The 55,020-nt window shown below is 74.7% G+C and carries 61 protein-coding genes; 27 read left to right on the top strand and 34 right to left on the bottom strand.

Annotated elements, in window-relative coordinates:
• Positions 1–1,077, bottom strand: a 1,077-nt coding sequence (locus tag PAI11_RS02160) for a carboxypeptidase-like regulatory domain-containing protein (protein WP_040597712.1), incomplete at its 3' end; no start/stop codon positions are given.
• A gap of 179 nt (positions 1,078–1,256) precedes the next feature.
• Between PAI11_RS02160 and PAI11_RS02155 the strand changes: the two genes are divergently transcribed.
• The 9 genes from PAI11_RS02155 (at position 1,257) to PAI11_RS02115 (ending at position 7,160) form a co-directional block, all read left to right on the top strand.
• The gene (locus PAI11_RS02155) at positions 1,257–1,682 is read left to right on the top strand and encodes an OsmC family peroxiredoxin (protein ID WP_007570368.1); all 426 of its coding nucleotides are present in this window, start codon (positions 1,257–1,259) and stop codon (positions 1,680–1,682) included.
• 152 nt (positions 1,683–1,834) lie between these two features.
• A complete protein-coding gene (locus PAI11_RS02150) occupies positions 1,835–2,266 on the top strand; it encodes a GatB/YqeY domain-containing protein (protein ID WP_007570366.1) in 432 nt (143 codons plus the stop codon).
• A gap of 90 nt (positions 2,267–2,356) precedes the next feature.
• The gene (locus PAI11_RS02145; RefSeq protein WP_040597710.1) at positions 2,357–3,028 is read left to right on the top strand and encodes a hypothetical protein; all 672 of its coding nucleotides are present in this window, start codon (positions 2,357–2,359) and stop codon (positions 3,026–3,028) included.
• 43 nt (positions 3,029–3,071) lie between these two features.
• Positions 3,072–3,707, top strand: coding sequence for an HD domain-containing protein (locus PAI11_RS02140; protein WP_007570362.1), 636 nt, complete (start codon positions 3,072–3,074; stop codon positions 3,705–3,707).
• A gap of 81 nt (positions 3,708–3,788) precedes the next feature.
• Positions 3,789–4,721, top strand: coding sequence for a CAP domain-containing protein (locus PAI11_RS23775; protein WP_007570360.1), 933 nt, complete (start codon positions 3,789–3,791; stop codon positions 4,719–4,721).
• Positions 4,722–4,874: 153 nt separating this feature from the next.
• Positions 4,875–5,288: a hypothetical protein gene (locus PAI11_RS02130; RefSeq protein ID WP_007570358.1), complete on the top strand. Its 414-nt coding sequence runs from the start codon at positions 4,875–4,877 to the stop codon at positions 5,286–5,288.
• A 90-nt stretch (positions 5,289–5,378) separates the two neighbouring features.
• Positions 5,379–5,753 carry a DUF188 domain-containing protein gene (locus tag PAI11_RS02125; protein ID WP_007570356.1) on the top strand — a complete coding sequence of 125 codons (375 nt, stop codon included), beginning with the start codon at positions 5,379–5,381 and terminating at the stop codon, positions 5,751–5,753.
• 64 nt (positions 5,754–5,817) lie between these two features.
• Positions 5,818–6,186, top strand: a complete 369-nt coding sequence (locus PAI11_RS02120) for a hypothetical protein (RefSeq protein WP_007570354.1) — start codon at positions 5,818–5,820, stop codon at positions 6,184–6,186.
• Positions 6,187–6,263: 77 nt separating this feature from the next.
• Complete coding sequence (locus PAI11_RS02115; protein ID WP_007570352.1) at positions 6,264–7,160, top strand: DUF2804 family protein; 897 nt, start codon at positions 6,264–6,266, stop codon at positions 7,158–7,160.
• 45 nt (positions 7,161–7,205) lie between these two features.
• On the opposite strand, the gene PAI11_RS02110 is transcribed toward PAI11_RS02115, so the two are convergent.
• From PAI11_RS02110 to PAI11_RS02085, 5 genes are all read right to left on the bottom strand, one after another.
• Positions 7,206–7,988, bottom strand: coding sequence for an enoyl-CoA hydratase/isomerase family protein (locus PAI11_RS02110; RefSeq protein ID WP_007570350.1), 783 nt, complete (start codon positions 7,986–7,988; stop codon positions 7,206–7,208).
• A gap of 155 nt (positions 7,989–8,143) precedes the next feature.
• Complete coding sequence (locus PAI11_RS02105) at positions 8,144–8,848, bottom strand: GntR family transcriptional regulator (RefSeq protein ID WP_007570348.1); 705 nt, start codon at positions 8,846–8,848, stop codon at positions 8,144–8,146.
• A 55-nt stretch (positions 8,849–8,903) separates the two neighbouring features.
• Positions 8,904–10,211, bottom strand: a complete 1,308-nt coding sequence (locus PAI11_RS02100) for an NAD-binding protein (RefSeq protein WP_244406496.1) — start codon at positions 10,209–10,211, stop codon at positions 8,904–8,906.
• Between the two features lie 554 nt (positions 10,212–10,765).
• Entirely contained in the window at positions 10,766–11,899 is a 1,134-nt protein-coding gene (locus PAI11_RS25215) for a hypothetical protein (protein ID WP_007570344.1), read from the bottom strand.
• 93 nt (positions 11,900–11,992) lie between these two features.
• Positions 11,993–13,255, bottom strand: coding sequence for a hypothetical protein (locus PAI11_RS02085; RefSeq protein WP_040597708.1), 1,263 nt, complete (start codon positions 13,253–13,255; stop codon positions 11,993–11,995).
• A gap of 71 nt (positions 13,256–13,326) precedes the next feature.
• On the opposite strand from PAI11_RS02085, the gene PAI11_RS02080 reads away from it, so the two are divergent.
• Complete coding sequence (locus PAI11_RS02080; protein ID WP_007570339.1) at positions 13,327–14,334, top strand: YncE family protein; 1,008 nt, start codon at positions 13,327–13,329, stop codon at positions 14,332–14,334.
• Here PAI11_RS02080 and PAI11_RS02075 read toward each other — a convergent pair.
• From PAI11_RS02075 to PAI11_RS02055, 5 genes are read right to left on the bottom strand one after another with little or no spacing between them, the layout of a single operon-like run.
• Entirely contained in the window at positions 14,291–14,842 is a 552-nt protein-coding gene (locus PAI11_RS02075; RefSeq protein ID WP_007570337.1) for a hypothetical protein, read from the bottom strand. The genes PAI11_RS02080 and PAI11_RS02075 overlap by 44 nt on opposite strands.
• A 30-nt stretch (positions 14,843–14,872) precedes the next feature.
• Positions 14,873–16,189: a molybdopterin-dependent oxidoreductase gene (locus tag PAI11_RS02070; RefSeq protein ID WP_050897070.1), complete on the bottom strand. Its 1,317-nt coding sequence runs from the start codon at positions 16,187–16,189 to the stop codon at positions 14,873–14,875.
• Positions 16,168–16,854, bottom strand: a complete 687-nt coding sequence (locus PAI11_RS02065) for a class I SAM-dependent methyltransferase (RefSeq protein ID WP_007570333.1) — start codon at positions 16,852–16,854, stop codon at positions 16,168–16,170. Before PAI11_RS02065 ends, PAI11_RS02070 begins: the two co-directional genes overlap by 22 nt.
• The gene (locus PAI11_RS02060; RefSeq protein ID WP_007570331.1) at positions 16,851–17,543 is read right to left on the bottom strand and encodes a TIGR04282 family arsenosugar biosynthesis glycosyltransferase; all 693 of its coding nucleotides are present in this window, start codon (positions 17,541–17,543) and stop codon (positions 16,851–16,853) included. The genes PAI11_RS02065 and PAI11_RS02060 overlap by 4 nt, the downstream gene beginning before the upstream one ends.
• On the bottom strand, positions 17,540–18,187 hold the full coding sequence (locus PAI11_RS02055) for a glycosyltransferase family 2 protein (RefSeq protein WP_007570329.1): 648 nt from the start codon (positions 18,185–18,187) through the stop codon (positions 17,540–17,542). Before PAI11_RS02055 ends, PAI11_RS02060 begins: the two co-directional genes overlap by 4 nt.
• Before the next feature lie 92 nt (positions 18,188–18,279).
• Between PAI11_RS02055 and PAI11_RS02050 the strand changes: the two genes are divergently transcribed.
• Positions 18,280–19,380, top strand: a complete 1,101-nt coding sequence (locus PAI11_RS02050) for an NAD-dependent epimerase/dehydratase family protein (RefSeq protein WP_007570327.1) — start codon at positions 18,280–18,282, stop codon at positions 19,378–19,380.
• On the opposite strand, the gene PAI11_RS23765 is transcribed toward PAI11_RS02050, so the two are convergent.
• The 3 genes from PAI11_RS23765 to PAI11_RS23760 are packed head-to-tail and all read right to left on the bottom strand — an operon-like array spanning position 19,352 to position 22,019.
• A complete protein-coding gene (locus PAI11_RS23765; protein ID WP_007570325.1) occupies positions 19,352–20,047 on the bottom strand; it encodes a TetR/AcrR family transcriptional regulator in 696 nt (231 codons plus the stop codon). The two genes, PAI11_RS02050 and PAI11_RS23765, sit on opposite strands and share 29 nt — an antisense overlap.
• Complete coding sequence (locus tag PAI11_RS02040) at positions 20,044–21,414, bottom strand: cytochrome P450 (RefSeq protein ID WP_007570323.1); 1,371 nt, start codon at positions 21,412–21,414, stop codon at positions 20,044–20,046. Before PAI11_RS02040 ends, PAI11_RS23765 begins: the two co-directional genes overlap by 4 nt.
• Positions 21,411–22,019, bottom strand: coding sequence for an adenylate/guanylate cyclase domain-containing protein (locus tag PAI11_RS23760; RefSeq protein WP_007570321.1), 609 nt, complete (start codon positions 22,017–22,019; stop codon positions 21,411–21,413). Before PAI11_RS23760 ends, PAI11_RS02040 begins: the two co-directional genes overlap by 4 nt.
• 95 nt (positions 22,020–22,114) lie before the next feature.
• Here PAI11_RS23760 and PAI11_RS02030 point away from each other — a divergent pair, with 95 nt between their 5' ends.
• Positions 22,115–22,621 (top strand): DUF4396 domain-containing protein, encoded by a 507-nt coding sequence (locus PAI11_RS02030; protein ID WP_007570319.1) that lies wholly within the window; start codon positions 22,115–22,117, stop codon positions 22,619–22,621.
• A gap of 208 nt (positions 22,622–22,829) precedes the next feature.
• On the opposite strand, the gene PAI11_RS02025 is transcribed toward PAI11_RS02030, so the two are convergent.
• The 5 genes from PAI11_RS02025 to PAI11_RS02005 form a co-directional block, all read right to left on the bottom strand.
• Positions 22,830–24,428, bottom strand: a complete 1,599-nt coding sequence (locus PAI11_RS02025; protein WP_007570317.1) for a GMC family oxidoreductase — start codon at positions 24,426–24,428, stop codon at positions 22,830–22,832.
• A gap of 204 nt (positions 24,429–24,632) precedes the next feature.
• Entirely contained in the window at positions 24,633–26,096 is a 1,464-nt protein-coding gene (locus PAI11_RS02020) for an NAD-dependent succinate-semialdehyde dehydrogenase (RefSeq protein WP_007570315.1), read from the bottom strand.
• Positions 26,097–26,228: 132 nt separating this feature from the next.
• The gene (locus PAI11_RS02015; RefSeq protein ID WP_007570313.1) at positions 26,229–26,990 is read right to left on the bottom strand and encodes a GntR family transcriptional regulator; all 762 of its coding nucleotides are present in this window, start codon (positions 26,988–26,990) and stop codon (positions 26,229–26,231) included.
• A gap of 70 nt (positions 26,991–27,060) precedes the next feature.
• Positions 27,061–27,861 carry an AttM family quorum-quenching N-acyl homoserine lactonase gene (gene attM / locus PAI11_RS02010; protein ID WP_007570312.1) on the bottom strand — a complete coding sequence of 267 codons (801 nt, stop codon included), beginning with the start codon at positions 27,859–27,861 and terminating at the stop codon, positions 27,061–27,063.
• Between the two features lie 29 nt (positions 27,862–27,890).
• Positions 27,891–29,165, bottom strand: a complete 1,275-nt coding sequence (locus tag PAI11_RS02005) for a hydroxyacid-oxoacid transhydrogenase (protein ID WP_007570310.1) — start codon at positions 29,163–29,165, stop codon at positions 27,891–27,893.
• A gap of 245 nt (positions 29,166–29,410) precedes the next feature.
• On the opposite strand from PAI11_RS02005, the gene PAI11_RS02000 reads away from it, so the two are divergent.
• Entirely contained in the window at positions 29,411–30,829 is a 1,419-nt protein-coding gene (locus PAI11_RS02000) for an FAD-binding oxidoreductase (protein ID WP_007570309.1), read from the top strand.
• 47 nt (positions 30,830–30,876) lie between these two features.
• On the opposite strand, the gene PAI11_RS01995 is transcribed toward PAI11_RS02000, so the two are convergent.
• Positions 30,877–31,470, bottom strand: a complete 594-nt coding sequence (locus PAI11_RS01995; RefSeq protein ID WP_007570307.1) for a hypothetical protein — start codon at positions 31,468–31,470, stop codon at positions 30,877–30,879.
• Between the two features lie 157 nt (positions 31,471–31,627).
• On the opposite strand from PAI11_RS01995, the gene PAI11_RS27725 reads away from it, so the two are divergent.
• Complete coding sequence (locus tag PAI11_RS27725) at positions 31,628–32,236, top strand: arsenate reductase/protein-tyrosine-phosphatase family protein (protein ID WP_007570305.1); 609 nt, start codon at positions 31,628–31,630, stop codon at positions 32,234–32,236.
• Positions 32,237–32,275: 39 nt separating this feature from the next.
• On the opposite strand, the gene PAI11_RS01985 is transcribed toward PAI11_RS27725, so the two are convergent.
• The gene (locus PAI11_RS01985; RefSeq protein ID WP_007570303.1) at positions 32,276–33,241 is read right to left on the bottom strand and encodes a hypothetical protein; all 966 of its coding nucleotides are present in this window, start codon (positions 33,239–33,241) and stop codon (positions 32,276–32,278) included.
• A gap of 234 nt (positions 33,242–33,475) precedes the next feature.
• On the opposite strand from PAI11_RS01985, the gene PAI11_RS23750 reads away from it, so the two are divergent.
• The 4 genes from PAI11_RS23750 to PAI11_RS01965 all read left to right on the top strand — a co-directional run bounded on the left by PAI11_RS23750 (position 33,476) and on the right by PAI11_RS01965 (position 35,868).
• Entirely contained in the window at positions 33,476–34,471 is a 996-nt protein-coding gene (locus PAI11_RS23750) for a class I SAM-dependent methyltransferase (RefSeq protein WP_007570300.1), read from the top strand.
• A 136-nt stretch (positions 34,472–34,607) separates the two neighbouring features.
• Positions 34,608–35,060: an SRPBCC family protein gene (locus PAI11_RS01975; protein ID WP_007570297.1), complete on the top strand. Its 453-nt coding sequence runs from the start codon at positions 34,608–34,610 to the stop codon at positions 35,058–35,060.
• A complete protein-coding gene (locus tag PAI11_RS01970) occupies positions 35,057–35,515 on the top strand; it encodes a MarR family winged helix-turn-helix transcriptional regulator (protein WP_007570295.1) in 459 nt (152 codons plus the stop codon). Before PAI11_RS01975 ends, PAI11_RS01970 begins: the two co-directional genes overlap by 4 nt.
• Positions 35,516–35,601: 86 nt before the next feature.
• Positions 35,602–35,868 (top strand): hypothetical protein, encoded by a 267-nt coding sequence (locus PAI11_RS01965; RefSeq protein ID WP_007570294.1) that lies wholly within the window; start codon positions 35,602–35,604, stop codon positions 35,866–35,868.
• Between the two features lie 191 nt (positions 35,869–36,059).
• On the opposite strand, the gene PAI11_RS01960 is transcribed toward PAI11_RS01965, so the two are convergent.
• Entirely contained in the window at positions 36,060–37,070 is a 1,011-nt protein-coding gene (locus PAI11_RS01960; protein ID WP_007570291.1) for a lysylphosphatidylglycerol synthase transmembrane domain-containing protein, read from the bottom strand.
• Between the two features lie 248 nt (positions 37,071–37,318).
• Here PAI11_RS01960 and PAI11_RS01955 point away from each other — a divergent pair, with 248 nt between their 5' ends.
• The gene (locus PAI11_RS01955) at positions 37,319–37,996 is read left to right on the top strand and encodes a Bax inhibitor-1 family protein (RefSeq protein ID WP_007570289.1); all 678 of its coding nucleotides are present in this window, start codon (positions 37,319–37,321) and stop codon (positions 37,994–37,996) included.
• Positions 37,997–38,200: 204 nt separating this feature from the next.
• Here PAI11_RS01955 and PAI11_RS01950 read toward each other — a convergent pair whose 3' ends face one another.
• The 3 genes from PAI11_RS01950 to PAI11_RS01940 form a co-directional block, all read right to left on the bottom strand.
• On the bottom strand, positions 38,201–38,929 hold the full coding sequence (locus PAI11_RS01950; RefSeq protein ID WP_007570288.1) for an HAD family hydrolase: 729 nt from the start codon (positions 38,927–38,929) through the stop codon (positions 38,201–38,203).
• On the bottom strand, positions 38,926–39,372 hold the full coding sequence (locus PAI11_RS01945; protein ID WP_007570285.1) for a hypothetical protein: 447 nt from the start codon (positions 39,370–39,372) through the stop codon (positions 38,926–38,928). The genes PAI11_RS01950 and PAI11_RS01945 overlap by 4 nt, the downstream gene beginning before the upstream one ends.
• Positions 39,373–39,455: 83 nt before the next feature.
• Positions 39,456–40,535, bottom strand: a complete 1,080-nt coding sequence (locus tag PAI11_RS01940; RefSeq protein ID WP_341871724.1) for an SLC13 family permease — start codon at positions 40,533–40,535, stop codon at positions 39,456–39,458.
• A 23-nt stretch (positions 40,536–40,558) separates the two neighbouring features.
• Between PAI11_RS01940 and PAI11_RS23745 the strand changes: the two genes are divergently transcribed.
• Together PAI11_RS23745 and map are read left to right on the top strand one after the other, a co-directional pair.
• Positions 40,559–41,239, top strand: a complete 681-nt coding sequence (locus PAI11_RS23745) for a pentapeptide repeat-containing protein (RefSeq protein ID WP_007570283.1) — start codon at positions 40,559–40,561, stop codon at positions 41,237–41,239.
• A 23-nt stretch (positions 41,240–41,262) separates the two neighbouring features.
• Positions 41,263–42,003: a type I methionyl aminopeptidase gene (map, locus tag PAI11_RS01930; protein ID WP_007570282.1), complete on the top strand. Its 741-nt coding sequence runs from the start codon at positions 41,263–41,265 to the stop codon at positions 42,001–42,003.
• Positions 42,004–42,020: 17 nt separating this feature from the next.
• Here the strand turns inward: map and PAI11_RS01925 are convergent, their stop codons facing one another.
• Positions 42,021–42,464 carry a VOC family protein gene (locus PAI11_RS01925; protein ID WP_081488198.1) on the bottom strand — a complete coding sequence of 148 codons (444 nt, stop codon included), beginning with the start codon at positions 42,462–42,464 and terminating at the stop codon, positions 42,021–42,023.
• 59 nt (positions 42,465–42,523) lie between these two features.
• On the opposite strand from PAI11_RS01925, the gene PAI11_RS01920 reads away from it, so the two are divergent.
• Complete coding sequence (locus tag PAI11_RS01920) at positions 42,524–43,111, top strand: TetR/AcrR family transcriptional regulator (RefSeq protein ID WP_007570280.1); 588 nt, start codon at positions 42,524–42,526, stop codon at positions 43,109–43,111.
• A 43-nt stretch (positions 43,112–43,154) separates the two neighbouring features.
• Here PAI11_RS01920 and bcp read toward each other — a convergent pair whose 3' ends face one another.
• Positions 43,155–43,631, bottom strand: a complete 477-nt coding sequence (gene bcp, locus PAI11_RS01915) for a thioredoxin-dependent thiol peroxidase (protein ID WP_007570279.1) — start codon at positions 43,629–43,631, stop codon at positions 43,155–43,157.
• A 297-nt stretch (positions 43,632–43,928) separates the two neighbouring features.
• Here bcp and PAI11_RS23740 point away from each other — a divergent pair, with 297 nt between their 5' ends.
• Positions 43,929–44,909, top strand: a complete 981-nt coding sequence (locus tag PAI11_RS23740; RefSeq protein WP_007570278.1) for an NADP-dependent oxidoreductase — start codon at positions 43,929–43,931, stop codon at positions 44,907–44,909.
• 35 nt (positions 44,910–44,944) lie between these two features.
• Entirely contained in the window at positions 44,945–45,925 is a 981-nt protein-coding gene (locus PAI11_RS01905; protein WP_040597706.1) for an NADP-dependent oxidoreductase, read from the top strand.
• Between the two features lie 62 nt (positions 45,926–45,987).
• Here PAI11_RS01905 and PAI11_RS01900 read toward each other — a convergent pair whose 3' ends face one another.
• The 4 genes from PAI11_RS01900 to PAI11_RS26735 form a co-directional block, all read right to left on the bottom strand.
• A complete protein-coding gene (locus PAI11_RS01900) occupies positions 45,988–47,700 on the bottom strand; it encodes an FAD-dependent oxidoreductase (RefSeq protein ID WP_007570276.1) in 1,713 nt (570 codons plus the stop codon).
• Between the two features lie 107 nt (positions 47,701–47,807).
• Positions 47,808–48,731: a DNA-formamidopyrimidine glycosylase family protein gene (locus PAI11_RS01895; protein ID WP_007570275.1), complete on the bottom strand. Its 924-nt coding sequence runs from the start codon at positions 48,729–48,731 to the stop codon at positions 47,808–47,810.
• Between the two features lie 106 nt (positions 48,732–48,837).
• The gene (locus tag PAI11_RS26740; protein ID WP_050897064.1) at positions 48,838–49,305 is read right to left on the bottom strand and encodes a SixA phosphatase family protein; all 468 of its coding nucleotides are present in this window, start codon (positions 49,303–49,305) and stop codon (positions 48,838–48,840) included.
• Positions 49,302–49,532, bottom strand: coding sequence for a hypothetical protein (locus PAI11_RS26735; RefSeq protein WP_040597704.1), 231 nt, complete (start codon positions 49,530–49,532; stop codon positions 49,302–49,304). Before PAI11_RS26735 ends, PAI11_RS26740 begins: the two co-directional genes overlap by 4 nt.
• A gap of 170 nt (positions 49,533–49,702) precedes the next feature.
• On the opposite strand from PAI11_RS26735, the gene PAI11_RS01880 reads away from it, so the two are divergent.
• Positions 49,703–50,800 (top strand): phosphotransferase family protein, encoded by a 1,098-nt coding sequence (locus tag PAI11_RS01880; RefSeq protein WP_007570271.1) that lies wholly within the window; start codon positions 49,703–49,705, stop codon positions 50,798–50,800.
• Positions 50,797–51,435 carry an HAD-IA family hydrolase gene (locus tag PAI11_RS01875; protein WP_007570269.1) on the top strand — a complete coding sequence of 213 codons (639 nt, stop codon included), beginning with the start codon at positions 50,797–50,799 and terminating at the stop codon, positions 51,433–51,435. Before PAI11_RS01880 ends, PAI11_RS01875 begins: the two co-directional genes overlap by 4 nt.
• 16 nt (positions 51,436–51,451) lie before the next feature.
• On the opposite strand, the gene PAI11_RS01870 is transcribed toward PAI11_RS01875, so the two are convergent.
• On the bottom strand, positions 51,452–51,868 hold the full coding sequence (locus tag PAI11_RS01870) for a VOC family protein (protein ID WP_007570267.1): 417 nt from the start codon (positions 51,866–51,868) through the stop codon (positions 51,452–51,454).
• 197 nt (positions 51,869–52,065) lie between these two features.
• Here PAI11_RS01870 and PAI11_RS26730 point away from each other — a divergent pair, with 197 nt between their 5' ends.
• Positions 52,066–52,470 (top strand): hypothetical protein, encoded by a 405-nt coding sequence (locus PAI11_RS26730; RefSeq protein WP_425280454.1) that lies wholly within the window; start codon positions 52,066–52,068, stop codon positions 52,468–52,470.
• Between the two features lie 30 nt (positions 52,471–52,500).
• Here PAI11_RS26730 and PAI11_RS01860 read toward each other — a convergent pair whose 3' ends face one another.
• Positions 52,501–54,030 (bottom strand): succinic semialdehyde dehydrogenase, encoded by a 1,530-nt coding sequence (locus tag PAI11_RS01860; protein WP_040597713.1) that lies wholly within the window; start codon positions 54,028–54,030, stop codon positions 52,501–52,503.
• 164 nt (positions 54,031–54,194) lie between these two features.
• A partial coding sequence (locus tag PAI11_RS01855; RefSeq protein ID WP_040597702.1) for an aldehyde dehydrogenase family protein occupies positions 54,195–55,020 on the bottom strand: 826 nt, incomplete at its 5' end.

The raw sequence follows: 55,020 nt of genomic DNA, 5'->3' as shown, positions 1-55,020 counted from the left end.
GGCGGCGCGGGCCCGCCAGACCACCGTCACCCGCAACGCGCCCCGTCCGCGGCGGAGCAGGCGGCGGCCCGTGCGGTTCAGGCGCAGCCGCGCGGCGGCCGTCGCCGTCGTCCGGGCGCGGACTCGTGCGCGGGCGACGGTCACGGTGCGGACGCGACCCGCGGCGCGGGGACCGGCCACGCGAGCGGTCACCACGACGGTGCCGGAGCAGACGGTCCCGGCCACGCAGGTGACGGGCAGCCGGAAGCTCCCGCTGGTCGGCACGCGGGTGGGCACTCCGAGCGCGACCGACGGCGGGACCGGAGCCGGCGCGGCCGGCGACGGGTTGCGCGGGTAGGCCTCCACCCCCAGGTTGCGGGCCTGCGCGATGATCGCCGCGCGGGTCGCCCACGGCCAGGGATCGTCCGGGTGGTCGATGATCCAGCGGCCGGCGAGCAGCAGCGACTCACGGGTGAACCCGGCGGCGACCAGGTCGGGGTGGATCCCGCCCGTGCCGCCCTGGAGCGCGTGGATGACGGCCAGGTGGTCCCACGTGAAGGGCCCACCGTGCAGCACCGGCGGTGGGCAGCCGGGCTCGACCCCGTCGGGCCGCACGCCGTCGTAGCCGTCGATCCGCTCCCCGTCGATGCACGAGGTGTACTGCGGGCGCCGGCGAAGCCGGACGATGAGGCCGCTGCGCACCTCGCCGGCGGCGACCGTGACCAGCGGCAGGCCATCGATCGGCTGCCCGACGAACCAGTCCTGCAGGTACCGGAAGGGGGTCGAGACGTGGAGGCGGTACGTGCCCGCCGGGACCGTGCCCGAGAACGTCCCCTCGGCCCCGGTCTCGAGACCGAGCTGCCACCCACCGAAGCCGCCGAGGGACGGCGGGAGCAGCCCGGCGACCGCCCCGGCGACCGGCTCCCCGTCCGGGCCGACGATCCGCCCGGAGACCGTCGCGGACTCGGCCGCGTCGGCCGACGCGGCGGCGGGGCCCGCCACGGCCAGCGCCAGGAGCGCCAGCAGCAGCGCCAGGACGGGCCGCGGGCGACGAGCTGGCCAGGCGGACGATCGGTGGAGCGGGACGAGACGGCGCACGTGGCTTCCCTCGGTCGCCCGCGTGCGGGACCCGTGAGGATCCCGCCACGACTCAACGGATGTCCGGGCCGGCCGGCCCGGGATCGACCGGGTCCGGTCGCCTTCCCCGCTTGCTCACCGGGCGCAACCCGCGGCTGGCTAGGCTCGGTCCGCAGCCACAAGCGATCGAGGGAGGCAGCATGCCCGCGAAGGGTCACGCCGAGTGGAACGGCGATCTGAAGTCCGGCAGCGGCACGTTCACGGCCGGGGACGGCATCAGCGGCGAGTACTCGTTCAAGTCGCGGTTCGAGGACGGTCCCGGCGCCAACCCCGAGCAGCTGATCGCCGGGGCGCACGCGTCGTGCTTCTCGATGGCGCTGTCGAACATCCTCGCCGAGGCCGGCACGCCGGTCGACTCGGTCAAGACCGATGCCGTGGTCACCCTGCGGCTCGTCGACGGCGCGCCGACGATCACGAAGATCGCGCTGACGACCGTCGGCGTCGTCCCGGGGATCGACGAGGCCGCGTTCCAGGAGAAGGCGGCCGCCGCGAAGGCGGGCTGCCCCGTCTCGAAGGCGCTGGCCGGCGTCCCCGAGATCACGCTCGAGGCGACGCTCGCCGGCTGACCACGCGACCGGCCTGACGTTCCGGTCGCTCAGCGTCCGGAACGTCACGCGGCCCCCGCCCCGCACCGCCCCGCCGACGACCGGAACCGAACCGCCCGCCCGCCCGCCCGCGACGCCCCGACCCCGTGCCGCCCATCGCGTACGCTCGAACGGTGAGCATCACCGAGCAGGTCAAGAGCGACGTCACGACGGCGATGAAGGCCGGGGACAGGGCCCGCGTCCAGGCGCTGCGGCTGCTCCTCTCCGAGCTGCAGAAGGACGCCAAGGAGGGCAAGGGCGACGAGATCGCCGTGCTGCGCCGGGAGCGCAAGCGGCGACTGGAGTCGGCGGAGACCTACAAGGACGCCGGCCGCGGCGAGCTCGAGGCCGGCGAGCGGGCCGAGGCGGAGCTGATCGACGGCTACCTGCCCCAGGAGCTCTCCGACGACGACCTGCGGGCCAGGGTCGCCGCCGCGGTCGCCGAGTCCGGCGCCAGCTCGCCGAAGGACATGGGCGCCGTGATGAAGCTCGTGATGGCCTCGGTCGGCGGTCAGGCGGACGGCAAGCGGGTCTCGGCGCTGGTCCGCGAGGCGCTCGGCTCGTAGCCCGCCGCCGGTCGCCTCCGTCTCCCCGAGCCAGCCCGACGAAACCCCATCCCAACCGACCCCCGCGACCGGATGCGCGACCCTATGGACGTGAGCTCCCGGCCGCGCCTGTACCTCAACCACGACGCAGACTTCGACTGGCTGCGGGCTGTCGAGTTCGGACGCGTGACCGAGGACCAGCCCGAGGAGTGCTGGCAGCCGCTGAGCCCGGCCTTCGCCTACCTGGCCGAGGAGGCCGGCGGGCGGATCGTCGGGTTCGCGATCGAGGACTTCCCCCAGTTCGACGAGGACGACGCCGAGGTCTCGGCGATCTGGGGCGATCCGCGGTTCGACGTGCCGGTGCTCGGCCTGACCGACGCCAGCGCGGGCGAGATCGTGCTCGCCGCCCGCAGCCACTTCAACGGCCACGACTCGATCAACCGGTCGATCTTCGGGATGGCGGCCGACGTCGAGGGCGAGGTCGCCGTCGAGCGCTGGCGCCACTGCCTCGAGGCCGGCGACTCGATGGCGCACTTCGCGCTCGGCTACACGCTGCTCGAGCTGGGCAAGAACGCCGAGGCCTACCGGCACCTGCGCCACTACACCGAGATCGCCCCGATGGGCTCCTGGAACTGGTGCTGGTACGGCCGCGCAGCCGAGGCGATCGGCGAGCTGAGCGAGGCCCGCACCGCCTACCTGCGCGCGATCGAGCTGGAGGCCGAGGGCGGCGAGGCGACCGACGCCGACGAGCGGCTGGCCGCGCTCGACTCCCCGCAGCGCTGAGCCGCCACCGGATCCGTCCCGCCGATCGGGGACGCTCTCCTCGATGCCCGAGAAGTACACCGACACGCCGCTGCTGACCGCGCGCTTCGACGAGGCGCTGCACTACGCCACCGAGCACCACCGGCCGCAGCTGCGCAAGGGCACCACGATCCCCTACGTCGCCCACCTGCTGGCGGTCGCCGCGATCGTGCTCGAGATGGAGACCTCCGAGGACGAGGCGATCGGCGCGCTGCTGCACGACGCCGTCGAGGACGGTGGCGGGCTCGCCGCGCGCGACGAGATCGAGCAGCGGTTCGGCGCCGACGTCGCCCGGATCGTGATGGCCAACAGCGACAGCGTCGACGGCGCCGGCCCCAAGGGCCCGTGGCAGCAGCGCAAGTGGGCGTACCTGGACCAGATCGCCCACAAGCGCCCCGACGAGCTGCGGGTGTCGCTCGCCGACAAGCTCCACAACGCACGCTCGATCCTGCTCGACCTGCGCGTCCACGGCGACGACCTGTGGCGTCGCTTCTCCGGCGACGAGGACGAGATCCGCTGGTACTACCGCTCGCTCACGCGGGCCTTCGAAGCCCGTCGCGACGACCTCGGCGGCGGCGCCCAGCGGGCTCTCGACGAGCTGCGCCGAACCGTCACGGCGATCGACGACGAGGCTCGCCGCGACGGTCACCTCAACGGATGATCTAGCAGCTGCTGCGCAGATGTTCTAGACAGGTCGACGGCGTCCCACCGCCGGTCGACGTCGGGCCGACAGCACGGGGGCATGGGCCGTGCCTGGCTGATTCCGCTCCCCGTCCTCGCGGCAGCGACCGCGCTGCTGCTCCCGGCCGCGGCCCCGGCGGCCACCGCCTGTCCCGGCGCCGACGGCGATCCCGCCCAGCTCGGCCACGACGCGACCGTCGCCGCGCTGCTCTGCCTGACCAACCACGAGCGGATGGCGGCCGGCCTGCCGGCGCTGCGCCCCGACGACCGGCTCGCGCTCGCCGCGCAGCGCCACGCGCAGGACATGGTCGCGCGCGGCTACTTCAGCCACGACGCTCCCGCCCCGGCCCCGTTCGGCGCCAAGCCGGCCCAGCGCGTCGAGGCCGCCGGCTTCCAGTGGTCGGCCCTCGGCGAGAACATCGCCGCCGGCCAGCAGACCCCGCGCTGGGTGATGCGCGACTGGCTGGCCAGCGCCGGCCACTGCCAGAACATCATGTGGACCCAGGTGACCGCCGTCGGGTTCGGGGTCGCGACCGAGAGCGTCGGCGACTACCCGGCGCCGGCCTGGGTCCAGGAGCTCGGTCGCCCGGCCGGCACCAGCGGCTCCGACGACGGCGATCCGGCGTGCCCGCGGAGCCCGGCGACGCCGGCGCCGGTCGACGGCCCTGCTCCCGCCGACGAGCGGGCGCCCTGGGTCACCGCCGCCTCGACGCCGCCCGACGACCGATCCGCGACGCGCGTCCCGCTCCCGCGGCTCGACGCGTCGGCACGGCGAACCGGCAGGACCCTGCGGCTGCGGGTCACCGTCCCCGCCGCGAACGTCAGCCGCGTGCGGCTGTCGGTCCGCGTCCGACAGCGCGGGCGCGATGGTCGTGCGCTGAGCCTCCGCCGTCGCGCCGGCGCCCACCGGCTGTCGCTGCGGCTGGCCCGTGCCGCCGGCGGCGCGGTCACCGTCCGCGTCGGCCACGCGCGTCGGACGGTCGCGTTCGGCTGAGCGAGGCCGCGACGCGGAGCGCGCGATCCCGTCGCCACCGTCCTCGCGGCGAGCGTGCCGGGACCGAGCTGGGCACCGATCCGGGCCGGCGGGTGGACCGGATCCCCCGATCGCGCGATCGACGGCACGCGGTCGGCAGGCGATCCTCTGCCCATGCTCCGACGCCGCGCCATCGTCGCCCTCACCGCCACCGCGCTGCTGACCCCGGCCGCGGCCGCGCAGGCCGGGACCTCGCACGCCGACAACATCGTCTCGCCGACGAAGCTGATCAGCTGCTTCGCCGTCCAGTACGGCAGCGGGATCGAGTGCTCCGCCAGCTACCTGCCGCGGATCGGCGAGCTCGATCCGTTCCTCGCCCTCAAGCCCCGCGGTCGCTCGCGGCTCGGCGAGCGCGGCGACTTCCCGGGCTACACGACCCCGCGCCGGACCCTCCACTACGGCGACCGCTGGAAGCCGCGCCGCAAGGCCACGGGCATCACCTGCACGATGCGCTCGACCGGCCTGACCTGCCGCAACCGCGACGGCCACGGGTTCCGGCTGGCCAAGGGCGCGATCAAGCGCTTCTAGGTCCCGCGCGCTGCCGATCGGTGCTGGCCGCCGCGTGCGCGGACGCGCCCGGCGCCCCGGGCCCGTCGCGCACGCGCCAAGATCGACCGCGTGCGCCTGATCGTCGACGGCTCGAACGTGATGGGCTCCCGGCCCGACGGCTGGTGGCGTGACCGGCCGGCGGCCCGGCGGCGGCTGGTCGGCGAGATCGACGCCCAGGCGACCGCCGTCCGCGCGCGGCTGGCGGAGGGCGCGTCGCTGGTGGTCGTCTTCGACGGCCGGCCGCACGACGTCGCCGCGGCGGCCGTCGCCGTCCGGTTCGCCTCCGACGCCGACGACGCGATCACGGCCCTTGCCCAGGCGGGCGACGTGGTCGTGACGTCCGACCGGGCGCTGGCGGGCAGGGTCGCCGAGCGTGGCGCGACGACCGTCGGCGCGAGCCGGCTGCTGCGGCTGCTGGGACCCGGCCGGCACGCTCCGTCGTGACGCATCGCGACAGTTGGCGTCCCGCCGCTTGCCGCGCCACGCCGCGGACGAGTACGGTCCGGCGATGGCTCCGATCAAGATCCTGCAGGGCATCCGACTCGCGGTCGGCGTCGGCGCGTGGGCCGCGCCGAACCTGACCGGCAAGCTGTTCGGCCTCGATCCCGAGGCGAACCCACAGGCCGCCTACCCGACGCGGCTGTTCGGGGTCCGCGACGCCGTCCTCGGGGTCGGGACGCTGGCCACCAGGGACCCGGCGGCCCGGCGGCTGTGGCTGCAGCTCGGCATCGTGACCGACGCCGTCGACGTGGCCTCGGCCGCGCTCGGCGGCCGCGAGGGCTCGTTGCCCAAGCAGGCCGCCGCGCTCGCCGGCGGAGTCGCCGTCGCCGCGGTCGGGCTCGGCGTCGCCGCGCTGCTCGCCGAGCGCGAGGCCTGAGGCCGGCAGTGACGCCCGCCGTCGCGACCCGCGGTCCGGGTCGGTCGGGGCTCCCACCCGTGGTCGAGAATCGTCCCGTGTCCGTCACCGCGCCCTACCGCGGGCCGCTCGGCGCCCCGACGCCCGAGCGGCCGCTGGTCGCCCTGCCCCCGGACCCGCTGCCGATGGTCCGGGACCGGCGGCTGCGCAAGGGCTGGCGCTACGTCGGCGTCTTCACCCCGGAGCTCTCGCTGTGCCTGGCGCTGGCCCAGGTCGGTCCGTTCCGGCAGTCGTTCTGGGCGGTCTGGGATCGCGCGGCGGGGCAGCTGCACGACCGCACGAAGCGCCACGCCGGCGGCGTCCGGATGACGCCCGGCCGCGCGCAGCTGCAGTCCGCCGATGCCACCATCGACCTGCGGTTCGACGAGGACGACGGCTCGCCGATCGAGACGATCACCCCCTACGGCGGGGCCTACGCGTGGACGATCAAGCGCGGCGCGGTCGCGATCCGGGGCAGCGTCCACGTCGGCGGCCGCGAGCACCTGATCGACGGGCTGGCGGTGATCGACGACTCCGGTGGCTACCCGCCGCGGCACACCGTCTGGAACTGGGCCGCCGGGATCGGCGAGGACGTCGCCGGGCGAACGATCGCCTGGAACCTGGCGACGGGGATCCACGACGACGCGTTCGCCAGCGAGCAGACGGTCTGGATCGACGGCGTCCCGCGGCACGTCGGACCGGTCCGGTTCGCCGTCGACCTGTCGGCGGTCGACGACGCCCTCGGCCAGCGCGACGGCGAGCGGCCGGTCCCGGACGACGAGCGCGGCGTCGCCCTGCGGTTCACCCGCGAGGCCGTCCGCGAGCACCACGAGAACCTGCTGCTGATGCGGCAGTCCTACGAGCAGCCGTTCGGGACCGTCTCGGGCCGGCTGCCGGGCGGCGTCGAGCTGCGAACCGGCTTCGGCGTGATGGAGCACCACGACGTCGTCTGGTGACCCCGCGCGATCGGCGCCGGCCGACCGCGCGTCGCCGGCCGGCGGTCAGCGGCCCTGGTAGACCGTCCCGTGCTTCGGGCCCTTCTCGATGAAGGCGGCGACCGCGGTCCGCAGGTCCTCGGTCTCGAAGAGCGCTCCGGAGACCTCGGGGACGACCTCGTCGGCCATCCCGACGCCGCCGTCGCACCAGGCGCGGACGATCTGCTTGGTGGCGTCGTGGGCGCGGGTCGGCCCGGCGGCCAGCCGCTGCGCCAGCTCGCGCGAGCGGGCGTCGACCTCGCCGTCGTCCCAGACCCGGTTGACGACGTTCCACCGCTCCAGGGTCTCGGCGTCGAACAGCTCGGCGGTCATCACCAGCTCGCGGGCGCGACCCGATCCGGCACGCTCGGCCAGCCGCTGCGGGCCGCCCATCGACGGGGTCAGCCCGACGACCGTCTCGACCAGGCCGAACGTCGCGCCGCGACCGGCGACGATCAGGTCGCAGGCCAGCGAGAGCTCGAAGGCGGCGGTCAGCGTCAGGCCGTGGGCGGCGAAGACGGTCGGGCACGGCAGCCGCTCGATCGTCTGGACGGGCTCCAGCAGCAACCGCCAGAGGTCGGCGCCGGTCTCGGCGGTCAGGCCGTGGAACTCGTGGACGTCGACCCCGCCGGAGACGACGCGGCCCTCGGCACGGATCAGCAGCGCCCGCGGCGGGCTCGCCGCCAGCTCGCGGGCGGCCGCGACCAGCGCGTCGAACATCGCGCGGTCGAACAGGTTCAGCGGCGGGCTGTCGATCGTCAGGACGGCCAGGCCGCCGTCCCGCTCCAGGCGCATCGGGGTCTCGGACATGTGGGTCGGAGGTTATCCGCGACCGGCGGCCGCAGGTCGCCGCAGGTGGATGCGAGGCGCAGGTAGACCAAGCAGGTCGGGGCGGGCGATGCGAGAGCCGTACCCGGTACTGCCGAGCGTCGCCCGGCCCGAGGTGCGAAGCGTCTACGTGCGCCTCACGCCGGCTGCTGCTCGAAGTACTCGGGATGCTCGGCCTGGATCGGCTGCAACCCGGACAGAACCATCCGCAGGTGGTGGCGCAGGACGGCCTCGGCGCTGTCGGGATCCCGTTCGGCCAGCGCGGCGACCACCGAGCGGTGCTCGTCGATCATCTCGGCCATGTACTCGGGCACCGGCAGGCTCAGCCGCCGGACCCGGTTGAGGTGGCCGTCGGCGCGCTGGACCAGGGTCCACGCGATCGCGTGACCGGAGCTCTCGCAGAGCGCGCTGTGGAAGCCGTCGTCGAGCAGATAGAAGCGGTCCAGGTCGCCGGCCGCGCGGGCCTCGTCCTGTTGGGCGATCAGCGCCTGCAGCGCCAGCAGCTCGGCCTCGGTGACGCGGGTCGCGGCCAGCCGGATCGCCGCGCACTCGAGCGCCTCGCGGACGAACTGGGCGTCGGCGACGGCCGCGATCGAGATCTTCGAGACGAACGTGCCGAGCTGCGGGACGATCTCCACCAGCCGGTCGTCGCGTAGTCGCACGAGCGCCTCGCGGACGGGCGTGCGGCTGACGCCGAGCCACTCGGCCAGCTCGTTCTCCGACAGCCGGCGACCGGGCTCGAGCCGGCCGGCCACGAGCGCGTCGCGGAGGGCGCTGTAGACGCGACCGCGCGTCCCGCCCCGAGCGCGGTCCGCGAGCGCGATCTTCAGCTCCGGCGGCACGCTTGCATACTAGTCCACCGTTGCGCCGCCCCCCGCCGGCCCGTCCGCGCCGGGCTCACGCGGCCGCGACCGCCGCCCCGGCGAAGGGCACGATCCGCCCGTCGGTCCGCTGCACGAACGCCCGGCCCTCGTGCAGGAACGCCTGCTCGACCGGCTCGCCGAGGGCCGTCGCCGCAAGCGCCACCGCCGCGATCCGCTCGAGATCCTGGGCGACCCCGACGGGGAACAGGGCCCGCGTCTCCTGGGTGACCTCGCCGCCGCCGGCGCGCAGCACCGTCCGCACCGCCGGCGCGACCGCCAGCGCCGCCACGCTGATGGCGATGTTGGCCAGCTCGTCGCTGGTGACCGCCGCCAGCGCGCGGGCGCGGCCCAGCGACAGCCCCTCGAGCACGAAGCGGTCGCCACCGTCGCCGAGCACCACCGGGATCCCGCGGCGCTTGGCCATCCGCAGGTAGCGCGACTCGCGATCGCGCTCGACGGCGACCACCCCGACCCCGAGCGCCAGCAGCTCGAGGCAGAGCCGGAAGCCGACCTGGCCGAGCCCGACCACGACCACGTGGTCGACGCGCGGGATCGTCCGGCGACCGACGATCCCGGTCAGCCGGCGGCTCATCAGGCGGCTGGTCAGGGCCGCGGTGAAGACCGCCGCCAGCACCAGCGCGAGCGCCATCGACACGATCCCGTAGACCTGCAGCCAGCCGGGCGAGCTGTCGATCACCGGGCTCGGCCCGACGGTCGTCGTCGCCTTCAAGGCCGTGTAGAGCGCCACGCCGATCGGCTCGTGGTGGCTGAGGCCGGTGATCGTCGCCTCGGCCACCACCAGCCCGACGAGCCCCGCCATGCTGCAGAGCAGCAGCCGCGAGGTCCGGTCGTAGGGCCGCAGCTGCGCGACCAGCCGCTGGCGCCGGCGCTGCCAGGCCGACGGGCCGGGATGGTCCAGCAGCACGGTCCGCGGACCGTCGGCGCCGGCCACGACCCCCGTCAGCGCGGCCGCGCGATGGACCGCCACCAGCTCGCGGTCGAGGCACGGGCCGACGATCGCGCCGACCGTCGCGTCGGCCATCGAGAGCACATGGCAGTTGGGGATCGCTCGTCGCATCTGCTCGGCGACGGTGCGGTCGAAGACCGTCACGATCAGCCGCACCCCCGGGCGGACGTACTCGACCAGCAGCGCGCTCCGCAGCGCGTGGACGTCGTCGCGGTCGACCACCACGACGGCGTCGATCTCGGCCGCCAGCGCCCGGCGCAGCTCGCGGTCGACCGGCTGGCGCAGGCGCCGCGCCTGGGCTCCGGCGACGCCCAGCGCCGCCTCGACGCCGGCTGCCAGCGCGCTCTGCCCCACGATCAGGATCTGCCCGGTCACGCGGGGGATCGTCGGCGATCGCCGACCCGGGAGCAACGTTGCATCCGTCGCCACCCGCCGACCGGCGGAGGACACCCTGTCGTCTCGCGGGCGCGGCGAGCGACCTCGCGCGCTGCGAAGATCCGGCCGATGGAGCGCCCGTGGGAGGACCTCGACCAGCTGGTGGAGCGCGTCTGCGCGCGAGCCACCCATCCGACGTCGGCGATCCACGGCCCCAGCCACTGGCGGGCGGTCGGCGCGACCGCGGCCGAGCTGGCCGGCGCCGCGTTCCGGGCCTCGCCCGACCACGAGCTGCTGCTGCTGTTCGCGCTGCTCCACGACGCGATGCGCGAGGACGACGGCTTCGACCCCGACCACGGGCCGCGGGCCGCGATCCTGCTCGAGGAGCTGGTCGGCGACGGCCACCTGCGGTTGACGTCGGACCGCAGCACGCGGCTGCAGGAGGCGCTCCGCGACCACACCCGCGGCACGCTCAGCGAGGACCCGACGATCGGGATCTGCTGGGACGCCGACCGGCTGCTGATCGGCCGGGTCGGCCTGACCCCCGACCCGCGCTACTGCTCGACGGAGGAGGGCCGGCGACGGGCCGCGATCGGCGACCTGCCGCCGCTCGACGGGCCGGCGGACTGGGACGAGGTGGCGCGGCTGCTCGGCGTCGACGAGCCGGCCGAGCCGACGCGACCCGGCAGCACCGAGCGCAGCAGGTAGCCGTAGGACCAGCGGGGCTCGCCGCGCGGATCGAGCAGCCCCGAGTCCCAGCTGGTCTCCTGCGCGCCGGGGACCCAGGTCGGATCGGGCGCGCCCTGCAGCTGGTAGACGTAGACGCGCCCGATCCGCGAGCCGTAGCGGCGGACGATCGCGCGCAGCTGGCGGGTCGCGCGGCCCTGGTACTCCAGCCGCTCGGCATCGCTGCGGGCACCGGCCCGCTGCGCCGCGAACGGCGTCCCCCGCTCGGAGCCCGGCAGCCGCGAGTAGACCCCGCCGGTCTCGGTCAGCCAGAGCGTCCCGCGGACCGCGCGCAGCATCGACGCCGTGTCGCTGGTCGTGAAGCGGTTGACGTCGAAGTAGTTGTTCAGCCCCCAGAGCCGGATCGGACGGCCGGCGCCGCGCTCGATCTCGCGCGCGTAGCGGGCGGCGGAGGCCTTGCCCTGGAGGTCCCCGGCGACCAGCCGGCAGCCCCGGCAGTCGCGTCGCAGCTCGTCGGCCGCCGCGCGGTAGAGCCGCCCGAGGTCGCGCGGGCGGCGCGTGTAGGGCCCGCTGTGGTTGGGCTCGTTCCAGATCGAGAAGTCGCGCACCCACGGGTAGGCCGCCCGGAAGCGCCGCAGCTCGCCGACGAACCGCGCGCGGGTCCGGGCGACCGACGTGCGCAGCGCGGTCGACGAGCTGGCGGAGCGCTGGAAGCTGATCAGCGGCCGGACCCCGACGGCCCGCGCCGCCCGCAGCCACTCGTCGAGTCGCTGGGCCTGGTGCTCCAGGCCGGGCGTGCGGGCGTAGCGCAGCGCGTCGTAGGAAACGACGTAGCGCCCCATCCCCATCCCCGCGGCCTGCAGCGCCGGCCAGTGCGGGTTGACGAAGGTCTGCGGCTTCTGGTCGGCGATCCCCCACGCAGTGGCGCGCGCCGCGGTCGGAAGCAGCGCCGCGGTCAGGAGAACGGCGACGAGGGTCGCGGCACGGGCGGAGGCGGTCATCTGCTCGATTCGACCCGCGCGGGGACCCGAAGTTGCGGCGTCCGGCCGCGCCGGTCGGGCTCGCGGGCCGTGCGGCGCGCGACCGCGCGCCCTTCACCAGACGGTATCGAACAGCGCCTGCACCACGAGCGTCTGCAGCGCCAGCGCGACCAGGACGCCGCGCAGTCGCCGGTCCGGCAGCGCCTCGGCCGCCGCGACGCAGGCGAGCGGGACGAAGATCAGCCAGATCCGCTCGGTCTCGGCCTTCGTGAAGCCGGCGAGCGCCGCGATCGCGACCACGGCGACGATCGCCACGGCCACCGCCGAGCCGCGCAGCGCGCCGCGGACCGTCGCGGCGATGACCGGCAGCCCCAGCATCGCCCCCCACGCCACCGGCGATCCGAGGACCCAGAACCAGTACGGCCGCACCCGCGCGAGGCTGTGGCGGTAGACGCCCTCGGTCGCGCGCAGCGTGCCGATCGGGTCGTAGCCCCAGCCGACAGCGAGGACCGCGTTGCCCACGAGCACCGCCACGCCGCAAGCGGTCGCCACCGCCAGCGCCGACCGCCAGCCATCGCGTCGCCACCGCAGCAGGCCCACGGCCGCCCCGATGCCGAGCAGCGCCCACGAGAACAGCGTCGCCAGCGCGAACCCCAGCGCGCCGAGCCCGATCAGCCACCCCCGCCGTTGCAGCAGCAGCACGGCCGCGCCGGCCCCCATCGCCGCATAGACCGCGTCGAACGACGTGACCCCGTCGAGCAGGACGATCGGCGCCAGGACCACCAGCAGCGCCGCCGTCCGGGCGGTGCCCTCCGGTCCAGCCTCCGCCGCCCGCGCCAGCAGGTAGGTCAGCGGCGCGCAGGCGGCCGCCGCCACGATGCAGAGCGTGGCCAGGCCGCCGGCGCCGTCGATCCCGAGGGCCCGCAGCAGCAGCAGCGGGCCCGGCGGATGACCGGCGACGTTGACCGGCTGAGACGGCACCGTCTCGGCGAAGCGGTCGAGGTAGTTCGCGACCCCCCAGCGCAGCGTCGGGATTCCCGGGAGGTACTCGTTGGCGGCCTCGAACGAGCCGCCCGGGCCGAGCTCGAAGACGTGTGCCCAGCCGTCGCTGCCCGACCGCATCGCCCCGACGGCCAGGCCGAGCGCGAGCGCGGCGGCGAAGCTCGCCGCGGCGAACGCGACCGGCGCGACCCGGGCCGCGCGCAGCCGCGGTGCGAGGATCGCCGCGCTCGGCAGCAGCACGATCGCGAGCACGGCGGCCGGGTCCAGGCGCGGGCTCCACGCCGCGACGAACGGCGGGGTGGCCGTGCCGAGTTCACCCGCCGTCGTGCCCCGCCAGACCCCCACCGCGACGGTGACCGCAGCGAGTGCCAGCAACGCCGCGAGGACCAGCCGTTCGCGTTTCGTAGCATCCGCGCCAGTCATCCGATGCGAAGCTGCGGTCGCCCGTGTCGCTGCCCCGGTCATCGCTCCTGACCATCCCCCTGGTCCTGCTCGCCGGCTGCGGCTCGGCCGATCCCGGCCGTCTGCCGCCGGCCGCCGAGCCGCCGCGCTCGCCGGTGCTGACTCGCGCGCCGGCGGGCCGCGCGACCCCGGTCGGCGAGCATCCCGAGGGCGTCGTCGTCGACCCCCGAACCGGCCTGGCAGCGGTCGCGCTGCGCGACCCCGACCGGCTGCGGCTGGTCGATGCCGGCAGCGGTCGCGTCGTCCGCGACGTCGCCCTGCCCGGGACCGTCCGGCACCTGACGCTGGCCGCGCCCGGCGGCCCGCTGCTGGTCCCCGTCGAGACCGCGAACCGGCTGCTCGAGGTCGCCCTGCCATCCGGGCGGGTCCTCGCCGACGTGGCGACGGCCGCCCAGCCGCACGCCGCGGTCGCGATCGCCGGTGGCGCGGTCGCCGTCGTCGCCGAGCGCGGCAACCTGCTCCAGATCGTCCGCGCCGGCCGGGTCCGGGCACGTGCCCGGGTGGCGCTCCAGCCGGGCGGGCTGGCGACCCTCGACGGCGGCCGGACGATCGCCGTCGTCGCCGTCCGCGAGCGGCGGCTGGAGCTCTACGACGCCCGGACGCTGCGCCGGACCGCATCGGTGCCGGCCGGCGTCGGCCCGACCCACGTGGCCTGCCGGGACGACGACGCCGGCGGGGTCTGCTGGGTCGCCGACACGATCGGCGACGCCTTGCTGCTGTTCGAGCGCCCGGGTGGGCACCTCGAGCTGAGCCGGCGCCAGTACCTGCCGGGCGGGCCCTACGGGATCGCGCTCGACGACCGACGCCGGCGGCTGTGGGTCACGCTCCAGGCCCGCAACCAACTGGCGCTGCTGCCTGCCCGTCACGGGACCCGCCTGCTGCGACGGATCGCGACCGTCCGCCAGCCGCTGACCGTGGCCGTCGACGAGCGCAGCGGCGACCTCCTCGTCACGGGGACGACCGCCGGCGTGCTCCAGCACGTGCGACCCTGAGCGCCCGCGCCACCCGCGTCGCGTAGACCAGGGCCGAGAGCGCGAGCAGGCCCGCCGCCAGCATCAGCCAGCGCCCGGCGTAGTCCGGCAGCGAGTATCCGGTGCTCAGCAGGCGCCCGCGCGGGGCCCGCCCCAGCACCGCCGGGAGGTAGACCAGCAGCGCCGCGCCGGCGATCGCCGCCGGTACGCGCAAGTGGCCGCGGAACGGCACGCCCGCGGGCGGCCACCCACGCGGCCGGATCGCCGTGCCGACCTGCCGCAGCCCGCGGTCGAGGGCAACGTAGCCGGGCAGCAGCACCAGGTCGTGGAGCAGCGCGCCCCCGAGCAACCACCCGGCCAGGTTCAGCGCCGTCGAGGAGTAGCGGGGATCGAACGCCTGCCGCAGCGCCAGCGCGGCCAGGCCGATGCCAACCAGGTGCAGGAGCAGGTGGGTCGGCGAGGCCCCGTAGCGCCGTCGCCAGCGACCCTCGCGCGGGGGCGGCACGGCGGTCCCGCCGACGCCGGCCACTCCTTGCTCATCCGGCTCCGGCGTCATCGCTCACGCCCTCGCGAAGGTCAGCCCGCCGACCCACTTCGTGCAGTGCACGCCGGGCAGGGCGGGGACGACGATCCGGGCCGGATAGCCGTGGTCCAGCGACAGGTCGACCCCGTTCACGCGCAGCGCCAGCAGCGCCTGCTCGGTGCGGACCTGACGGGCGCTGAGCGTCGTCTGCCGGAACGCGCCGCGCGGCTGCAGCGAGGAGACGTGCAGCACGTCCTCGGGATCGGCGCCGGCCAGGCGGGCCAGATCCGCCAGACGCACCCCGCTCCAGCGCTGCGTCGTCGACCAGCCCTCGACGCAGGCGATCGGCAGGTCGTGGGTGGCCATCTCCATCGCCAGCAGATGCTCGCGCGAGAGCCGCAGCGCCCGGGTCCCCTGCAGCTCCAGCCGCCAGCCGGCCCCGACCATCGCCTGCGTCACGCGGGCTACGCGGGCGGTCTTGTTGATCGGGAAGCCGTTGGGCCCGGCGTGCACCGACCCCGTCCCGCGGGGGGCCAGCAGGGCGATCTCGCGCAGCGGCCCGCCGACGCTCTGGCCGACCGTCAGCAGGAACAGGCCCCCCGACGCGGCACCGGCCAGTCCCAGGGCCCCGCGACGGCTGATCGTCGGCTCGGCCGGGTTCGGCGTCACCAGCCCTCCCGGCTCGTAGGGCTCGGGCGTGGTGTGGGCGAGATCGTCGATCAGCGGCCTCAGGACGCCCCGGGTGCGGCGGGCGCGACGGATCGTCGGCAACTTGAGCGCGACGTGGAGCGCGATCGAGGCGAGGAAGACCCAGGCGCCGTAGTAGTGCGCGACGACGAAGTCGAAGCGCCACGGGTACCAGAGCTGGGCGTTGAGGATCCCGGTCGCGAACTGGAAGACGGCGCTGCCGACCAGCAGCAGCGTCGCGAGTCGCTCCAGCGCCTGCGCCGGGCTCGCCGCCGGCGGCCAGGCGAACAGCCGCGGGATCACCGACCACAGCTTCAGCAGCAGCAGCGGGACGAGCGTGATCCCGAGCGTCACGTGCGTGCCCTGAGTTGCGGCGTAGAGCCACGACGGCGCGGTCGGCCAACCGAACAGCAGCGGCTGCAGCGCCAGGTCGCGCGGGACGACCGCGTTGCGCCCCAGCTGCGGCTGGTAGGCAGCGTGCGAGAGCAGTCCCGTCAGCAGCACGAGCAGCAGCCCGGGCAGCAGGATCGACCCGATCAGCGAGGTCAGCCATGGGCCCCGGATCGGACTGCGCCAGAAGCCCTCCCGCGCCGGGCCAGGCGGCGGGCCGGACGGCAGGCGCGGCAGCCGGCGTCGGATGGCGATCAGCTCCGAGCCAGCGCGCAGAACCGGCGCCCGTCGTCGTCCCAGCGGTCGACCAGCCGCATCCCCGCGGCCTGCGCGGGCCGGTCGATCGCGTGCGGTGCCACGCGTGCCCACGTGAACCAGGCGCTGGCCACGTCGCGGTCCTCGAGCCGCACCCTCCGCGGGTCCCCGGTCGCCCCGTCGTCAGGATCGAGCTCGACCAGCACTTGGCCGTCGGGCCGCAGCAGCTCGCCGATCCGGCGCAGCAGCAGCGCGGGGCGGCCGCCGATGCCGATGTTGCCGTCGAGCAGCAGCGCGGTCCGCCAGCTGCCGGGCCCCGGGAGCGGACCGAAGATCGAGCCCTCGACGACTCGCGCGCCACCGCGTCGGGCATGGCGGACCGCGGCCGGAGCGATGTCGACGCCGAGCGCGAAGACCCCGCGCCGAGCCAGCGCGTGGACGTGCCGGCCGGGGCCGCAACCGACGTCGAGCACCGGACCGACCGCGCGCGAGAGGGCCCGCTCGTCGGCCGCCGTCGCGGTGCCGAGCCAGAGATCGAGCGCGAGCGGCCAGCTCGCCCCGCCCGCGTCGCGGACGACCGGCGGGACGACCGGCGCCCGTGAGGCCCGCGCGAGCGGCGTCCCGGCCTCCGAGCCCGGCGCGGTAGCCCGTTCGAGCGCCGCGCCGTAGATCGCGCCGGGGTTCATGCGCGTACCGCCACGACCGGCGACGGAGCCGCGTCGCCCGTCCTCGGTCGCGGCTCCGGGGCGGCGAGCGGCTCGATCGTGCGCAGCGTCCGCGCGAACCGCCCGCCGGGCGCCAGCGCCGCGACCGCTCGGGCGTCCACGATCCGGTCGACGTCGCGCAGCGGGGGCAGGCAGGCGACCCGCAGCCCGGCCGCGCACAGCCGCTGGTGCTGGCGTGCTCCGGTGTCGGCCACGCTCATCGGGATCCCCTCCAGCAGCGCGCGGTCGGGACGCCGCAGGCCGAGCCCCCAGTAGCCGCCGTCGAGCGCGGGGCCGAGGACCGCGTCGGTGCCGGGCGTCAACAGCCGCCGCCCGCTCGCGGCCAGCAGCTCCGGGGTCGCCTGCGGCGTGTCCATCCCGATCAGCAGCGCCGGGCCTCCGACGTCCTCGAACGCGGCGGCGAGCCGCTGGTCGAGCCCGTCGCCGCGTTGCCGCAACAGCTCGAGCCCGGCCGGCAGCCACGGTCCGGGGTCGCCGTCGAGGACCAGCACGCGACGGTCGGCAGGCGTCGCGAGCACCGCATCCAGCGTGTCCCGCAGCGCGGCCTCGGCGAGCGCCGCCGCCTCGTGCGGCGTGCACGGCGGGCAGAGCCGGGTCTTGCTGCGGCCCGCCACCGGCGCCTTGGCGATCACCACCAGCGCGAAGCTCATGCCGCCAGCACCCGCGACATGTCCCGAACCGTGCGCACGGTCCCGCGGACCGTCCCGGTCACCTTCGACCGGCCTCCTGCCCGCGCCCGGTAGCCAACCGGCCGCTCCACGATCCGCCACTCCGCCTGCGCGGCCCGCACGACCATCTCCAGCGGCCAGCCGAAGCGCCGATCCTGCAGGTCGAGGGCGAGCAGCCCCTGCCGCGACGCCACCCGCATCGGTCCCAGGTCGGTCAGCCGCGCGACCCCGCGGCGACCGAGCTCGAACGCCAGCGCACGGTTGGCCAGCCGCGCGTGCCACGGCCAGGCCCCGGCCTCGGCGACCCGCGCGCCGAGCGCCAGGTCGGCCGTGCCGGCGAGGACCGGAGCGGCCAGCGCGACCAGATCGGCCGGGTCGAGCGAGCCGTCGGCGTCGAGGAAGCAGACCACCTCGTCGTCGGCCGCCCGCAGCCCGGCGAAGCAGGCGGCACCGAACCCTCGCGAGGGCTCCGCGACGACGATCGCTCCGTGCTGCACGGCGACGCGAGCCGAGCCGTCGGTCGAGCCGTTGTCGACCACGATCGGGCGGAAGCCCGCGGGCATCCGCGTCAGGACCCCGGGCAGGGCGGCGGCCTCGTTGAGGACGGGCAGGACGACGTCGGGCACACCGGCCACGCTAGGCGGGCCCCGTCCCGCGGTCGATTACAGGTCGATGAACGCTGGCGGCGCGGGGCTCCAGGAGCCCTACGCTGGGTTCCATGCTGCTGGTCACCGGAGGCGCCGGGTTCATCGGCTCGCACGTCGTGGCCGCGCTGCTGGACGCCGGCCACGCGGTGCGCGTGCTCGACGTGCTGCTGCCGGCGGCGCACGGACACGACGCGGGTGCGGGCGTCGAGGGCCTGGACCCCCGGGCCGAGCTGCTGGTCGGTGACGTCACCGATCCCGCGACCGTCGCCGCGGCCCTGGTGGGGGTCGAGCACGTCTGCCACCAGGCGGCGATGGTCGGCCTCGGCAGCGAGATCGACGACATCGCCGACTACGTCCACCACAACGATCGCGGCACCGCGGTCCTGCTGCAGGCGCTGGCGCGCCGGCGATTCGCGGGCCGGCTGGTGCTGGCATCGAGCATGGTCGTCTACGGGGAGGGGCGCTACCGCTGCGGGCGCCACGGCCCGATCCGCCCGCCGGCTCGCAGGCGCGAGGACCTCGAGGCCGGCCGCTTCGATCCGCCCTGCCCGGAGTGCGGGGCAGCGCTCCGCCCGGAGCCGATCCCGGAGGACGCCCCGCTCGACCCGCGCAACGTCTACGCCGCGACCAAGCTGCACCAGGAGCACCTGGCGGCCGCCTTCTCGCGCGAGACCGGCGTTCCGGTGACAGCGCTCCGCTACCACAACGTCTACGGACCGCGGATGCCACGCGACACGCCCTACGCCGGGGTCGCGTCGATCTTCCGCAGCGCATTGGAGGCCGGTCGCGCGCCGCGGGTGTTCGAGGACGGCGGGCAGCGGCGGGACTTCGTCCACGTGCGGGACGTCGCCCGGGCCAATCTGCTGGCGCTGACCGCCGAACGGGCCGTGTCCGGAGCGTTCAACGTCTGCTCGGGCGTGCCGCGGACGGTCGGGGAGCTGGCGCAGGCGCTCTGCTCGGCGATCGGCGACGGCCCCCCGGCGCCGGTCACGACCGGGGAGTACCGGCTCGGTGACGTCCGCCACGTCTTCGCATCCCCCGACCTGGCGGCTGAGCGGCTCGGCTTCGTCGCCGACGAGCCCTTCGCCGCGGGGATCGCCGAGCTCGCCCGCGCACCACAGCGATCGGCGGCGACCGGAGCGCCTACGACTCGGTCGCCCGCAGCCCGGTGAAGAACGTCGTCAGCATCGTGCCGTACAGCTCCGCCGACTTCGCCTCGGGCTCCAGCAGCTGCTCCAGGGCCACGCCGTTGGCCATCGCGAAGGTCATCCGCGAGGCCTCGGCGGCGCTGATCGGCGGCGTCCAGTCGAGCTGGCGCGCCCGCTCCTCGAAGAGCGCGGCGATCTTGGCGCGCAGGGCCCGGTGGCGGGTGACCAGCTCCTGGCGGAACTCCTCGTTGCGCGACGCGTAGACGGCGAACTCGAAGAACAGCCGCGACCACTGCTCGTCGGCCCTGATCGCGCGGATGAAGTCGACGCCGGCCTGGCGCGCCTGGTCCTCGATCGTGGCGTCCTGGTGCACGACCCGGTCGATCTCCTCGAACCGCTCGGCGAAGCGCTCGTCGAGCATCGCCAGGAACAGCTCCTCCTTGTTCTTGAAGTTCGCGTAGAACGCGCCCTTCGTGAACCCGGCGTCCTGGGCGATCTCGTCGATCGACGCCTGCTGCATCCCCTTGCGGGTGAAGAGCTTGGCCGCCGAGTGCAGCAGGCAGGTGCGGGTGTGCGCCTGCTGCTGCTTGCGCGTCCGGCGGGCGAACGGCTCCGGCGAGGCCGGCGGCGCGGGCGGCTGCGGCGGACTGGGCGGCGCCAGGCGTCCGTCGCCGGACCGCTCGCCGCTCATCGGCCGCCCGCCCCCGCCACCGCGGGCTCCGACGGGGAAGCCGTCGCGGCCGCCCTCGGCGTGTGGGCGCGGACCACGACCCGGGCACCGTGCGCCGGCGTCTGGGTGATCGCCCGCCGGCGGATCTGCTCGCCCTCCGGCGTCTCGGGCACCAGGTCGACGCCGGCGACGATCGCGGCCAGGACGCGCTTGGTCTCGAACAGCGCGAAGCTCGCGCCGAGGCAGCGCCGGACGCCGCCGCCGAACGGGAACCACGTGTAGGTGCCGGGCTTCTGGTCCAGCCAGCGCTCGGGCAGGAACGCGTCCGGATCGGGGTAGACGTCGGGCCGCCGGTGCACCAGCTGGATGCACGGCGTGACCCGCGTGCCCTTCGGCAGCAGGTGGTCCCCGATCTGGACGTCCTCCTGCAGCTCGCGGACGACGATCGCCAGCACCGGGCGCAGCCGCAGCGTCTCGGTGACCACCGCGTCCAGGTAGGCGTCCTCGCCGGCGAGGACCTCGTCGCGCAGCCGCGCCAGCTTGTCGGGGTGGCGCACGAGCCGCTCGAGCGCCCAGCCGAGGGTGGTCGCCGTCGTCTCGTGGCCGGCGACCAGCAGCGTCATCAGCTCGTCGCGCAGCTCCTGGTCGGTCATCGCGCGACCGTCCTCGTGGCGCGCTTGCAGCAGCAGCGACAGGATGTCCTCGCGCTGCTCCAGGTCAGCGGCCTCGCGGCGGGCGCGGATCAGGCGGAAGACGACCTCGTCGGCCGGCTCCAGGTGCCGCTTGACGATCCCCAGCTCGCGGAAGCGGTGCGGGCCCATCGCCGCCACCATCGCCATCGTCACCGGGTGCGTGACCCGCTCCAGCAGCGTGGTCAGGACGGCCCGGACCTCGTCGAGCCGGGCGCCGTCCTCGACGCCGAAGACCGCCCGCATGATCACCTCGAGGGTGATGTTCTGCATCCGCGGCCAGGCCGGCAGCGCCTCGCCGACCGGCCAGGTGGCGATCTCGTCGCGGGCGGCCTGCTCCATCAGCTCGCCGTAGCCGGCCATCCGCTTGCCGTGGAACGGCGGCAGCAGCAGCTTGCGCTGGCGCATGTGCGCGTCCTCGTCCAGCAGCAGCACCGAGTGGTCGCCGAGCAGCGGCAGCAGGATCTGGTTGCCCTTGCCGGCGTGGAAGACCTTCGGCGAGCCGGTGAAGACCTGCTTGACGTGCTCGGGGTCGGCGAGCATCACCCAGTTGCCCTCGCCGCTGATCCGCAGCGTGAACATGTCGCCGTAGCGCTCGCGACAGCGCTTGAGGAAGGACGGCCCGCGGGTGATGAAGCCCGTCGTCTGGAGGGCCCGCGGCATCCGCGGTCCGGGCGGGAGGCTGGTGGTCGTGCTCATGTCGTCGCTCCTTGGATCCGGGCGCGCCCGCGGCCGGTGCCGCTGCGCCAGGGGGTTGCGCGCCGGCTCCGACCGTCGCACCAGATGCTCGCCGGTCGCCGCTCGACGGCCTGTACGGGATGCGCGGGGACCGGGTCGTCCACGTTCTTCAGCCAGTGCAGGCGGCGGTCGCCGAACCGCAGCCCGGCGAGGTCGCCGCCGCAGGCCTCGGCCGTCGCCGCGCTGACGAGGACCTCGCCCCCGCCGGCGGCCGAGCACAGGCGGGCGGCGACGTTGACCGTCATCCCGTACCAGTCGTCGCCGCGGCGGACCGCGGGACCGCTGTGGATGCCGACCCGCACCGGCGGCGCGCTGTCGTCCTCGTGCCGGTCGACGATCGCCAGGCCGAGCCGGGTGGCCAGGACCGGATCGGAGCAGCGCAGCATCACGCCGTCGCCGAGGGTCTTGACCTCTTCCGCGTGGTGCGCCGGCAGCAGCTCGCGGACGGTGGCGAAGAAGCCGACGGCGACCTCGGCCGCGCGGTCGTCGCCGTCGTTGGCCGTCAGCGTCGTGAACCCGACGAGATCGGCGAAGAGGAAGCAGTGTCGGTCGGCGACGGTCGCCACGTACCGGACGGTATCCAGATACCGATTGGTATGCAAGGGTGGATCGCGACGGATCTGTGTTATACCCCCTAGGGGTATCCGAACGGAGGACCGGCATGAACACCGACGAGCACCGCCCAGCCCACGACCACGAGACCGCCCACGGCCATCACGCGTCCGCCGACGGCGCCACGCTGACGCGGACCGCGATCCAGGCGACGCTGCACTGCCTGACCGGCTGCGCGATCGGCGAGGTCCTGGGCCTGGCGATCGCCACCGCGCTCGGCTGGGGCGACATGGCCTCGATCGCGCTCGCCGTCGCGCTGGCGTTCTTCTTCGGCTACCTGCTGACGTCGCTGCCGCTGCTGCGGTCCGGCCTGCCCCGTCGCGAGGTCGTCCGCCTGGCGCTCGCCGCCGACACCATCAGCATCACGACGATGGAGGTCATCGACAACCTGATCATGCTGGTGGTCCCCGGGGCGATGGCCGCCGGACTTGGCGACCCGCTGTTCTGGGGCGCGCTGACCGCGGCGCTGTTCCTCGCCTTCTGGATCACCGTCCCGATCAACCGCTGGCTGATCGCCCGCGGTCGCGGCCACGCGGTCGTCCACGCCCACCACTGAGCGGGTGTGCAGGCGGCGGGCCGCGGCGCGGCGGCGGGCGGGCGGCCGCGGGCGGACAGCAGGTGGCGTCAACTCCCGGCGCCTCACGAGCGGTGGCGTCAGTTGGCGGCGCAAGGCGCGGGCAATTGACGCCACCTCCGGCGGGGCGCGGGCAATTGACGCCACCCGCCCCGCCCGCAGCCCCGCCCCGCCCGCCGCCGGGCCCGCGCTACGCGGCGGCGGTCGGCGCCGCCACCCGTCCCCGCACCAGGTCGGCCGCGCGCTCGGCGACCATGTAGGTCGGGGCGTTGGTGTTGCCGCCCGGGATCACCGGGAAGACGGACGCGTCGGCGACCCGCAGGCCCTCGATCCCGCGGACCCGCAGCTCTGGATCGACGACCGCGTCGGCGTCGGTCCCGATCCGGCAGGTCCCGACCGGGTGGTAGATCAGCTCGATCCGCTCGCGGACCGCCGCCTCCAGCTCCTCGTCGCTCTGGGTCTCCGGGCCGGGGTGCAGTTCGCGGACGATCGTCGACGCGAACGGCTCGGCCGACGCGACCTTGCGGGCGAACTTGAGCGCGGCCACCATCGCGTCGATGTCCTCGCGCTCGGTCAGGGAGTTGGTCAGGATCGCGGGAGCCGCCGCCGCGTCGGGCGAGCGCAGCGTCACCTGGCCGCGGCTGCGGGGCGAGACGAGCACCGGCACGATCGTCGCCGCGTGGCCGTCGAAGGTGACCGCGCCGTGCTGCTCGTAGAAGAGCGCGCCGTTGTGGAACTGGATGTCGGCGGCGGGCAGGCCGGGCCGGCTGCGCCAGAAGGCCACCGACTCGGCCGCGGTCGACGTCAGCGGCCCGCTGCGGCGCGTGACCCACTGCAGCAGCTTCGCCGGCTTGTCCGCGCCGTAGAGCGTCTCTTGATCGGTCACCTCCCAGAGCACCGTCAGCATCGGGTGGTCCTGGAGGTTGCGCCCGACGCCGGGCAGGTCGTGGGCGACCGGGATCCCGACGTCCTGCAGGTGCTGCCCGGGGCCGATGCCCGAGAGCATCAGGATCTGCGGCGAGCCGATCGCGCCGGCCGCGAGGATCACCTCGCGCGTGGCGTGGGCGACGTGCTCGGCGCCCTTCTTGTCGCGGTAGCGGACGCCGACGGCCTTGGTCCCGTCGAGCTCGATCCGCTGGACGTGGGCGTTGGTGACGACCTCGAGGTTCGGGCGCTTCATCGCCGGGCGCAGGAAGGCGTCGGCGGCGCTCCAGCGGCGGCCGTTCCGCTGCGTGACCTGGAACATCGTGGCCCCGTCCTGCTCGGGCCCGTTGTAGTCGGCGGTCCGCGGCACGCCCGAGCGGTCGAACGAGTCGAGGATCTTCTGGTTCAGCGGTCGCGGATCCTTGGGATCGGTGACCTTCAGCGGGCCGCCGACCCCGTGGTGCTCGCTCGCCCCGCGGCTGTTGTCCTCGGACTTCAGGAAGTAGGGCCGGACGTCGTCCCAGCCCCAGCCGGCGGCGCCCTGCGCCTCCCACAGGTCGTAGTCCAGCGGACGGCCGCGGACGTACAGCATCGCGTTCATCGAGCTGGAGCCGCCGAGCATCTTGCCGCGCGGGATGTACAGCCGGCGGTTCGCGCAGCCCGGCTCGGGCTCGGTCGAGTAGTCCCAGTCGAGCTTGGTGTGGAACTGGTTGGCGAACGCGGCCGGGATCTTGACGTTCGGGCTGCTGTCCTTGCCCCCGGCCTCCAGCAGCAGGACCCGCGTCGACGGGTCCTCCGAGAGGCGGTTGGCCAGCACGCAGCCGGCCGAGCCGGCACCGACGATGACGTAGTCCGCGGAGGGCATGGGCGCCAGCCTCCCCGATCAGGTCGCCGCGGTGGCAGTGATTTCGCCACAACCGCCTCGGGGCGCCCTGGGGTGCGGCCACGGCGCCCGGCGCCGCCCGTCACCCGTTCGGCGGCGATCCGTCACCCGTTCGTCGGCGCGGCCCCGGGCGACCCGCGAGCGAGGCCGGCGGGCAGCGCGCCGCCGACCCCGTCGCGACGGGCCTCAGCGGGGGTCGGGGATCGCGACGTAGCGGACCGACAGGTACTCGTCCAGGCCCTCGGGACCACCCTCGCGTCCGAACCCGGACGCCTTGATCCCGCCGAACGGCGCGGCGGGGTTCGAGACCAGGCCGGTGTTGATCCCGATCATCCCCGCCTCGAGCGTGCGCGAGACCCGCAGCAGCCGACCTGCGTCGCGGGTGAAGGCGTAGGCGACCAGGCCGTACTCGGTGTCGTTGGCCATCGCGATCCCCTCCTCTTCGGTCCTGAAGATCGAGATCGGGGCGACCGGGCCGAAGACCTCCTCCTTCAGGATCCGCGCGTCCTTCGGGACGTCCGTCAGGACCGTGGCCGGGTAGTAGCGGCCGTTCGCCTTGTCGCTGCCGCCGGCCGCGACGGTCGCGCCCTTGGCGACCGCGTCGTCGACCAGCTCGCGGACCTTGTCGACCGCGTTGTCGTCGACCAGCGGGCCGAGCGTGGTGTCCGGCGCGGTCCCCGGCCCGAGCACGAACCCGTTGGCGATCTCGACCAGGCCCTTGGTGAACTCCTCGGCGACCGACTCGTGGACGACGAAGCGGTTGGCCGACGTGCACGCCTGGCCGCCGTTGCGGAACTTCGCGATCTTCGCGCCCGCGAGCGCCTCGTCGACGTCGGCGTCGTCGAAGACCACGAACGGCGCGTTGCCGCCGAGCTCCATCGACATCCGCAGCAGGTTGCGGCCGCCCTGCTCGGCCAGCGACCGGCCGACCGGCGTCGACCCGGTGAACGACAGCTTCGCCGTTCGCGGGTGGTCGATCAGCTTCGACGTCACGCCCTTCGAGTCGGTCGTCGTGACGACCGACACGGCCTTCGGATGCACGCCCGCCTCGAGCAGGATGCCCGCCAGCGCCAGCATCGTCAGCGGCGTCTGGTGCGGCGGCTTGACGACCACCGAGCAGCCAGCCGCCAGCGCCGGCGCGATCTTGCGCGTGCCCATCGCCAGCGGGAAGTTCCACGGCGTCACGAACACGCACGGACCAACCGGATCGCGCTCGGTCAGGATCCGCCCGCCGGTCGTCTCGTGGAACGCGTGGCGGCCCTCGATCCGCGTCGCCCGCTCGGCGTACTCCAGCAGGAACCCGTTGGCGTACGCGACCTCGCCGCGGGAGTCGGGCAGCGCCTTGCCCATCTCCAGCGACATCAGCGTCGCGATCTCCTCGGCTCGCTCGGCGACCAGGTCGTGGGCCCGCCGCAGCGCGTTCGCGCGCTCGCGCGGCGGCGTCGCGCGCCACTCCAGGAAGCCCTCCCAGGCGCCCTCCATGATCGCGTCGGTGTCCTCGGGCTTGGCGTCCGGGACGTGCACCAGCTCGGAGTCGTCGGCCTTGTCGGTGACGGCGAACGTCTCGCCGTCGAGCGAGGTCCACTCGCCGTCGATCAAGGACTTCGGCGGCACGCGCAGCGGCAGCTCGGTGGAGGTGGTGTCAGCCATGGTGGTCTCCTGTCGCCGTGTGATGGTCCCGGGACGGCCGGCGCAGCGCCCCTCGGTCCAGCCTGACGGATCGGGCTCCCCGCCCTGTCGGGACGACGTGTCGCAGCCGTCGGGCGGTCGACGGACGGGTCGTCATCCGTCGTCCTCGCCGCCGCCCGTCGGCTCCTCGATCGCCGCCCACGCCAGCTCCGCCGGTCGGCCGCCGCCCTCCTGGGCCAGCAGCAGGCCCGCCGTCGAGAGCAGGTGCGCGCGCATCGCCGCCGCCGCCCCGGGCGGGTCGCCGGCGCGGATCCGGTCGAGGATCGCGACGTGCTCCTCGAGGATCGTGTGGAGCGTCCGGCTGCGGCCGACCGTCGACGTGCCGAGGAACCGCACCAGGTCGCGCAGGTTGGCCACCTGGTCGGCCAGCCGGCGGTTGCCGGCGATCCGCAGCAGCCGGTCGTGGAAGCGACGATCGGCGGTCATGAACGCGGTCCCGTCGTCGCGGCCGGCCTCGACCCCCATCGCGGCCAGGTCGCCGGCCAGCTGCTCGACCTCGGCGGGCGTCGCGAGCGCCGCCGCCCGCCGGGTCGCGGGGACCTCGAGCAGCAGCCGCAGCGTGAAGATCTCCTCGAGGTCGTGCAGCGGCGTCTCGAGGATCCGGACCCCGCGGTTGCGCTCGAACCCGACCAGCCCCTGGTCGGCGAGCAGCAGCAGCGCCTCGCGGACCGGAGTCCGCGAGGCGCCGAGCTGGGCGGCCAGCTGCGGCACCGAGAGTCGCATCCCGGGCACCAGCCGGCCGTCGGCGATCGCGTCGCGGATCAGCTCGGCGATCCGCGTGGTCAGCGTCCCGGCCCCGCCCGATGGGTCGGACAGCGCGGGAAACGTCGGTGGAGCGGGCACCTCGCCGGACACGGGGGCAGCATCCCATCCCGAGTGGTGCGCGGGCACGCTCCCGACCGACCGAGGATCGCCGGATCGCGGCTCAGTCGTAGTAGGCCGGGGCGTGCTCGAAGGTCGACCACGCGTCGGGGTCGTGACCGGTCACGACGGTCGCGTCGGTCCGCGCGGCGATCCTCTTCAGCCGCTGCACCGACCGGACCGCGTCGACCGCCGAGGCGACGAAGCCCGGCAGCGCCTGCTCCTCCCAGTGGTCGCGGGTGTAGGCCGCGTCGATCGTCAGCAGGAAGGTGCCGCTCTTGGGCAGCGTGACCTCGAACGACTGGTGACCGGGCGCGTGGCCGGGGGTCCGCCACAGGCGCAGGGTGCCGTCGCCGAAGAGGTCGAAGCCGTCGTCGGACTCCTCCAGCAGCGTCCACGGCACGCCCGGCTTCTTGAAGTCGGCGTCGATGTAGGCGCCGGCCGCGAACCAGTCGGGCGCGTGGGCGTACTCGTACTCGGTGCGGGTGGCCATCACCCGCGCGTTGGGGAAGTGGTCGAGCGCCGCAAGCGCGCCGGTGTGGTCCAGGTGCAGGTGGCTCTGGACGATCCAGCGGATGCTGCCCGGGTCGATGCCGACCTTCGCCAGCGCCGGGACGACCGCCTGGTCGGCGTCGAAGACCGGCCAGTAGACGTCGGAGACCGGGCCCCAGTAGCCCTTCGGGTCCTCGCGCGCCTCGGCCGCGTTGCCACCGTCGATCAGGACGTTGCCCTTCGGGTGGGTGATCACGTACCAGGGCACGGGGATCTCGTAGGGCTCGCCGAGGCCCTGGTTCATCTTGATGTTCTCGACGTGGCACTTGAGCGTGCCGCCGTCGAACATGTACAGCCGGATCTCGTCCGTCATCGCGCTCTCCCGGGGGGATTCGGGGGTGGTCAGATCGCCTGCAGCGAGTCGCGCAGGATCGACGCCAGGTCGTCGGCCGTGGGGACCTTCGGCGCCACGGCCAGCAGCCGCTGCTGCTTGAGCGCGCCCTCGACCAGCGTCGGGATGTCGTCCGCGCCGTAGCCCAGCTCGGCGATCCCGCTCGGGGCGTCGACGTCGCGCATCAGCTGCCGCAGGACCTCGGGCAGGACCTCGGGCCCGCGGTCGCCGATCGGGCCGCCGGCAAGCAGCTCGGCGACGTGGTGGTGACGCTCGGGCGCGGCGTCGTAGGTGAAGCGGAAGGCGGCCGGGGCGGTGACGATCACCGAGTGGCCGTGGGGCACGAACGGGTGGTCGTCGGGGTACTCCGGCGGCTGGTAGACGTGCTTGAGCCCCGCGATCGGGTAGGCGCAGGCGTGCGGGATGTGGACGCCGGCGGAGCCGAAGCCGACGCCCGCCATCGTCGCCCCGAGCATCATGAAGCCGCGGGCCTCGGTGTCGTCGGCGTCGGCGACGGCGCGCCGCAGGTAGCGGCCGCCGTACTCGAGCGCCTTCGCCGACCAGACGTCGGCGACCGGGTTGGCGCCCTGGTACGGCGGGCGGTCGTCGGGGCTCGCCGGCCGCTCGCGCTCCGAGAACGGCCGCGAGATGTAGCTCTCGGCGGCGTGGCAGACGACGTCGAGCCCGGTCGACGAGGTCACCTGCGGGGGCAGCGTGCGGGTCAGCTCGGGGTCGACGATCCCCTGGCTGGGGCGCATGTAGCGGTGGGAGATCCCGCTCTTGACCTGCAGCTCCGGGATGTCGAGGACGGCGACCGTCGTCGCCTCGGAACCGGTGCCCGACGTGGTCGGGATCGCCAGGTGCGGCAGCAGCGGGCTCGGCGGCTTGCGGCCGCCGCCGATCGGCGGGTTGACGTAGTCGAGGATCGGCGCGGGATGGGTGGTGACGAGCGCGGCGACCTTCGCCGTGTCGATCGAGGACCCGCCGCCGACCGAGACGAAGCCGTCGACCCGGGCCTCGCGGGCGGCGTCGACCGCGTCCTGGAGCGACTCGAGCGTCGGCTCGACGCGGCTGCGGTCGTAGACGACGACCTCGATGCCCTCGGCCGCGATCGCCTCCCGCACGCGCTCGGCCAGGCCGAGCCGCGCGATCGTCGGGTCGGTCACCAGCATCGCCCGCCGGACGCCGAGTCGCTTCAGCTCCCAGCCCGCGTCCCCGACCGCGCCGGCGCCGAACTTGATCGGCGTCGCTTCGAGGGTGAAGATCGTCTCGCGCTCGGCGCTCACGCGCGCCACCTCCGGCTCGTTGTCTCGTGGCCGCCCGACCGCCGTTGGCCGGGCCGTACCGTTGCGCGGGGAGCCCGCTGGCCTCAGCCACCGCTCTCCGCGGAGCGAGGTATAGCACGTAACATGTCACATGCGCAAAGCGGCTGGACGGGCTAGCATGCGACACGCTCCTCGCCCGGACGGGCCGCGTCGGCGGCCGTTCGCGGGGACCGTCGCGACCACCACGACCCGCAGGAGCCGCCCCGATGACCGCCCCTCCGTCGACCGCCGAGCAACAGGCGCTGACCCGCGATCTCGCCCGCCTGGTCGGCGCCGACCGGGTCGCGGTGCCGCTACCGGGCTCCGAGCTGCTGCACGACGCGACCGAGTCGCGCGGGCTCGCCGGACGCGCCCTGGCGGCGGTCCGCCCGGGCACCGCGGACGAGGTCGCCGCGGTGATCGCGTGGGCCGCGCGGCGCGGCCTGCCGGTCGTCCCGCGCGGCGGCGGCACCGGGTTCTCCGGCGGCGCGGTGGCCGGCGCCGACGACGACGATCCGCCCGCGATCGTGCTGTCGACCGACGGCCTGACCGGCCCGGGCGAGATCGTCCCCGAGGACTGGACCGCGACCTTCCCGGCCGGGCTGACGACCGCCGACGTGCAGCGCCGCTGCCTCGAGGCCGGGCTGTTCCTGGCCCCCAACCCGGGCTCGGCGGAGTCGTGCCTGATCGGCGGCAACGTCGCGACCAACGCCGGCGGTCCGCGGTCGTTCCGCTACGGCCCCCTCCGCTCGTGGCTGACCGGCGTCGAGGCGGTGCTCGGCGACGGCCAGCGCGTGCGACTCGGCGGAACCGTCCGCAAGAACGTCGAGACCCTCGACCTGCTGGGGCTGCTGTGCGGGTCCGAGGGCACGCTCGGGGTCGTGACCGAGGTCTCGCTGCGGCTGCAGCCCGCGCCCGAGGCGGCGCTGCCGGCGGTCGCGGTCTACGCCGATCGCGAGGCCGGGCTGGCCGCGCTCGCGGCGACGATGGCGAGCGGCGTCGTCCCGACCGCGATCGAGTTCCTCGACGGCCTCGCCCTGACGGCCGGCGCCGCCGGCTTCCCGGGCGGGCTGCCGGACGGGGCCCGCTTCGGCGTCCTGGTCGAGGCGCTCGGCCAGGTGGACGTGGCCCGGATCGAGGCTCGCCTGCTGGCCGAGGCGATCGCCCCCGACGCGCTGCGGGTCCACGCCCCGACCGAGCGGCGCGCCGTCGACGCCCTCTGGCGCTGGCGCGACGGCGTCTCGCTGGCGGTGACCGCGGCCCGCGGCGGCAAGCTCTCCGAGGACCTCGTCGTCCCCGCCCATCGGCTCGGCGAGGCGCTGACCGCGATCGACCGGCTCGGCGAGCGGCTCGGGGTCGAGGTCACGTCGTGGGGCCACGCCGGCGACGGCAACCTGCACGCGACCGTCCTCGTCGATCGCACCGACGCCGCGGCGCTGGCCCGGGCCGAGCACGCCGCCCACGAGATGCTCGCGATCGCCCACGAGCTGGGCGGCGCGCTGACCGGCGAGCACGGGATCGGCCTGGTCAAGCGCGAGGCCGCGGCCGGCCTCGACCCCGCGGTCCTGGCCGCTCAGGCGGCGGTCAAGGCGGCCCTCGACCCGGCGGGGATCATGAACCCCGGGCGCAAGCTGCCGGTGGCGTAGCGGGCGGGCGGCGGGTGAGCGGCGTCGGCTGCGCGCCCGGACGAGCGCTACCCCCGCAGCAGCTTCGGCAGCCGCGCGATCCCGCGCGGGATGTCGCTGCGCGAGCGCCCGATCGCCGTCGCCAGCGCCGCCGACGCGTCGTGGTGCAGCGGCGCCCCGTGACCGACCAGCAGGTGCTCGGGATCGAACGGGCGCAGCGCCGTCGGCGGGGTCAGCCGCATCATCGGGTGGACGCCGAGCGGCCCGTCGCCGAGCGCGAAGTAGGAGCCGCTGCCGACCGACTCGGGCACGACCAGCACCCGCCGCTGCGGCCACCAGAGGGCGCTCTCGCGCCACCAGCGACGCCGAACCAGCGGCACGACCTCGAACGGCGTTCCCGGCAGCGCGTCCGGCAGCCGCAGCAGCGGCACGCCCAGCCGGCGGGCGATCGCGTCGCTGTCGCGAGCGTGACGGTCGAGCAGCTGCAGGACGGCCACCGGCGTCCCCAGCTCGACGACGCGCTCGAGCGCCGGCTCCCAGCCGACCGGGTCGATCAGCCAGACCCGGCCCTCGTCGACGAGGGCATGGGAGGCCCGCTCCATCTGCTCGTCGACGACCCAGCTGAGGGCGAAGTCGACGTCGTCGTGGAACCGAGCGTCCATCGCCCGAAGGCTATGGCACGGGCCCAACACCAAATGCCGACCGACCCGAACGTGGCGCCTCGCCACTCGTCAAGCGAGACGAACGTCCAGCTGACGGGCCAGATGACCAAATCGTTCCCCCATCCGCCGCTCGCAGGGGTCTACGATCGAAAGCCGTTTGAGGCACGTCCTGTTCGTCTGCACGAAGAACGCGGGGCGGTCGCAGATGGCTGCGGCCTTCTTCGATCGCCTGGCCCCGGCCGACGTGCGCGCCAAGACGGCCGGCTCCCGCCCGAGCGACCGCGTCCACCCGATCGTCGTCGAGGCGATGCGCGAGCGCGGGCTCGACCTCTCCCGCCGCCGCCCCCGCCCGCTGTCGGTCGAGGAGCAGCTGGACGCCAGCCTGGCCGTGACGCTCGGCTGCGCGGACCGCTGCAGCTTCGTCCCCCGGGTGGTCGAGGAGTGGGCGATCGACGACCCGGCGGACGCGCCGATCGACGAGGTCCGGCGGATCCGCGACGAGATCGAGGCCCGCGTCCAGCAGCTGGTCCGCGACAGGATCGAGGAGGCCCGACGGCCGCCGGACGCGCACGAGCAGCGGCTGATCCGGCTGCTGCTGGCGCTCGCCCGGCGCTTCGGCGGCCGCCACCAGCCGCACGAGATCCGGGCCGCCGCCGAGCACGCGCTGCGGACCGTCGAGGTCACCACCGACGCCGCGCTCCGCCAGGCGTCGTTCCCGATGTCGCTCGCCCACCGGCTGGCCCGCGAGCGGCTCGCCGCGTCCTAGCCGGGATCCGGCCGCCCGGCCGACGGCAGCGCCGGCCCGCTACTTGCGGCGCTTCTTGCGGCTGCCGCTGCTCTTGGGCGTCGGCGCCGGCTGGCTCTCGGCCGCGGCGGCCGAGGCCTTCGCCTCGCGGGCGCGCTCGGCGGCCTCGATCTGCTGGGCGCGGGTCGGCCACGGTCGCGGCACGCCCCCGTCCCAGGCCGGCGGACGGCCGCCCGGCCAGCGACCGAGCAGGATCAGGCCCAGCGCCACCAGCCAGAACGAGCGCAGGAACGGCGCGCCCTGGACGATCGGCAGCACGGTGAAGACGGCGATCATCACGCCGACGATCCCCATCACGCGGGTCAGCAGGCCGACGTTCATCGCGCTCAGCGCGGCCGCGCCGATGCCGACCGCCACGAACATCTGCCCGAAGCTGCCGAGCAGCACCAGCCCGGTCAGGTCGTCGCGCGAGGCGTTGAGGGCATCGGTCGCCGCGGTGTTGGTCTGGGCGGCGATCGGGAGGTTCGAGAAGTCCTGGCGCTGGATCGCGTCGTAGACCAGCGCGGCGGTGCCGCCGATGCCGAAGACGACCGCGCCGACCACCGGCAGCCACTGGAACCAGGTCGGGAACGACGGGCGACGGCGGTAGGCCGAGCGCAGCAGGCCGTAGAGCAGGGGGGCCAGCAGCAGCGCGCCGAGCCCGTTGAGCAGCGCCGAGCCGATCAGCGAGGCGGCGTGGTCGCCGTAGACCGCCGCGACCCCGGCCTGGATGCCGTGCAGCCCCTGACCCTGGTCGCCGGCGGCGTAGCGCGTGATCGCGTCGGCGACGGAGACCACCTGGCCGGCGTCGTCCGGGCGATCGCGGCTGACCCCGATCTCGAGGATGATCCCGATCAGCGGCAGCAGTCCGGCGAGGATCGCCAGCACGCCCCCGCGCGGGAGCCACCGCTTCTCGATCTCGACGGTCTGCTGGGGATCGAGCGCGTCGGGGATGACGCGAACCGGTCGCTGTCGCTGGGTGCTCATGCGCCACCTCCGTTACGGATCCGCCGCAATCGCGGAGCGACGCGCTGCGAGACGGCCTGCTCGGCCCCGGCACCGGCGCGACCGACCCGCTCCGCCGCTCCGACGACCAGGTCGAGGACCGGGGCCGTCAGGCGCAGAGAGGCCTCCAAGCGGCCACGCCAGGCGCGCTGTCGGGGACTGAGTCGAGCCACGGCGGGGCATTCTACGGACCGGCGCTACCGTTGCCGCGTGCCCATGCCCGGCTCGACGACCGATTCCGGTCCCCCGACGCTCTCGAGCGGCGATCCGCCCAGGGTCTGCCCGGCCTGCGGCGGACCGCTGGCGCCGTGGCGCAGCGCCCCCTCGGGCGAGCCCTCGCTGCCGGGCGACGTCCACCTGCGCCGCTGCGTGCTCTGCGGCACCGCCGTCTCGGCCGGCCCACCGCCGACCTTCGCCGCGGCGCACGACGCCGGCAGCTACGCGACCCGGCGACCGCGCGGATCCGGCGCCGCCCGGCCGATCCTGGCCGCCTTCGATCGCCAGCGGCTGCGACTGGTCGCGCGCCACCACCCGGCCCGCGGACGGCTGCTGGACGTCGGCGCCGGACGCGGCCGCTTCGTCGCCGCCGCCCGCGCCGCCGGCTGGGACGCGGCGGGGATCGAGCCCTCGGCCCGCGGCGTCGAGGCCGCGGAGGCCAGCTACGGCGTGACGCTCGAGCGGGCGATGATCGACGACGCCTCGGTCGCGAGCGGATCGCTCGACGCCGTGACGCTCTGGCACGTGCTCGAGCACCTGGAGGACCCGGCGCCGGCCCTGCGCACGATCGGCGGCTGGCTGCGTCCCGGCGGGGTGCTGGTCGTGGGCGTCCCGAACCTCGGCTCGTGGCAGGCGCGACTCGGCGGCGGACGCTGGTTCCACCTCGACGTCCCGCGCCACCGCGTCCACCTGACCCCGGACGGCCTCCGGCGGCTGGCCGAGGCGAGCGGGCTCGAGGTCGTGGCGATCCACCAGCTGCTGCTCGAGCACAACCCGTTCGGGATGTGGCAGTCGCTGGTCAACCGCCTGACGGGCACCACGTCGCACCTCTTCCACGTGCTCAAGCGGGCCGAGCGCCCGCGCCCCGGAGCGCTCGCGGTAACCCTGCTCGCGCTGCCGCTGATCCCGGTCGCCGCGGCCGTCGAGGCGGTCGCCGGCCTGCTCGGACGGGGCGGGACGATGGCGCTGGTCGCCCGGCGCCCCGCCGACGGCTGAGCGATTCGGGACGCCCAGCGTGCCGGATCGCCGTGCCGCCCGCGTCCCACCGATGCGGGATGCCTGGCGTGGCGATCTGGCGCGAACGCGCTCCCGACCCCCTTCCATCTCATATGCGCGCATGTATTATGCGCGCATGACTTCACCCGCCACCCGCCCCGCCGTCGTCGAGACCGCCGTCGAGACGACCGCCGCCGCCACCGCCGTCTGGGCCCTGTGGGCCGACGTCCCCAACTGGCCCCGCTGGGACCATGCCCTCAGCGGTGCCCGGCTCGACGGCCCGTTCGCGCCCGGCAGCGCCGGCGCGATGACCGTCCACGGCCAGGGCGAGCTGGCGTTCACGCTGACCGCGATCGAGCCCCGGCGACGGTTCGCCGACCGCACCGGCCTGCCCGACGGCGAGGTCCGCTTCGAGCACCGGATCGAGCCGCTGGAGGACGGCCGGATCCGCGTCGTCCATCGGGCCGAGGTGGACGCGCCGGAGCCGATCGCGAGCGCGATCGCCAGCAGCATCGAGCAGGGTCTCCCGACAGCCGTCGCGGCGCTGGTCGCCCTCGCCGAGCGGAACGGGGATGATCGGGCGCGATGACGCCGCCCCACCCCGCCCCGGCCTCGCGGGTCGAGACGCCGGACGCCAGCCCGGGGTTCCTGCTCTGGCGCGCGACGCTGGCCTGGCAGCGCCGGGTCCGCGCGGCGCTCGATCCCCACGGCCTGACCCACGTGCAGTTCGTGCTGCTCACCACCAGCTGGTGGATCGAGGAGCACGAGGGGCCACCGACCCAGGCCGTGCTGGCCGAGCGGGCCGGCACCGACACGATGATGACCAGCCAGGTGGCCCGCCGGCTCGAGGCCGACGGGCTGCTGCGGCGCGAGCCCGATCCCGGCGACGCGCGGGCGCGGCGGCTGCACCTCACCGCTGCCGGCCGGGCCAAGCTGGCCGCCGCGCTGCCGGCCGTCGAGGCCGTCGACGCCGAGGCGTTCTCGGCCGTGCCGACGGCCGACCGTCCGGCGCTGCTGCGCGCGCTCGCGACGCTCGGCGGCTGATCCGCCGCCGGCCGCCCGCCCGCGATCCGGCGATCGCCGCCGGCCCCGTTCAGGAACCGCAGAGGCGCGCCCGCTACGATCGGCTCATGGAAGGCTTCGGAGGGCTATTCGGCGATCCCGAGGATCTGCAGAAGCGGATGATGGAGTTCGCCGAGCAGATGCAGGGCCAGCAGAAGCTGGCCTGGGCGGACAACGCGATCGGCCTCGCGGTCCAGATGACGGTCGCGGCGATCAGCCGCGTCAACGTCCAGGGCAACGCCGAGGAGCAGGCGCAGCAGATCCGCAGCCTGATGGCGACCGTCTTCCCCGAGGCGGTCACCCTGGTGCGCGAGGCGCGCCAGGGCCTCGGCTAGGCGGACGGCGCGGGCTCGCGAGGCGCGCGAATCGCCATTCCGCTGCACGTTCCGCGGCGAGGTGGCGATTCGGCGGTCCAGGGGCCCTCGATCGTCGTCTCGCCCTCACCACGTCGCCGAAGTGGCGATTCCCCGCCTCGCCTCGGCCCGCCTCGCCGCGGGCCCCGCAGGACCGGGCGTCGCCGGCCGGTCTACGTCGGCCCCGCGCCACCCGCGGTCTCGGCGGTCCGGTGCTCCTTGCCGGCCGCGATCACTTCCTTGAAGGACCGGAAGCCGAAGATCTTGATCAGGGCGACGAAGCCGACGCCGAGGCAGATCGCGGCGATCGCGATCTGCTGGCCGACCGAGTAGGCGGCGACGGTGGCGCCGGTCGCGGCGCCGGCGAAGACCTTGACCATGAACGCCTGCTGGACCCCGGCGCCGCCCGGCGTGAACGGCATCAGCGCCGCGACCGCGTTGATCCCGTGCACGAGCAGCACGTTGCGCACGGAGCCACCGACGTGGAACGCCTCCAGCAGCATCCAGAAGGCGGCCAGCCGGAAGAGGTAGCCGGTGAAGCAGACCAGCCAGACCTCGCGGAAGAACCGCTGGCGGTCGCCGAGGATCACCAGGCCCTGCTTGACCCGTGACCAGAACCGCCGCGCGCGCTCCGACAGGACCGCGAACAGGATCAGCAGCCCGACGGCCACGAAGGTCAGGACGAACAGCGTCAGCTGCGGGTTCGAGGCGATGAACGAGAGGTCGAACGCGCCGAGGTTGGCGAAGTCCGGCGGCTTCGGGAAGACGCCCTGGGTGAAGGCGAAGATCAGGATCGGGATCGCGATCGAGAGGTCGAAGAGCGCTTCGACCATCATCGACGCGGTGACCGCCGGGTAGGTCGAGCGCGGGATCGAGGTCTTGACCAGGAAGACCTTGATCACGTCGCCGCCGCGGGCGGGGATCACGTTGTTGAACCCGTAGGCGGCGATGTAGGCGCCCCAGATCCGCCGCCACTGGATCGTCTCCGCCGGGTAGGCCGCCCGCAGCACGTTGAAGAACGCTCGCGAGCGGATCGACAGGTAGGCGACGAAGCACACCAGCCCGATCGCCAGCGGCACGAAGTTCACGTTGGCGATGCTCTCGAAGAAGCTGCCGATCGAATCGAAGACCTCGCTGACCCCGGCGAGGGGCGGCGAAGCGGGGGACGGCGAGCCGAGGGGCACCCCGCAAGCCTACGCGGAGAGCGCGTCGGCTCGACCGGCGACCGCGCCGATCCCGTGCGAGCCGTCCGGCGGCCCTCGGCGATCCGTCCAGGCGCCAACCTGCCCACTGGCGCATCGCCGCCGTTCTGGCGCAGATGCACCACATCCGCATCTCCGTGCTCTACCCTCGACGTTGTCAACCGCCCCGTGGATGGGACGGGCGCAACGCCCTCCCGGCCCGGGTCGACCAGCGCGACCCCCACCACACCATGCCGGAGACCTACTCCCTTCCCACCGCCACCGCGACCCGCGCGTCGTACGGTGCGCTCCTCGCCCAGACGATGTTCCTGGTCGCCGTGGCGATCGGGTTCACCGTGCTCGGCTCCTACTTCGGGGGCGGCCCCGGTGACGCGGAGCCGCTGTCCCGCGGTGCCGCGATGGGCTGCACGATCGGCGCGATCGCGCTGCTCTTCGCCTCGAACTTCATCGGCGCCCTGCGCACCGGCCCGCCCGCGATGGGCGTGCTGTTCGGCGCGGCGCTGCTGCTGGGCCTGGGCCTGGGCCCGGTCCTCCACACCTTCCTCGACGTCAAGCCCGACGCCGTCACCAAGGCCGCCGGCACCACCGCGCTGGTCGTCGTCGCCGCCGGCGCCGGCGGATCGCTCGTCGCCAAGGACCTGGCGCCGTGGATGAAGCCGATCTCGATCGGCCTCCTGATCGCCGTCGCCGTCAGCTGGGGCATGCTGATCTTCGGGGGCGGCGGCGGGATCGCCGGCGACCTCGTCAGCATCGCCATCGGCGGCTTCTCCGCCGTCGCGATCGTCGTCTACTTCAACGTCCTGCGCCAGCGGGCCACCGAGGACGACGTCATCTGGATCGCCACCGGCATCTTCATCGGCATCTACAACATCTTCGTCACGCTGCTGAGCATCTTCGGCAACGACTGACGGACGCGCCGCGGGCAGCGGCGCCAGCAGGAACGACGGGGCGGCCATCGGTCGCCCCGTCCGCGTTGGCGGGTGGCGGGCGGCGTCATTTCGCCGGCCCGACGTCGAGCTGGCGTCAGTTCGCCGCGGTGGGCGGGGCGAATTGGCGCCACCCCTCGGGGTCAGCGCAGAACTGGCGCCACCAGCCCCTGGGATCCGAAGCGTCTACGGACGCCTCACGCCACCCGCCGCGAGGCCGAGCAGGGCCCAGATCGCCGGGTCCTCGAGCGTCGCGTGGACGTGGTGGGCGTCGTGGAGGACGATCCCGGGGTGGTTGGCGACGCCGATCACCGTCATGCCGGCGGCCCGTGCCGCGGCCACGCCGGTCGGGCTGTCCTCGACCGCGACGCAGGCCGCCGGGTCGACGCCGAGCGCGGCGGCCGCCGCCAGGTACAGGTCGGGCGCGGGCTTCGGCGCCGGCACGTCCTCGACCGCCAGGACGACCGGGAAGACGTCGCCGTGCCCGGCCCGGTCGAGCGCCTTGGTCGCGAAGGCGCGGGCGGCGTTGGTGGCCATCGCGACCGGCACCAGCTGGGTCTTCAGCTCCAGCACCAGCTCGACCGCGCCCGGCATCGCGGGGACGTCGCCGTCCAGCTCGGCGTAGACCAGCTCGATCAGCTCGGCCATCAGCTCCGGGCCGCCGCCGGGGTGGTCGAGGAACTCCTCGAGCTTCAGCGAGGCGGCGTCGAAGCTGGTCCCGAGCAGATGCCGCTTGTGCTCGGGCAGGAAGTCGACGCCGCGGCGGGCGAAGAGCGTCTCCTCGGCCCGCGACCAGACGCCCTCGGTCTCGAGGAACGTCCCGTCGTTGTCGAAGATGACGGCGGCCGGGCGCTGCCCGTGGACGTGGGCCCCGGACGCGCCGGGGCCTCCGTCGGCTGCCGTCGCGCGGCTCACGCCGCCCCGGTCACCAGCGGCTCGGCGCCGCCGACGATCCGCCACGGCGTCTTCGGCTCGTAGAGGTTGCCCAGGCCCTCGCTGTGCTCCAGCTCGAACCGGAGCTCGCGGTCGCCGGCCTTGACGACGACCGTGGCCTTGTCGCCGTCGGTCGTGGTCGAGAAGTCGAGGTCGTTGACCGCGGCCGTGTCCTGGACGATCCCGTCCTTGTCGGTCAGGTACGCCTTCTCGAACGAGTCGCGGCACGCCCCGCCGACGCCCTGGGCGGCGGCGACCTTCTGCTGCGCCTCCTGGGTCAGGAAGTCGCAGGCACGCTGGCCGTTCTGCTGGGCAAGGGCCTCACTGAGGAAGTCCCGGACGGCGGTCTGTGGCTCGTCCTTGCCGAAGGACGTGCCGCAGCCGGTGGCACCCAGCGCCAGCAGCGCCGCGGCGAGAGGGAACACGCGGGTCATACGCATCGGTCGATGATTCTGACGTGCTCCGCGGTCGCCTGCATCTCGACCCCTCCCGGGCCCACCCGGCGACCTCATCCCGGCAGCAGCAGGACGGCCGCCAGAATCGCGGGAGCGACCGTCGCCGGCGCCCGGGCCATCAGCCCGCGGAGCGTCACGGCGACCCCGGTCGCCGAGCAGGCCCGCCACCACAGGTAGGCCGAGAGCGACCCAGTCACGAACAGGTTCGGGCCGAGGTTCAAGCCGACCAGGAGCGCCTCGGGATGGGGTGGATGCGACGCCCCGAGCAGCGCCGCCGCCGGCAGGTTGTTGAGCAGCACCGCCGCCAGCGCCCCGATCGCCGCGGTCGCCAGCGGACCGCTGCCGGCGACGGCCTCGCCCGGCAGCTGCCACTCGCGAGCCAGCCAGCCGAGCGCGCACACCAGCAGGAACAGGCCGATCAGGACGCCGGGCCCGAGGGCGCGGATCGCGTCGCGCGGGCGGAGCTCGGATCGCGCGACGGCGACGCCGGCGGTGAGCAGACCGAGCAGCAGCACCGGCAGCGCCGGCCGCGGCAGCAGCACGATCGCCGCCCCGGCGAGCGCCACCGCCGCCCCCACCGCCAGCGCCGACCCGCGCGCGAACGGGCGGGCCTCCGCCTGCGACGGGCGCCCGCGGTCGACGGTCGCGCTCCAGGCTCGACGGTCGAGCAACAGCAGGATCGCCAGCGTGACCGCGGCCGCCGCGACGCCCGCGGGCGCGACGTCGACCATCCAACTGCCCCCGGACGACGGCGCGTCGGCGCGCACGATCAGGTTCGTCAGGTTCGCTCCGGGCAGCAGCAGCGAGGCGGCGTTGGCCATCGCCAGGGCGCCGTAGGCGACCGGTCGCGGGTCGAGGCCGCGGTGCACGGCCGCGTGGATCACCACCGGCGTCACGAACACCACCGCGGTGTCGAGGTTGAGGACGGCCGTGACCGCCGCGACGGCGCCGAGCGACGAGGCGACGAGCATCACCGGCGGGCCCGGCAGCCGCTCCAGCCGCACGCCGAGAAGCCGGAACACCCCCTCCCGCTCCGCCACCAGGCCGAGCAGCAGCAGCCCGGAGACGAGCACGAACGACGGCCAGGCGGCGGCGACGGCGGAGGTGAGCGACGAGTTGGCGACGAGCGACAGCAGGACCTGTGAGGATCGCGCAGATGGCAGCTTCGCGGTCCTCGTCGACGGCTCCCCGGCCCCCGGCCGCGCCCCGGATCCCGGCCGAGCTGGAGCCGACGACGCTGCCCGCCCACGGCCTCCTCGACGACGATCGGCTCGAGGGCGTGCTGCTCGAGGGCCTGGCCGAGGCGCCGTTCCGAGCGCGATCGGCGTCGATTGCGGAGGCCCGCGCCAACCAGCTCGACCTGACCGGCGCGGTGCTCCCGCGGCTCACGCTGCACGACGTCGAGCTGCGTGGCGGCAGCCTCGCCAACGTCGACCTGCGCGAGAGCGGCGCCCGTCGCGTGGCCTTCCACCGGGTGCGCCTGACGGGCCTGCGCTGGACCGCCGGGGCGATCGACGACGTCACCTTCGACGGCTGCCGCTTCGACCTCGGGTCGTTGACCGCCAGCCGGCTGCGGCGGGTCTCGTTCGTCGACTGCACGCTCTCCGGCAGCGACTTCGTCGACGTGCAGGCCGACGAGGTCAGCTTCGACCGCTGCGACCTGCGCGAGGTCGACTTCACGAGCGCCCGCTTCGCCCGCACGACGATGCGCGACTGCCAGCTGGACGGCGCCCGCGCGCTCGAGCAGCTGCGCGGCGTGATGATGCCGTGGTCGGACATCCTCGCCGGCGCCGGCACGTTCGCCGGCGCGCTCGGGATCCGCCTGCTGGAGGAGTGACCCGAGCCCGTAGGCTTCGATCCATGACGATCGAGGGCACCGAGGAGCTGGCGGCGATGCAACGGGTCGGCGCGCTGACCGCGCTGACCCTGCGGACGCTGCGCGAGCAGGTCCGTCCCGGGATCACGACCGGCGCGCTCGACGAGCAGGCGGCCGCGATCTTCGCCCGCCACGGCGCGACCTCCGCCCCCGCGTCGACCTACGGCTTCCCGGGCACGATCTGCATCTCGGTCAACGAGGAGATCGTCCACGGCGTGCCCGGCCCGCGGGTCCTGCGCGAGGGCGACCTGGTCACGATCGACGTGACGCCGGAGCTCGACGGGTTCCTCGCGGACGCGGCGATCACCGTCCCCGTCGGTCGTCCGACCCCGGCCGGCCGCAAGCTGCTGGCGGCCGTCGGCGCGTGCCTGCGCGAGGCGCTCGCGGCATCGGTCACCGGCGCCCGCCTGGGCGCGATCGGCCGCGCGACCGAGCGGACCGCCAAGCGCCACGGGACGCTGCCGTTCCCCGAGCTCTGCGGTCACGGCATCGGCCGCGCCCTGCACGAGGAGCCGACGGTCTACAACGTGGACATGCCGCGCCTGCGGCGCCCGCTCGACGACGGCCTGGTGCTCGCCGTCGAGCCGATGCTGACCGCCGGATCGACCCGCCTGGAGACCCGCGACGACGGCTGGACGATCGCGACCGCCGACGGCTCGCTCTCGGCGCACGCCGAGCACACGATCGTCGTCCGCGACCACCGCCCGCTGGTCCTGACCGGCTGAGCGCCGCGGCGGCCGCCCTAGCGCGCGTCGGCCGCCGCGATCCCGGCCATGCCGGCGTGCTCGGCCAGCCAGGCAGCCGACGGCGTCGTCTGCTGGACGACGTCGATCAGGACGCCGTCCGGGTCGGCGACGTAGAAGTGCCGCTGGCCCCACGGCTCGTCGCGCAGCGGCTCGACGATCTCGGTCCCGGCCGCCCGCAGCCGCGCCTCCTCGGCGCTGGCGTCGGCGACCAGGAAGCCGATGATCACTCCCTCCGACGGCCGCCGGAACCGCTCCGGCGTCGACGGGTGGTCGGCCGCGACCAGGCACAGCTCGTAGGCCTCGGCGTCATGGCGCAGGCTGACGAACCAGCCGATGTCGACCTCGGCCCGGAAGCCGAACCGCGTGACGTAGAAGTCGCGGGTGGCGGCGACGTCGCGCGACAGCAGGGTGGGAGCGAACCGCTCGAGTTGCATCATCATCCTCGTTCACTACACTTGTAGTGCTACGAACGTAGTGGTCATGCTCTAGGCTGTCAAGCGTGGCTCCCAACCCCGGACGGCGCGCGGTCCTGGCCGACGCCGCGCTCGCGGTCCTCGCCCGCGATGGCGCGCGCGGATTGACCCATCGGGCGGTCGACGCCGAGGCCGGCGCGCCGTCGGGCACGACGTCGAACTACTTCCGCTCCCGCGACGCGCTGCTCGAGGAGCTCGGGCGGCGGATCTACGAGCGACTCGAGCCGGACGAGGCCGCGCTGCGCGAGGCCGCGGCCGCGCCGCCGTCGCACGAGCGGCTGGTGGTCCTGGTCCGCGAGCTCGTCGAACGGCTCCAGGCCCAGTCCGACCTGTACCTGGCGTTGTTCGAGCTGCGGCTGGAGGCGACCCGGCGGCCGGCGGTGCGCGAGGCGCTGACCGCGACGATCCGCCGCGGCCTCGACAGCGACGTCGGCTTCCACCAGCAGGCGGGCCTGCGAGGCGGGCGCGAGGAGATCGTGCTCCTGCACCTGGCGATCGACGGCCTGATGCTCGACCGGCTGACCCTCCCCGACGCGCTCGGGATCGAGGATGTCGGCGCCACGGTCCGGCGACTCGTCGATCGCCTGGTCCCCGACGCCGACGGCCCGCGATGACCGACGCCCTCGGCGATCCGGGACGCGCGGCCCCGGCCCGCCGCTAGGCCGCCTGCAGCGCGTCGAGCGCCTTCAGGACCTTCCGGTCGTGCTCCTTGGGCGCGATCTTCGGGAAGACCTGGCGGACGACGCCGTCGGGGTCGATCAGGACCGTCGAGCGCGACGCCCCCATGTACTTGTTGCCGTACATCGACTTCTCGACCCAGGCGCCGTAGAGGTCGCAGACCGCGTGGTCCTCGTCGGCCAGGAGCGTGAAGTCCAGCCCCTCCTTCTCGACGAACTTCGCCACCTTGGCCACGGGATCGGGCGAGAGGCCCAGGACCCGCGCGCCGCGCCGCTCGTACTCGGCGCGGTTGTCGCGGACGCTGCAGGCCTGCGTCGTGCAGCCCGGCGTCGAGGCCTTGGGGTAGAAGTAGAGGACGACCCACTGGCCGCGCAGCTCCGAGAGCGTGACGCTGCTCCCGTCGGCGGCGGGCAGGGTGAAGTCGGGCGCGGGCTGGCCGGGCTCGGGCAGGGGCACGGGTCCTCCGGGGGATCGTCGGGAAGGGGCGCTCGATCCTCGCAGACGGGCCAGCGGCGGCGAGCGCGCCACGCGGGGCGTCCGGCTCGGCGCGGTGTGACGAACCGGTCGCTCAAGGACCGCAACGTCACGGCCGCCGCCGGCGCGGGGCGTCCGGCTCGGCGCGGTGTGACGAACCGGTCGCCCAGCGACCGTAACGTCACGGCCGCCGCCGCCCAACCGCCGCCCACCGACCACCCGCGAACGCCGCCGCGTACCATCGCTGGACGGAGCCGGCCGCCGGCCCTGCCGTCCCGAATGCCGACCTCCGCCGAGCGCGCCACGATCCTGATCGCCGAGGCCCCCGGCACGCCGGCGGTCCTCGACGTCGCCGAGGTCCCGCGCCCGACGCCCGGCCCCGGCGAGGTCCTGGTCGAGGTCCGCGCCGTCGCCGTCACCCCGCGCGACGTGCGGCTGCGCGCCGGCCGCCCGCGACCCGGCGACGGCGACCCCCGGATCTGCTTTCCGTGGACCCCGGGGACCGACCTGGCCGGCGTGGTCCGGCGCGCCGGCCCCGGGGTCACCGCGCTCGCTCCCGGCGATCGGGTCGCGGGGATCGTCGCCGGCGCCTGCGCGTCGCACGTCGTGGCGTCGGAGCGGTCGCTGGCCGCGATCCCCGGGGAGCTCGCCGACGACGAGGTCGCGGCCACGATCGGCCCGGCCGCGATCGCCTGGCAGGCGCTCGAGCTGGCCGGCGACCTGCCGCGCCGCCGGGTCCTGGTCACCCACGCCACGACGGCGATCGGGCGCGCCCTGGTCCAGCTGGCCGCCGACCGCCACGCCCGCGTGGTCGCGGTGGCGGGCGACGACGGCATCGACGAGCTGGCGGCGCTCGGCGCCGAGGAGACGATCGACACGCGGCTGGTGCCGTACGCCGCCGTCGCGATCCAGTCCGACGTCGTCGTGACCGAGGTCGACGAGCCCGGCCCGCTGCACGAGCACCACCCGATGCACCAGGCGCTGGCCGCGACCGACCGCCGTGGCCTGCTGCTGTCGCTCGCCAGCCCGCCGCCGGAGGACGCCTCGCGCAAGCAGGTCCGCGCGCCGCGGATCCCCGAGCCGGGTCGCGAGGCGCTCCAGGCCGCGATCCTGCTGCTGCGCGAGGGGATCGTCCGCCCGACCCTGGACCCGGGCCCGACGGTCGACGACCCACGTGACGCGCACGCCTACGTCGAGCACCGCGGCGACCGGCGGGGGACGATCGTGATCCGCCCGCCACGGGCGCCGACGGACCGCTGACGCCCGCCCGAACCCACGACCGAACGAGAGCCCCGATGCCCGCCCCCACCATGCAGGCGATCGTCGCCCCCGCCCCCGGCGGCCCCGAGACGCTGGAGCTGCGCGAGGTCCCGCGGCCGACGCCCGGCCCCGGCGAGGTCCTGATCCGGGTCGCCGCCGCCGGCGTCAACCCCGTCGACGCGAAGACCCGCGGCGGCGCCGGCGCGACCGGCTTCCTCGGCGGATCCCCGACGCCCGAGGACGGCGCCGGCGCCTTCCCCTGGATTCCCGGCTGGGACGTCGCGGGGACCGTCGCGGAGGCCGGCTACGGAGTCGCCCGCTTCGCTCCCGGCGACCGCGTCTTCGGCACGATCGGCTTCCCGCGGGCCGCCGGCGCCTACGCCGAGTACGCGGTCGCGCACGTCAGCCAGCTGAGCCGCTCGCCGCGCTCGCTGAGCGACGAGGAGACGGCGGCGCTGCCGCTCGGCGGGCTGACCGCCTGGCAGGCGCTGGTCGACGCCGGCGGCCTGGAGACCAACCAGCGGGTGGTGATCACGGCCGCGTCGGGCGGCGTCGGCCACCTGGCGGTCCAGATCGCCGCCGACCTCGGAGCGCACGTGATCGCGGTCGGCTCGACGGCGAACCTCGGCTACCTGCGCGGGCTCGGCGCCCACGAGGTGATCGACCGCACGACGACCGACTACGCGCAGGCGATCGAGCCGGTCGACCTGGTCCTCGACGGGATCGGCGGCGCCGAGCGGACGCGCGCGTTCTCGGTCGTGCGGCCCGGCGGAGCGGTCCTGACGCTGCCCTCGGCCAGCGCCGGCGATCCGCCGCCGCGCGACGACGTCCGCGGGCCGCGAGTGTTCATCGCCCCGGACGGCCTGGAGCTGCAGCTGCTGACCGGCTCGGTCGAGCGCGGCGCGCTGCGGCCGACCGTCGCCGAGGTGCTGCCGCTGGCCGATGCCGCCCGCGCCCACGAGCTGATCGAGGGCGGCGCGGTCCGCGGCAAGCTGGTGCTGCGGGTCGGCGACTGACCGCGGGCGGCGTCCGTCCCGGCCCCTCCCGCGGGCCAGGGCGGACGGCGCGGGACGCTCGCTCAGGCCATCGTCGCCGCGGCCGGCGTGGCCTCGGGCATCGGGGCCGGCTCGCCGCTGGCCGTCTTGGCCGCGATCGGCACGCTGCCGAACGGCACGACCTCGCGGCCGTCCTTGGCCGGGACGGCGCTCATCGCGTGCTCGCTGAGGGCGGTGATCGTCAGCGACGGGTTGACGCCGACGTTGGCCGGGATCGCCGAGCCGTCGCAGACCAGCAGGTTCTCGTAGCCGAAGACGCGCTGGTCGCGGTCGACCACGCCGCTCGAGGGGTCGGCGCCGATCGTCGCGCCGCCGATGAAGTGGGCCGTCGTCGGCACGTTCATCGTCGCCTCGAAGATCGAGGAGCCGGGCACGCCCTTGGTCCGCCGCGCCAGCCACTCGGTGAAGTGGTTGGCGACCGGGATGAAGGTCGGGTTCGGCTTCTCCGGGTCCTGCTCGGTCTGGAGCTTGACCCGGCCGTTGCGGCCGAGCTTCGCGCGCAGGCTGATCGCGTTGTCGAGCGTCTGCATCACCAGCACGATCACGGTCCGCTCCGACCAGCCGGGCCGCAGCAGCAGCTCGAGGAACCACTTCGGGTGGCGGGCGATCTGGCCGAGCCACTTCAGCGGGCGGGTCAGGCGGGAGCCGTCGCCGACCAGGACGGTGAAGAGCCAGCGCATCGAGCCGCCGCCCTTGCCGTAGGTGACCGTCTCGATGTGGGTGTGCGGATCGGGGTAGATCGACGACGTGATCGCGACCCGCCGGATCAGGTTCTGGGCCTCGCCCGGCGGCACGGTGACGGCGGTCACCGCCTCGCTGTTGGTCCGCACCAGCTCGCCGAGCCGCGAGGAGACGTCCGGCAGGCTGCCGTTGAGCTTGGCCTGGGCGAGCAGCTCGTTGGTCCCGAGCGCGCCGCCGGCGCTGACGACGCCGCGGGCGCGGATCACCGTGCGGTCCTTGCGCAGCCAGGCGCCGGTCCGCTCGTGGGTGACCTCCCAGCCCAGCTCGCCCTTGCCGCCGCCGAGCGGCCGCAGGTCGACGACCTCGCGCCGGGCCTCGATCCGCGCGCCTTGCTTCTGGGCGAACCAGAGGTAGTTCTTGGTCGTCGAGTTCTTCGAGCCGTGCTGGCAGCCGAGCATGCAGCGGCCCTCGCGGACGCAGCCCTTGCGCGCCGGGCCCTCGCCGCCGAAGTACGGATCGGCGACCGTCTGGCCGGGCGTGTCGAGGTAGGTGCCGACGCGGGTCTTGCGGTAGGTGTCGGCGACGCCGGTCTCCTCGCCGTACTCCTTCAGCCACTGGTCGGCCTTGTCGTCCTCCTCGACGTCGGTCACGCCGAGCATCCGCTGCGCGGTCTCGTAGTGCGGCGCCAGCTCGGTCCGCCAGTCGCCCAGGTCCTTCCACTGCGGATCCTCGAAGAACGCCTTCGGCGGGACGTAGAGCGTCATCGCGTAGACCAGGCTGCCGCCGCCGACGCCGGCCCCCGAGGCGACGAAGACGTCCCGGAAGACGGTCAGCTTGAAGAGCCCGCGGAGCCCCAGCCTCGGCGCGTAGAAGTAGCGGCGCAGGTCGAAGCTCGACTTCGGCATCGTGCCGTCGTCGAAGTGCTCGCCGCGCTCGAGCACCAGCACGGAGTAGCCCTTCTCGGCCAACCGCAGGGCGCTGACGCTGCCCCCGAAGCCCGATCCGACGACGACCCAGTCGACGTCGAACTGTCCATCACCGTTGCTCTGGCTCATCGCTCTCCCCGCCGTGTCCGTGCACGCGCCAAGCACCAAACGTGACGCATGCGTCATCTTAGCCTGGAGCGCGCCTGCGGGGTCGACGTGCGCCTCGCGCCGCTCGCTCAGTCCTTGAGCAACCGCGACAGCCGCCGGTCCTTGTACGGCTTGCCGCCCGTCTGGCAGGTCGGGCAGTAGGTCATCTCGTCGTCCTCGTAGTGGACGGCGAGCAGCGTCGTGCCGTCGCGCGGGCACGGCTGGCCGGTCCGGCGGTGGACGAGCAGCGGCAGCGGCAGCTTGTCGGGCAGCGGCAGCGCCAGCGGCTTGCGGGGCTTGCCGTCGGGGTCGGCGGGATCGACGCCCCCGTCCATGTACAGGCCGAGCGCCCCGCCGAGGACGTCGATCATCGCCTGCCGCAACCGCGCTCGCTGCTCGTCGTCGAGGTCGCCGCAGCGGCGCAGCGGCGCGAGCTTCGCCGTCCAGAGGATCTCGTCGGCCCAGGTCCGGCCGATCCCGGCGATCACCCGCTGGTCGCGGATCGCCCCGCGCAGCGTTCGCCGCGGCGGCAGCTCGGTCAGGTCGGGCGGGTCCGGCCACGCCTCCGGTCCGAGGTGCGAGATCGTCTCGTCGACGGCGACCTGGTCGTCGAGCAGCAGCTTGCCCCAGGCGGCCTGCTTGGTGCCGAACTCGCGCAGCCGCAACTCGCGCTCCTCGGCGAAGCCGTCGGCCCCGCCGCGCAGGCGCACCACCAGCCGCACCGTCCGGTCGCGCGGGCCGGCCCGCTTCTCCCACAGCTGCAGCCGACCGGCGCTCATCAGGTGCAGGACGAGGGTCGCGGGCGCCTCGAGCCCGCCGCCCTCGAAGCCGACGAGCAGCAGCTTGCCGCGCCGCCGCAGGCCGCTGCAGGTGCCGCCGGCGAGCGCGTCCAGCGACGGGGCGAAGGTCCGCATCGTGGCCAGTCCGGGCGCCCGCGCGCTGTCGACCTCGGCGCCGCGGACGGCGGCGTCGAGCAGGCGGACCGTGGCCTCGATCTCCGGCAGCTCGGGCATGGGGCCGAGTCTCGCAGGCGGCGACGTCGGTCACGGAAGCGGGCGTGCGGGCGCGTCGCGCCGGCCGCTCGGCGGCGTCCGATGGCGCGCCGCGAGGCGGCCGCAGTCAGGCCCCGGCGATCCGCAGCAGGTCGCGGGGCCGCAGCAGCGCCTGCAGCTCGCCCCGCGAGCCGTCCAGCTCGATGACCGCCAGGCCGCCCTTGCGGAGCCGGCAGCGGGCGCCGGTCAGGTCGTGGATCACCTGCGACAGGTCGGGCTCGTGGCCGACCAGCATCACGCGGTGGCCGAAGCCGGCGGCGAGCAGCGCCTCGTCCCGATCGAGGCCGACGATCGCGCCGTGCTCGACCGGCTCCAGGCCGAGCACCTCGCAGGCCAGGACGGCGGTCCGCCAGGCGCGGACCTTGGGCGAGGCCAGGACCAGGTCGGGGACCATGTCGAGCCGCGCCAGGGCGCGCCCGGCGCCGGCGGCCTGCCGCTCGCCGCGCGGGATCAGGTCGCGCTCGGCGTCCGGGCGGACGCCGTGGTCCTCGGCCGTCCCGTGGCGGAGCAGCAGCAGCTCTCGCACCCCGCTCACCGGCCCTCGACCGCCGGGGTCGCGCGCCGACGCGGGCGCGGGCGGCGGGGGCGACGGGCCCGCGCGATCAGGTCGAAGCCGCGGGCGCGAGGGCCCCGGACGGCCGCGAACAGCCGCCCGATCGTGGCCATCCACAGCGTCCAGGCCAGGCCCGCGGCCATCGCGACCAGCGCGGTCAGTCCGACGCCGCGGGCGATCCGGGGACTCGTCGGCTGCGGGCGGCTCACGCTTCGAGTGTAGGCCCGGCCGTCCTGATGCGAGTGGCGCGCGGGTGAAGGGCGGGTCCGTCGCGCATCCGTCCCCGGCCTCACGCGCCCCGGCCGCCGGTACCCCACCCCGGCTGGCTGCGCAGCCAGTCACGTGCCCGCCGCGGCCGCGCACCGCATAGCATCGGCCCATGAGCGCGAGCCCGTCGATCGTCGACACGCCCGAGGAGGCCGCCGCCCAGGAGCGCCCGCCGCTGCTGGTCCGCCAGCCGCTGGAGGCGGTCCTCGACGCCGCGGGCATCGGCAGCGGCCCGATCGAGGCGGACCCGATCGGCGACGGCCACAGCAACATCACCTACCTGATCCGGCGCGGCGACGCCGAGGTCGTGCTGCGGCGCCCGCCGCGGCCGCCGCTGCCCCCGAGCGCCCACGACGTGATCCGCGAGGCACGGCTGCTGCGCGCGCTCGAGTCGCAGCCGGTCCGGACCCCGCGGGTGCTGCTGATCCACGAGGACGAGACGACGATCGGCGGCCCCTTCTACGTGATGGAGCGGGTCGCCGGCGACGTGATCTCGACCACGCTTCCGGAGCGCTTCGTCCCCGAGTCGACGCACGCGCCGCTGATCGAGGAGCTCGTCGACGCGCTGGTCGAGCTGCACGCCGTCGACTGGCGCGGCGCCGGCCTGGAGTGGTTCGGCAAGGGCGACGACCGCTACCTGGAGCGGCAGCTGCGGCGGTTCGGCGGGCTCTGGGAGCTGAACGCGACCCGCGCCGTCCCCGAGGTCGAGGAGACCGCCGCCTGGCTGGCCGAGCGGCGACCGGTGCAGCGCGAGTCGACGCTGGTCCACGGCGACTACCGGCTCGGCAACGTGATGTTCGGCCCGGGGTCCACGGCCGGCGGGCGCGACATCCGCCTGACCGCGATCTTCGACTGGGAGCTGTCGACGATCGGCGATCCGCTGGCCGACGTCGGCTACCTGACCGCGACCTACAACGAGGGCGGCGGCGCGTCGGGACCGATGGCCGAGCTGACGCCGGTCACTGCCGGCCCGGGCTTCCCCAGCCGCGCCCAGATCCTCGAGCGCTACGCCGCCGGCTCGGGCCGCGAGCTGGCCGAGGTCGGCTGGTACCAGGCGCTGGCGATCTGGAAGTCGGCGGTCTTCCTGGAGGGCTCCTACAAGCGCCACCGCGCCGGCTCGACCGACGACCCGTTCTTCGCCGCGCTCGAGCAGGGCGTCCCGCTGCTCGCCCGCCACGCCCTGGAGCTGGCCCAGGGGTCGGCCGCGTGAGCACCGCCGACCGGCCGCCGGTCCGGGGCCTGCTGATCGACTACGGCGGCGTCCTCACCAGCAACGTCTTCGCCGCCTTCCGCGCCTTCTCGGCCGCCGAGGGCCTGGACCCCGACGCGGTCGCCGACCGCTTCCGCCACGACCGCGACGCCCGCGACCTGCTCAAGGGCCTCGAGCAGGGCGACATCGGCGACGAGGCGTTCGGGCGGCGGCTGGCCAAGCTGCTCGGCCTGGCTCCCGGACGGGCGGACGGCCTGGTCGCGCGGCTGTTCGAGGCGTTGCACCCGGACGAGGCGATGGTCGCGGCCGTCCGCCAGGCCCACGACGTCGGCGTCCGCACGGGGCTGATCTCGAACTCGTGGGGCGACGGCCTGCGCTACGACGAGGCGTTCCTGATCGAGGCCTTCGACGCGGTCGTCCTCAGCCACGAGGAGCGGATGCGCAAGCCCGCCCCCGAGATCTTCCGGATCGGCGCCCGCCGGATCGGCCTCGACCCGCGCGCCTGCGTCTTCGTCGACGACCTGCCGTTCAACCTGCCGCCGGCCGAGGCGCTCGGGATGCGGACCGTCCTGCACCGGACCGCGGACGAGACGATCCCGCAGCTGGAGGCGCTGCTCGGGGTCCACCTGCGCTGAGCGGCCCCGCCCGCGCTCAGGCCGTGGGAGCGGGCACCGCCGGGCGGTAGGTGCCGAAGCTCCAGAGGTTGCCCTCGGGGTCGCGCACGGTGCACTCGCGGGAGCCGTAGTCGGTGTCGGCCGGTCCTCGCAGCAGCTCGCCGCCGGCCGCCCGGACCCGCGCGGCCAGGCCGTCGACGTCGTCCAGCGCCAGGTAGACGCGGCCCTCGCCGGCATGGCCGCTCCAGGTCGGGCCGTCGGTGACCGGGCCGACCATCAGGACGGCACCCTCGAAGGTCAGCTCGGCGTGGCCGATCGCGCCGTCCGGCCCGGTCGCGGCGAACAGCCGCTGGCAGCCGAAGGCCTCGACCAGCCAGTCGATCGCGGCGGCCGGGTCGCGGTAGTGCAGCGTCGGGTAGAAGACCTGGGTGGTGGTGCTGGCCTCGGCGCCCATCGGGTCGCTCCTCGGGGTCGTGCGGCGCCGCGGCGGGGCCGGGCGGGGACCGACCGGACAGTACGGCGGCGCCCCGCCGCGGTCTTGAACGAATGGGAAGCGCATCCGTGGACGCGCGCCGGCACCGGCGCTAGCGTGGAGCCGTGAGCGAGCAGCCCGCCCCGCCCGCCGACGAGTCGATCGCCGGCAGCATCGCCGTGCGGTCGTCGGTCGCTGTCGCCGGCAGCGCCGCCGTCCACTCGTCGGCCGCCGTCGCGGGCAGCGTCGCCGTCGCCGGATCGGCCGCCGTGGCGGGCAGCGCCGTCGTCGCCGGCTCGAGCGCGGTCGCCGGCAGCGCCGCGGTCGCCGGGTCGGCGCTGGTCGCCGCCAGCAGCGCCGTGGCGGGCTCGGTCGGGATCCTGGCCTCGACCGCGGTCCTGCTCAGCGGCTGGTGCAGCGGCTCGGCCGCGCTGCTGCTCTGCCTGCGCTGCGAGGACTGCACCAGCTGCGTCGCCTGCGTCGGCTGCCGCAGCTGCGTCGGCTGCGTGGGCTGCATCGACTGCGAGGGCTGCGTGGGCCTGCGCAACGAGGTCGGGCAGCGCGGCGTCACCGCGGCCGCCTGAGCTCCAGGCGGCCGCGTCGCCTCGATCGAGCTAGTCCCGGGCCCCGCGGCCGTAGAAGAACTTCACGATCCGGCCGATCAGCTTGTAGTTGCGGCCGGTGTAGGGGTACTCGTGCGGATCCTTCTTGAGGTTGAACCGCGAGATCACGATCGACTGGGTCTTCGTGTACTTGCGGATCCCGCCGGCCCCGTGCCGCGAGCCGATGCCCGAGGTCTTCCAGCCGCCCATCGGCAGCTCGAGCGCCGTGTAGCCCATCAGCGCGTCGTTGACGTGGACCATCCCGGCCTCGAGCCGGCGCGCGACCTGCTCGCCCTTCTCGAGGTCCTTGGTGAAGACCGTCGCCATCAGGCCGTAGGGCGAGTCGTTGGCCTTCTCGATCGCCTCCTCGACGTCCGCCACCTTCATGATCGGCAGCGTCGGACCGAAGGTCTCCTCGGTCATCGCCTCCATCGTGTGGTCGACGTTGGTCAGGACCGTCGGCGGGTAGAAGAGCCCCTTGGCGCTCGAATCGGGGTTGCCGCCGACCGGCACCTGCGCGCCCTTCGCGCGGGCGTCGTCGACGTGCTGGCGGACCGTCTCCAGCTGCGGCGGGAAGGTCAGCGAGCCGACGTCGATCGCGCCCGGGCCGTTCGGCACGCCCTGGCGCAGCGCCTTGACCTTCTCGACGACCTTGGCGACGAACTCGTCGTGGACCGGAGCCTCGACGTAGACGCGCTCGACCGAGACGCAGGTCTGGCCGCCGTTGAACATCGAGTAGAAGACGGCGTGGTTGGCCGCCCGCTCCAGGTCGGCGTCGGCGAGGACGACGAACGGGTCCTTGCCGCCGAGCTCCAGCGAGCAGGGGATCAGCCGCTCGGCCGCGGCCTTGGCCACCAGCTTGCCGGTCTTGGTCGAGCCGGTGAACATGATCATGTCGACCACGTCGACCAGCGCGCCGCCGGTCGCCCCGCGGCCGGTGACCGTCTGGAAGACGCCCTCCGGCATCCCGCACTCGCGCAGCGCGCGCTCCATCATGATCGACGTCAGCGGGGTCTCCTCCGACGGCTTGAGGATCACGCTGTTGCCGGCTGCCAGGGCCGGGATCGAGTCGCCGACGCTGTTCGTGAACGGGTAGTTCCACGGGCCGATGACGCCGATCAGGCCGAGCGGCGCCTGGCGCACGATCAGCTTCTTGCCCTTCAGCAGCGGCGTCGCCGTCTTGACCTTCTCGTCGGACAGGTACTTCTCGGCGTTGTCGGCCCAGAACCCGAATGCCGCGGCGCCGTAGGAGACCTCGGCGACCTGGGCGTCCTCCCAGGCCTTGCCCGTCTCGGACACGATCGTCCGGATGAACTCGTCCTTGTTGTCGACGATCCACTTCTGCGCCCGCCGCAGGACGCGGCCGCGTCCCTCGTAGCCGAGCGCCGCCCAGGCCGGCTGGACCGCGCGCCCGCGCTCGGCCGCTCGGCGGACCTCCTCGGGCCCGCTGTCCGGGACGTGCGCGATGATCTCGCCCGTCGCCGGGTTGACGACCGGAATCTCGGTCGCGCTGCTGCTGCTCGCGGCGCCGTTGCCGTTCACGGTCGCGGCATCCGCCACCGTCTCGTCCGTCGTGCTCACCGGTCGTCTCCCGTCCGTGGACCTGGCTCTGGGGCGATCCTACCCCGCCCCAGGCCAAGCATACATGTGAAGATGACACTGGCGTCACGTTTCGCGCGGTGCTCCGCGCACTCTGCGGACGCAGGTCAGTCGCGCTGGCCGCGGCCGTACAGCAGCTTCACGCCGCGGCCGAGCAGCTTGAAGATCCGCCCGTTGTAGGGGTAGGTGTGCGGGTCCTTGTGGAGGTGGAAGCGCGAGACGACCAGGGTCTGGGTCGCGCAGTACTTCTTGATCCCGGCCGCGCCGTGGCGAGCGCCGAGGCCGGAGTCCTTCCAGCCGCCCATCGGCGCTTCCATCGCGGAGTAGCCGATCAGCGCGTCGTTGACGTGGACCGTGCCGGCCTGGATCCGGCGCGCGATCTGCTCGCCCTTGGCGATGTCGCGGGTGAAGACCGAGGCCATCAGGCCGTACGGCGAGTCGTTGGCCAGGCGGATCGCCTCCTCCGAGTCGGCGACCTTCATGATCGGCAGCGTCGGGCCGAAGGTCTCCTCGGTCATGCACTCCATCGAGTGGTCGACGTCGGTCATCACCGTCGGCGGGTACCACCAGCCCTTGCGACTCGGGTCGAAGTCGCCGCCGGCGACGATCTTGGCGCCCTTCTGGCGGGCGTCCTCGACGTGCTCGCGGACCGTGTCGACCTGGCTGGCGATCGTCAGCGACCCGACGTCGGTCGAGCCCGGGGCGGTCGGCAGGTCGTTGCGCAGCGCGCGGGCCTTGTCGGTGACCTTGGCGACGAACTCGTCGTAGACCGGCTCCTCGACGTAGACCCGCTCGACCGAGACGCAGGTCTGGCCGCCGTTGAACATCGCGTAGTAGAGCGCGTGGTTGGCGGCGCGCTCCAGGTCGGCGTCGGCGCAGACGATGAACGGGTCCTTGCCGCCGAGCTCCAGCGAGCAGGGGATCAGGCGCTCG

It is taken from the genome of Patulibacter medicamentivorans, from assembly GCF_000240225.1.
Classification (GTDB): domain Bacteria; phylum Actinomycetota; class Thermoleophilia; order Solirubrobacterales; family Solirubrobacteraceae; genus Patulibacter; species Patulibacter medicamentivorans.
The sequence above is the reverse complement of the archived record's forward strand: the minus strand, read 5'-3'. Positions and strand labels throughout refer to the sequence as shown.

Bases quoted from the DNA above. Each gene is read 5' to 3' on its own strand.
- PAI11_RS02155 (WP_007570368.1), top strand. From the start codon at position 1,257: ATGCCCGCGAAGGGTCACGCCGAGTGGAACGGCGATCTGAAGTCCGGC.
- PAI11_RS02140 (WP_007570362.1), top strand. From the start codon at position 3,072: ATGCCCGAGAAGTACACCGACACGCCGCTGCTGACCGCGCGCTTCGAC.
- PAI11_RS23775 (WP_007570360.1), top strand. From the start codon at position 3,789: ATGGGCCGTGCCTGGCTGATTCCGCTCCCCGTCCTCGCGGCAGCGACC.
- PAI11_RS02130 (WP_007570358.1), top strand. From the start codon at position 4,875: ATGCTCCGACGCCGCGCCATCGTCGCCCTCACCGCCACCGCGCTGCTG.
- PAI11_RS02120 (WP_007570354.1), top strand. From the start codon at position 5,818: ATGGCTCCGATCAAGATCCTGCAGGGCATCCGACTCGCGGTCGGCGTC.
- PAI11_RS02110 (WP_007570350.1), bottom strand. From the start codon at position 7,988: ATGTCCGAGACCCCGATGCGCCTGGAGCGGGACGGCGGCCTGGCCGTC.
- PAI11_RS25215 (WP_007570344.1), bottom strand. From the start codon at position 11,899: ATGACCGCCTCCGCCCGTGCCGCGACCCTCGTCGCCGTTCTCCTGACC.
- PAI11_RS02065 (WP_007570333.1), bottom strand. From the start codon at position 16,854: ATGAACCCCGGCGCGATCTACGGCGCGGCGCTCGAACGGGCTACCGCG.
- PAI11_RS02060 (WP_007570331.1), bottom strand. From the start codon at position 17,543: ATGAGCTTCGCGCTGGTGGTGATCGCCAAGGCGCCGGTGGCGGGCCGC.
- PAI11_RS02050 (WP_007570327.1), top strand. From the start codon at position 18,280: ATGCTGCTGGTCACCGGAGGCGCCGGGTTCATCGGCTCGCACGTCGTG.
- PAI11_RS23765 (WP_007570325.1), bottom strand. From the start codon at position 20,047: ATGAGCGGCGAGCGGTCCGGCGACGGACGCCTGGCGCCGCCCAGTCCG.
- PAI11_RS02040 (WP_007570323.1), bottom strand. From the start codon at position 21,414: ATGAGCACGACCACCAGCCTCCCGCCCGGACCGCGGATGCCGCGGGCC.
- PAI11_RS02030 (WP_007570319.1), top strand. From the start codon at position 22,115: ATGAACACCGACGAGCACCGCCCAGCCCACGACCACGAGACCGCCCAC.
- PAI11_RS02025 (WP_007570317.1), bottom strand. From the start codon at position 24,428: ATGCCCTCCGCGGACTACGTCATCGTCGGTGCCGGCTCGGCCGGCTGC.
- PAI11_RS02020 (WP_007570315.1), bottom strand. From the start codon at position 26,096: ATGGCTGACACCACCTCCACCGAGCTGCCGCTGCGCGTGCCGCCGAAG.
- attM (WP_007570312.1), bottom strand. From the start codon at position 27,861: ATGACGGACGAGATCCGGCTGTACATGTTCGACGGCGGCACGCTCAAG.
- PAI11_RS02000 (WP_007570309.1), top strand. From the start codon at position 29,411: ATGACCGCCCCTCCGTCGACCGCCGAGCAACAGGCGCTGACCCGCGAT.
- PAI11_RS01995 (WP_007570307.1), bottom strand. From the start codon at position 31,470: ATGGACGCTCGGTTCCACGACGACGTCGACTTCGCCCTCAGCTGGGTC.
- PAI11_RS01985 (WP_007570303.1), bottom strand. From the start codon at position 33,241: ATGAGCACCCAGCGACAGCGACCGGTTCGCGTCATCCCCGACGCGCTC.
- PAI11_RS23750 (WP_007570300.1), top strand. From the start codon at position 33,476: ATGCCCGGCTCGACGACCGATTCCGGTCCCCCGACGCTCTCGAGCGGC.
- PAI11_RS01975 (WP_007570297.1), top strand. From the start codon at position 34,608: ATGACTTCACCCGCCACCCGCCCCGCCGTCGTCGAGACCGCCGTCGAG.
- PAI11_RS01970 (WP_007570295.1), top strand. From the start codon at position 35,057: ATGACGCCGCCCCACCCCGCCCCGGCCTCGCGGGTCGAGACGCCGGAC.
- PAI11_RS01965 (WP_007570294.1), top strand. From the start codon at position 35,602: ATGGAAGGCTTCGGAGGGCTATTCGGCGATCCCGAGGATCTGCAGAAG.
- PAI11_RS01955 (WP_007570289.1), top strand. From the start codon at position 37,319: ATGCCGGAGACCTACTCCCTTCCCACCGCCACCGCGACCCGCGCGTCG.
- PAI11_RS23745 (WP_007570283.1), top strand. From the start codon at position 40,559: ATGGCAGCTTCGCGGTCCTCGTCGACGGCTCCCCGGCCCCCGGCCGCG.
- map (WP_007570282.1), top strand. From the start codon at position 41,263: ATGACGATCGAGGGCACCGAGGAGCTGGCGGCGATGCAACGGGTCGGC.
- PAI11_RS01925 (WP_081488198.1), bottom strand. From the start codon at position 42,464: ATGATGATGCAACTCGAGCGGTTCGCTCCCACCCTGCTGTCGCGCGAC.
- PAI11_RS23740 (WP_007570278.1), top strand. From the start codon at position 43,929: ATGCCGACCTCCGCCGAGCGCGCCACGATCCTGATCGCCGAGGCCCCC.
- PAI11_RS01905 (WP_040597706.1), top strand. From the start codon at position 44,945: ATGCCCGCCCCCACCATGCAGGCGATCGTCGCCCCCGCCCCCGGCGGC.
- PAI11_RS01900 (WP_007570276.1), bottom strand. From the start codon at position 47,700: ATGAGCCAGAGCAACGGTGATGGACAGTTCGACGTCGACTGGGTCGTC.
- PAI11_RS01895 (WP_007570275.1), bottom strand. From the start codon at position 48,731: ATGCCCGAGCTGCCGGAGATCGAGGCCACGGTCCGCCTGCTCGACGCC.
- PAI11_RS01880 (WP_007570271.1), top strand. From the start codon at position 49,703: ATGAGCGCGAGCCCGTCGATCGTCGACACGCCCGAGGAGGCCGCCGCC.
- PAI11_RS01870 (WP_007570267.1), bottom strand. From the start codon at position 51,868: ATGGGCGCCGAGGCCAGCACCACCACCCAGGTCTTCTACCCGACGCTG.